Below are 57,671 nucleotides of genomic sequence, written 5' to 3' on the forward strand. Positions count from 1 at the left end.
CGCCTTTTCAATCCACTTCCCAATCCAGATTCCTTCCTGCTTCCCATATAAATAAATCCACCTCGCTGTAAAAACATATATAAAATCACATGGCTATAGCGGCCCAAAATTATCTGCGCACAAACTGACGAGCCTTACCAATCAAATCCCCACTCTCCCCTTAATGCGGTTGGTTTATGCTTATTTATATGTTTTGCGTATCCGGATGAATAAATTATATGTTTTCCGATACCCTCCCACCGCTGATCTAATCCTAACCAAACCACCCAATCGCCCTCGCCAAGAGGAAAATTCATTCCTATTAACAAGTATAAATATACAAATATATGTATTAATAGCGATTATGAAGGTATAATATTCCGCCTACGCACCCTGAAGACACCCGGTATAGCAGCACCTCGAAGCTGGCCTTGCAATCTCCGCAGCCGGCAACAGGCGGGCGAAAGGAGCTAAGCGCCGCCTGCCGGGCTCTATCAGGACTTCATGTTCAGCAACTCAGGAAAATCGTAGTACCGCAGCCGCTTGTCACGGCAGCGGTAGTCATTCTTTGAGGCGTCCACGCTCACGTTGTGTTTTAAGGCTACGCCGACATAGGACCAATTCGGGTCGGCACGTTCCGCCGTGCGCGTGCAAAAAGCGTAAATCCGCCTTTCAGGATCGAGTAGCACGACGCTCGAAATCTCGGCTTTCGTGAAATCTCCGGGTTTGATGGTTCCGCGCAATGCGTCCACATAGTCACGTTTAATCGATTTGGACGGAGGGCGCTGCGAATCTAAAACCGATTGTGGTGCCGGAGTTTGGCAGCCAGTCAATGTCATCGCAGCGGCACAGAGAAATAAAGCTGTCCTCATTCAATTCAATCCCCAAAAATCAAAGCAGCCGTCTACAGTTGCCGCCTCGACGGCCTGAAAGCAATGGTGCCGAAGCGCACCAGTGTCCACTTTCTGAATTTGAAACAAAGCGGTCTAGCCTCGCTCCATTGACATCTGACAGCAGAGTTATAATGTTTTCGCAAATTAATTATAACTGGATCGAGCGATGAAACAGATTGACCTCGTTTATAGAACGGCGTTCGCTGAACTCGCGCAGCGGACATTCGATGCTCAGTTTCAGGCAGACTTTCCACTCGAAGGCCGGTTTGTTTCCGTTCCGGTCAAGGGGCGAAATTACTGGTATTTTGATCTCCCAACTTCTGAAGGCAAGGACAAGAGACGCTATGTCGGCCCGGAGGATGACGTCGACATCAATGCCCGGGTGAATGCCCACAGGCAAGTCAAAGACGACATTCGGGAGCGGCGCAAGCTCGTCGGCATGCTGCTGCGAAGTGGCGGCATGTCTGCGCCGGATCGCTTCGCGGGCGAAGTGACCAAAGTACTCGCTGACGCGGGCCTCTTTCGTCTGAGGGCACTCCTCGTCGGTTCTGTGGCTTTCAGCTGTTACTCAGGCCTCCTTGGCGTTCGTCTCCCTGGTACCTCTATGCAAACAGGCGATGCGGACTTCGCGCAGGACTTTGCGATTTCGGCGGAAGTCGAGGACAGCCTGCCTCCAATCCTCGATCTCCTGAGATCAATAGACAGCACGTTCAGGGCGCTCCCGCATCAGGCCGACAAGGCAAAGGTGGTGGCCTTTTCAAATTCGGTGAACTACCGTGTCGAATTCCTGACGACTAATCGTGGATCGGATGACTACACGGGCAAGCCATCCCCAATGCCTGCCCTTGGAGGCGCGTCTGCTGAAAACCTGCGGTTCCTGGACTTCCTGATCTACGAACCCATAAGGACCGTACTACTGCACCGGGAAGGCGTAAGCGTGAATATCCCCGCACCCGAGCGGTATGCCGTCCACAAGCTGATCGTTGCATCGAGGAGGCGCAGCGACGCCCTAGGGCGAGCCAAGAAGGATAAGGACCTCCTACAGGCCTCGTTGCTGTGTGAGGCACTCACGGAGACGCGGCAGAGCTATCTGCTTGCCGATGCCTACCACGAAGCGTGGGAACGCGGGGAGGCATGGCAGGAAGCGATCCTGTCGGGCCTCGTATTAATGCCAGACAACGGCAAGCTCGCGTTGGCAAATGCCCTTGGTGTCACGGTAGACCGCCTCGGTAAGGCGTAGGACATGGGAGAACAAGACAGGGCATGCGACCCGGGCCCTGCCAACGATACAGCGGGCGTTTTCATGGTCGTTGTCGCTGAAGACACGCGGCACGACTGTTTTTTCTGCCTTTGCAGCAAGACGCACGCCTGCTCCGTGACGCTCTTTGCGACGATGAACAGTTTTCCGGATGCAAATCGCCCGCTCGGGCGCGTGCGACAGACGGCGGAACGCGTACAGGCCAAGGTGCCGCTCCCGTATATAGAAGATGACCGACTGGTTGAGGTTACGACTGGGTCCTGGGACGGGATGACGCGATTTGAGATCGACAACGAGTTTCCCGGCCATCTTGACGGATCCAACGCGTTCGACTGGTATTCAGGGCGCCAAATGGTGAAAGTTTTGATGACGCCTGCAAGCGCGCGACGTCATGGATCTTGGATATCCGGCATCCGACGATCGCCATTTCCCATGGTCTGTTCGGGCGGATCCTTCGGGGGTGTGTTTCTCGGACTTTCGAAGTCGGAGATGCTCGAACTACCCGTTCCGCAGGATGGGTTCTACCGACTAGATGATGGCAGGTGCGATCTCATCACAGCTTGACCTGCACCCCGTGATCCAGAAAGTCCAGCGGCTACGGACGTCATCCGCCATGCCAAAAGGGGAGAAACATATGCATACACTTAACGTCATTTACCTGGCTTATCTCGACTGCCTTAATCGCCAGGCCTTCGATGAGCGCGGCACATTCGTCGACGATACTGTCGAACACAACGGCCGGGCGTTCGGGCTGCCGGGCTATCGCGACATGCTGGTCAGGGACTTTGCTGATATTCCAGACCTTCGGTTTCAGGCAGAGATCCTTGTCAGCGACGTGACCCGGATCGGCGCCCGGCTTTCGTTCGATTGCACTCCCAAATCCACCTTCATGGACCTTCCGGTCAATGGCCGGCGCGTTCAATTCTGCGAGCATGCGTTCTACGAATTCGAGCACAGAAAAATCCGCAAGGTCTGGTCGGTCATCGACAAGGCTGAGATCGAACGCCAGATTGCCTGAGATCGCGCCGTTCATTTGGACAAAATGAAAATTGAACATCTCCCAGGTTTAAAGCGAGAGCACTCCGATGCTCACCAAAGCAAAACACGCAGTCAACGTCACCGAGAAAGCCCGGGCTGTGGCCAATGGGGGCGAGCTGTCGCAGCCTGCGTCAAAAAGACCATGCTTGGCGCCCTTGTAATGGAGCCGTTGGAAGAGCATTTCGAGTGAGTGCTATCCCTAAGGATAGCCAATTCCAAACAGCAGAATGGAAACGCTCGAAATGTCCGATGGTTCTTGGGTAGATTGGTTTCCTTACGTCTTCTTCCCGTTCAAAATCATAGTGCTCGGCATAGGTATGTATTATGCCATCAAGTGGCATCACGACCAGGCGAAGAAAGATAGCGAGACAAAAGGGCACTGAATGTGCCCTTACCGCCCGTTCGCTCAAGCTCGATTTGCGTTGCTGGCCGACGGCGAGAGCGGCAAACAGTGGCGGCGCCTCCATGGCGAATTGTCGGCCTCATAAAGATCGCCGAACAACAGGCGAACTATGTGAGAACATCCGCGCCAATTGTTCTAAATTAGATTTCAATCATTGAGAACATCGGCTTGCCTCTATCAAAAGCCGCTCCAGATAGCTGGAAGCGGCATGCTTGATGAAATAAATAGAGTACGAGTAACCAATATTCGGGAAAGTATTTGAGCTAGAAAAACGTTGCTCGTTCCCATGAAACGTGGAAATCAATCGAGACTTCCAATGAGTTTGTCAATTAGCTCTCGAGGATATGCTTAATCTGTAAGCCCCCGCCCACGGCGTCAGCCGTTCGATGCGCCTTTCCGATTGGGTCGCAGGTCGCTATCGCCTCGTAGGGCGGAGATCGATCCAGATCTTAAGCGTCAAAATACCTGTTACAACACACGCCGCAGGTATTCCCAGAAAGATCATCGGCCCAAAAAGTATCATGCCTGGGGCGTCACAAGCGTCAGGAGGCCCACAGCTCATATCCGAGCTTACGGCGTGTCCAGAGTGTCAATCAGCACGGAACATTCACCCCGCCAGGGGGGCAACATTCCATGCTTAAACACATAAAGATTGGCGTAGCGCACTTCGCGGCAGGTAGCCTCTACCTACCAGTATCCTCGTACAGGTATCCGCGTTTTTTCACCCTGACATTCTCATTGAAATGGACGCCGTCGCGGTTGTTTAAAATGTTTCTGCTCAAAACAGTCCTCGCTGACGAGCTCAAACGGGGACGAACTGGTTGCGAAAGCGCTCGACGTTGCCCCGCGGATGGTGGGATTAGTCGCGTAATGTCCGCAAGTGGCCAACGCGTCGCGGAGAATCGGTCGGGCAGCCAAGCTCCTAACGTGCTTCAAATTTATCCTTGCAATTACGGAATGAAGCTCCATAAATGCAAGGATGATTGAACGAAGAATTGAAACCGAACTCCGACATCTGGTGGATGAAAGTCCTGCGGTTGCACTGTTGGGCCCTCGCCAAGTCGGCAAAACAACACTTGCACTCAATATTGGAGAAACCCGGCCCTCGATCTATCTTGATCTGGAATCAGAAGCGGACCGCGCCAAACTATCGGAACCGGAGCTCTATCTTGCAAGTCATGGTGACAAACTCGTCATCCTTGACGAAGTTCATCGTCTGCCTAACGTGTTCCAGATCCTGCGGGGCTTGATCGATCGAAATCGCCGCTCCGGACGGCGCACCGGCCAGTTCCTGCTACTTGGCTCGGCTTCCATCGATCTCCTCAAACAATCTGGAGAAACACTGGCTGGCCGCATAGCTTATCTTGAAATGCAGCCTGTCGATGGATTGGAAGTGCCGGCAAATGCACTGGAAAAACTTTGGCTACGGGGTGGATTTCCTGATAGTTTCCTTGCTTCCAGCGACAATCGTAGCATGCGCTGGCGCCAGGATTTCATTCGTACCTATCTCGAACGCGATATTCCGCTGCTGGGACCGCGCATTCCCGCTGAGACCTTGAGACGATTCTGGACCATGCTGGCTCATCATCACTCCGGGCTTCTTAATGCAGCCGAACTCGCCCGCTCCCTCGGGGTCGATGGCAAGACCGTGGCTTCCTATCTCGATCTTCTCGTCGACCTGCTTTTGGTGCGTCGTCTCGAACCCTGGCATGCCAACATCGGTAAGCGGTTAGTCAAATCACCCAAAATCTATGTTAGAGACAGCGGCATTGCCCACGCACTTCTTGGGCTTGGAAGCACCGAGCAACTGCTCGGACATCCCATTGTCGGTGCCAGTTGGGAGGGCTTTGTGATCGAAACACTCGTTGCCTCCTCGCCTCACGGCACTGCGGCCAACTTCTACCGTACGGCGGCCGGCGCCGAGATCGATCTTCTGCTCACCCCTCCAGGCCAAAAGCCCTGGGCAATAGAGATCAAGCGAAGTCTGTCGCCGAAACTCGAAAAAGGGTTTCACCTTGCTTGCGAAGATCTAAAGCCGCTAAAACGCATCGTTATCTATCCTGGAGAGGAGTCGTTTCCTCTGCCAAACAATGTGACCGCAATGTCGCTTCCAACTGCGGGCCGCCTTTTGCAAGACCAATAGCCCCATGTCCTCCCAGCGCGGAGAACGTGATCCCTCGACTGGCTCCCTTTGTTTGCTGTAAGCGCGACTGCTGACCCAGATTCGTCCAGCACAGCGCAAACCACTTCCCGCTACGTTCGAGACGGACAAACGTGGCCAGCTACGCTTTTTTTAGGGTCATCAACTCTCTTCCAACCTTGCTATGGTGTAGTTTATAGACTACGATTCATCTCATGACCGAGCTAAAGCAGACGGTGGTTTTCGCCAAATGGGAAACCCGTCTAAAGGACAAACGAGCGAGGACTATAATCGCGGCGCGCTTGATGCGGCTGGCTGAAGGCTTGCCGGGAGACGTCGAGCCGGTTGGGGAAGGCGTCAGTGAACTACTGAATACACTATGGCCCCGGTTATCGCGTCTACTTTCAGAGACGGGGCAATATTCTCATCGTACTTTTATGCGGTGGCGACAAAGGATCGCAAGCCCGTGATATTGCCACCGCGCATAAACTCGCCAAGGAATGGAGCGAAAAAGATGGCTGAAAAACTCACCACCTATGATCCTGCTGCCGCTTTAATCGATGATGAAGAAATCGCCGCGTTCATGGCCGACGCCTTCGAAACCGGCGATGCAGCCTATGTTGCAAAGGCGCTCGGCGTCGTTGCACGTGCTAAAGGGATGACCGAAATCTCGCGCAAAACAGGCCTGTCTCGCGAACAGCTTTACCGATCATTCAGCGAGCGCGGTAACCCAACGCTCAAAACGACGTTGGCCGTTATGAGAGCACTCGGTGTTGACGTGACCGCCAAGGCCCATGCCGCGCAGTAACACGGTGCTCCGCATACGCCCCGGATCAAGCTGCGGGAGCGGCGTCCCGCGATCATGACGTATGCCGCGACCTGAACCGCACAACTTTAGCCATCGTATCCCATGCCCCTCACGCCCAGGATAGCACCGGGGAGTTAATGCCGCCGACAAAGGTATAGCTGTAATTTTAGCGAATCCAGCGATCAGAATCTGGTCGCCCCGGGACTGTTATGCACCCTAACAAAGGAAGCCCGTCGAGAGACCGAACGATGTCAGCAGCTGTGCACCCCGAAAATCAATTGGTGGAGCCTAGTCAGCTTGCGTTTCATTGATCACGCACCTGCTCCTGAATTCGCCGGCACCGCTTTTGAACGCTGTGAGTAATTCGCTCAAGAATCCGCGTCGGATCGCTGGAGAGGGCAGCGATCTGCGATGCTACCTCATCGCATGCGACGCTGACCAGTCGTGCAAGTTCCTCTACCCGTCTCAACGTCGATGCGCCGCTCAGTCCGATGTCATCAGCCAGTGCCTGCCAGTCGGCACGCCGCAGGTCAGGCGCACGGAACCGACCAGAAATCCCCTGCGGCAGGCTCTGGTCGACCTGGCGATAGACGGCAGCGCACATCAGGTCATAGAGTGGAGCCATCTTCGCGGACCCACCGGCGCCAATCAGGATAGAGTAATTTTTGGCATGCGAATCCGAATTGCAGATCAGAACATTGAAGATCACCGCATCGAGAAGTTTCAACCGCTCGCCAGGCGAAACAAGATCGCTGACGGCGTCAAACATCATCTTCATGGTCACGCCGCGGCCGGTCGAGGATTGCTCGTATTTCTGCGAGGGGAAGTAACCCGTTAACTGGCAAAGATCTTCCTGATGCAGCCTGCGGATCTCGCCTTGAGCGTCGGTAAAGCGATCATAGCGTTTCACGAGAAGATAACGTCGCCTGCCAGCTACTCCGATCGTCGCCTCGGCCGCATCCAGGCCGCAGGCACGCGCAAGCGACAGGCAAAAGGCTTCGTTCTCGACGCTCCCCGCAAGGTGTTTTGTATCCGGCTTGAGAACATGCGTGGATGGCGTCCCGTCGACCGGAACTGAAATACGGCCACTCCCGTCAACAGACACCGGCAGCTTCTCCTGAACGCCCGCCAGGGACATGGAAACACCAAGCTCTCCGACCAGAAAGGGTTTGGCAGGAAGTTCATTGAGAATACGCTCCAGCGCCTGCTCATCCGGCACGGGCTGGAGGTTGACGCCAGCTTTCCGCGGCTCCCCGATCGATAGCGCCCCCGCCGTGTCACGGCCGATATGACCAAGCAGACCGACAATATCTTGCGGGGAAACCTTGAGGCGCTGACCGATCTCGGCAAGATGGGTTTCCGGAAGCAGATTGGCAAGCCAGGGCAGCAGTTTCGCAGCCCCCACGGATCCGGCGCGCAGCGGCATGGTGAGCGACACCGGAAAGGCCCGGCGGCGTGCTTCCCAGCCTGGATCATAGTCCAGCCTCCATTCGCCTTCAAAAGTCAGATGGGCGACAGGCAAGGTCTCGTAGTAGATGGTTGTCATCGATCAGCACCAAACATCGGCACAAAGCCGAGGTCATCGTCCGGCGCGGCTTGCACAGTCTGGACTGTCTTCAGATCGCCAAGATCGATTCCAACTGCGCGCGCGACAACCAGGGCTTTTTCGAGCTGGCAGCTCGGTTTGCCGGATTCAAGCTCGACGATGAAACGTTCACCCGTTCCGGAACGGGCAGCAAGCCCGGTTTGGGTCCAGCCAAGCGCTTTGCGTCTCTCCTTGATAGCAGCGCCGAAATCACGCGCGGACCTGAACATCGTCAACCTCCATCGTTTGACTTACCGTACAGGAAGTTTTCCAAAGAATCAAGGTATAGCTTCCCGATCGGTAAGTCTTCTACTTGATCGCGCCAAATCATCCTGATCGGGAATTTGTGTGAGATCGCACTCGATAAGAGCCAGGATCTTTCCCTCGCCTCAGGAGCCGATGGTTTCATCATCACTGTCCGATAAATTGCTACACCAGCGATGACCATAATATTCACAATTCACATCCGGATTATTACATAAATATATGATATTTATGTATATATTATTTGTATATACTGCAAAAAAAAGATATCGGTGAAAAACTATCCTCACTATCGACCACCCCTGATGCATCGGCACCACAGCAACATCTGAAAACGCGCCCTTCAACATCTCTTCGTCGGTCTTCCGTTGACGCCACTCAATCGACCCGGCAACCTCGTGTGCCATGACCCTGACGAACAGCTTCATTGCCGAGCTCATCCGCGACGCCAACAGGCTCGATCATCTCGATGAATATCAGAAGCGGCGCATGCTCGAACGGGCAGTCACAACAATCCGCGACATGCGCGAAACAATCGGAATTCCATCCGGACCCGGCCGTGACAGTCTCGTTGACCTCCACACCGTTGCCCTCTCCATCGAACGCGGATGGCGCAGCGATGAAGAGGTCCGAAACGCACTGCTGCAGGCGGCCGCCATGATCAGGGACCTGCATATCGTCCTCGACAGCAAAACTGAAATCAGCCTCGTCAAACCTGCCGGCTGAACGTCACCTTATTGCCCGCCTCATTCCGCATCGTCAGCGACGCGTCATAGCTATGATCTCACCGGTATCAAGCCCTATTGCAGCATGGCCGCGTAGCCTGCCAAAGAGTGTCTGTTCTTCGCTGTCTTCTTCGACAAGCACGATCCGCCCCTCCGGTCCGGGACAAAACCGGCGAACCGTCCTGATACAATTTTGCGAAGCTCTCGTAGTGCTGCCGGAACGGTCGCCTGAACTTTTGCGGTGACCGTCATTGTAATTCTGTAGACCTCCAACCCATGCACAGCGGATCCTCTGGCGTTTCCCGGCTTTAAGGCGTTTCCCTGGCTTTAACTTGCCAGCGCCACGAAACCGTTGTGTCAGTCAACATACCAGATCATACCGGAAACATTCAGCCTGCGATCATTAGGATTTCATTAACCATAGGAGACCACCCTTCTTTCACAGCAACGATGGAGGTTGGCTATGGCTTACGACTGGAATCGCAATGAACGCGAAGGAATGTTCGATGAACTGGCAGCAGCTCTCATATTCTTTACAATCATCAGCCTGCTTCTGGCGTCCGCATATCTGGTGACGGGCCTTGCCACATAGGCGGGGCGAGTTTCTGTCTCCCCGTCGCAGGGCGCCGAAGACCCGGCGACGATCCTGTTCACCAAAGACCGCTGCCGCGCCTCCAAAGCCCGCTCCGCCATCGTTCAAACGGCAATCCTGTCCCTCTCCTCCTGAAACCGCCTCGCACGCGTCTTCGGCCGCAGCAGGCGGATACGCGATTGTGGTTCAATCACAGACCACTGCGGCTGGATCAACTCGCGCAGCATGCGGCGCAGTTGCGGCCATGGGGTCTCTTCGTTGCGAAGCTCCGGATCATACATCACAAGCATGCAGTGAAGCTTGGCGGCGATGTCGTGGATGTAATAGGGTTGCAGCGAAATCAGCACACGCCCTGCGATCCCTTCAAACCGGGCCAGATCCTGCGCCTTCTCAAGGCTCGCACTATAGCCGATCCGACGGTCGGCGGCATTCCATGCCCGTCTCAGTCTCAGCAACTCCAGACGCGCGCTCTCTGCAGCTTCAGAGCCGATCCGCGGCGCCAGTTCCCTGATCTCCTCGAAAGAAGACACCCTCCCCGGCGATGGACCACCGTCATCGACGGCAATCACGACAGAAGGCCGACCGCCCGTCTCTTCGAGCAGTCGCGCTTCAAGCTCCCTGCATTCACGCTCGGCAGCAAGGCGCTGCTGATACATGTCGTACCAGTCAGGCCACAGTTCCCTGGCATGCACCGGTCCGGCAATCGTGCGCGGCGGAAGATCGTTGAGCAGCATCGGAAGAATTCGCGCAGCCAGCGGCAGAAGATTGCGCCGGTTGATCACGCTTGGCAGGTTGTCGACAAACGTCTCGTTCGGAAATACATTTGCGCACGAAATTTTAGGTAAAGTTCTGCTATTCTCAGAATCAGCCATGATCCAAGCTCCAGATAGCTAGATTGTGGTTAGGTCGAGTTCGGCGGTAGGACGCCTGACTCGGCCGCCTGCGAGACGCAGGCACCCGAATAGTAACCGGAATTAATAGCGAAGCAATATTTTTCGCTAAATTATGGCGATTTTTATGTTTTCTGTGCAAGTCAGAATGGCGCGTGCCGCTTTAGGATGGGGAGTTGTCGAACTTGCGGAACATGCCGGAATATCGACAAACACCTTAGTCCGCCTTGAAAAAGGCGAGGATCTCAAGCAATCAACTATCGACAACATACGCTTTGTTTTAGAACAAGCTGGCGTGAAGTTCGTAGACAACGATGTCACGTTTGGAGTTCTCGTTAACAAAGACGATTACATTCCGTTGTCCTAGATTTCCTAGACGTCTAACGACGAGTTGCGGTACCGAGCGAGCATCGTCGCTAAGGATCAAAATAACGCCAGAACCTTTCCCAAAGTTGCGCCATATCAAACTTTCGAGCGCGACTCGTTATCACGCGAACAACGATATCGGAAGCAAGCGGGTGACGATCGATTCGGTAGCATGAAGTACGACGTCATGATCATTCCTGAAGATTTTTCCGGCCATATTCTGCTTCTCTCCGGACATCCCGGTTCCGGCAAATCCACCATCGCCGAAGCGCTGGCCCACTTGCCCGGCGTGCCAAAAGTTCATTTCCATAGCGATGATCTGTGGGGATACATCAAGCATGGGCGCGTCGATCCCTGGCTTCCCGAATCCGGTCAGCAGAACTGCATGATCATGCAGATCGCCGCCGACGTTGCAGGGCGCTACGCCAGCCATGGATATTTCGTCATCCTTGACGGCGTCGTGCGACCGGACTGGCTTCCGGCCTTCACGGCGCTTTCTTGCCCGTTACATTACGTCGTGCTGCGCACAACAGCGGCAGAGGCGATTGACCGCTGTCAGGCACGCGGTGGCGACAGCCTGAGCGATCCGCTGGTCGTGGCCGATCTTCATGCGCAGTTTGCCGATCTCGGCGCCTTTGAGCACCACGTCCTGTCTGTGTCAGGCAAGGACAAGGATCAGGCTTTGCAGTCCGTCATCAATGCGCTGCAATCGGGACGTTTCCGTATGTATGCTTCCGGGTGGAGCAATCGATAACAGACGTGCAGGATGAAACAAGCGTGGCTCTACCGACCATTTACCTCCTTCGCCATGGCGAAACAGTCTGGAACTGTCTTGGCCGGTTTCAGGGGCAACAGGATTCACCGCTCACGCCGATTGGGATCGAGCAGGCGGATCATGTCGCCCGCCTGCTCCGCGACGCGCTCTGTAACGATGACCAGTTGTTCCAGATGCGGATCAGTCCGCTTGGGCGCGTGCGCCAGACCGCGGAACGGATCCAGGCCAGGGTGCCGCTCCCGTCTGTCGAAGATGACCGACTGGTTGAGGTTACGACGGGCTCCTGGGACGGGATGACGCGATTTGAGATCGACAACGAGTTTCCCGGACATCTTGATGGATCCGACGCGTTCGACTGGTATTTCAGGGCGCCGGATGGCGAAAGTTTCGATGATGCCTGCAAGCGCGCGACGTCCTGGATATCGGATGTCCGGCACCCTACCATCGCTATTTCCCATGGCCTGTTCGGGCGGATCCTTCGCGGTGTTTTTCTCGGACTTTCGAAGCCGAAGATGCTCGAACTTCCCGTGCCCCAGGACGGTTTCTATCGACTACATAACGGCGGGTGCGATCTCATTACAGCTTGACCCGCACCATCATGATCCGGCTAATCAAAGAGGATGCAGGCATCACATGCACCGTTGCAAGAGGGCATCATGAAATCACTCAACGACATCTATCTTGCCTATCTCGACTGCCTCAACCGTCAGGCCTTCGTTGACCTCGGCACCTTCGTCGGTGACCATGTCGAACACAATGGCCGACCGTTCGGCCTGTCAGGCTATCGCGACATGCTGGTCAAAGACTTTACCGACATTCCCGACCTGCGGTTCGAGGCAGAGATCCTGGTCAGTGACGCGACGCGGATTGCCGCCCGGCTTTCGCTCGATTGCACGCCCAGGACCACCTTCATGGACCTTCCGGTCAATGGCCGACGCGTTCAATTCTGCGAGCATGTGTTTTACGAATTTGAGCACAACAAAATCCGCAGGGTCTGGTCGGTGATAGACAAGGTTGAGATCGAACGTCAGCTTGGCTGACAGCCAGCAAAGGCTAAACCGTTCTAACCTTTGTTGAGCAGCTTCTCGAGCAGTGGATGATCGCTCTTGCGCAGCAGCATCCTCCGCAACCGACGCCGCAGCACGCCGGCTATTCCAGCCCCTCATGTTTGCTTGTTTCCAGTCGTGATGGATTTTCCGGTTAGACGCGTCACCAAGCATCTCGACCACACCAAACATCCCGTCCACAATTTTTGACGACAGATTGTCACCCTCGATCAGCACTGCCAGCCTTGGGCTTTCCTGGCCCTTTCCGGTGCCAGTATTTTGCCGGTCCCCCTCGTCCCTGACCGTCGTTCCGCTTCCACGAAACTGCCCGCATCCATCCACGCTATACAACGCTCTCTTTCCCTCGAGGCAGGTGGCGAGGATCAATTCGCAGCACATGCTGCTGCAGATCTGCAGATAGCCATCCGTTCCCGTCCCGCTAGTCTGGATTCATAAGGGCGCACTTACGAGTTGCACCCTCGTTGCAGGCAAAACCGCCGTCCTGTGCGAGGGATCCGCGCCGAAGTGAGCGACCGAGCCTTGGCTCCAGCCATCGGTCCTTCCGCCGCGCGTTTTATCGGGAGACGGCATGGCGATCTATCATTTCAGTGTGAAACCGATTGGCCGCAATGCCGGCAAAAGTGCGGTCGCCGCCATCGCCTATCGAACCGCCAGCAGGATCCTCAATGAACGTGAGTGCATTACGCACGACTTCACCGCAAAGAAGGGCGTCGTTCATGCGCAAATCATTCTGCCCGATGGTGTCGATGCCCCCTGGGCGCTTGATCGGTCTGTTTTGTGGAATGCCGCCGAAGCTGCTGAACGCCGCTGCGATGCCCGTGTCGCCCGCGAGTTCGAGATCGCCCTTCCGCATGAACTGTCTGACGCCGGAAGGCTGGCGCTGACACGGGCCTTTGCCGCCGATCTTTCCAATCGTTTCGGCGCTGCCGTCGACTTCGCCATCCATGTGCCGCAGGGCAAGAGCGACAAGCGCAACATCCATGCCCATGTCGTTATGACCACCCGGGTGATCACGGCTGACGGCCTTGGAGAAAAGACCTTGATCGAGCGCGAGAACAGATGGCTCATCGACCGGGGCCTGCCAACCACGCAAATGCAGGTCAAACAGATCCGCGAGGCTTTCGCCGGTCTCGTCAACCGCCATCTCCTGCGTGCCGGTCTCGACCGCCGTGTCGATCATCGCTCGCATCTGTCGCGCGGTCTTGCCATTGAACCGACGGCCCATATGGGCGTGCACGCCTCGCAGATGAAGGGACGCGGTGTCGGTGTCTCCCGCTGCCGTATCGATGACGACGCGGCACAGCGAAACGCAGAACTGATCCGCCGCCGTCCCGAACAGGTGCTTGCCCTCATCACATCAGGTCAGAGCGTCTTTACCCGTCACGATATCGCCAGAACGCTTGGCCGCTATATCACCGATGCGGCTGCCTTCCACACTACCCTTGCCGCCGTCATGGCATCACCGCAGCTCGTTCTTCTGCAGCGGGAGCAGCAACACGAACCGGCCCGCTATTCCACCCGGGAGATGATCGAACTCGAACAGCTGATGGCGACGAGTGCGATCAGGATGGCCGAACGATCGGCCCATGCCGTGAGAGCGGTGACGGTCACAAACTCCATGGCGAGGCAGGACAGGGAGTTGTCAGGACAAGGCCTCAGTGACGAGCAAAAGAGCGCCGTGTTGCATGTCACCGGACCTGAACAGATATCAGCCGTCATTGGCTTTGCCGGTGCGGGCAAGTCGACCATGCTGACGGCCGCACGGCGGGCATGGGAGGCGGACGGTTATCGTGTTCATGGTGCTGCCCTTGCCGGCAAGGCGGCAGAGGGATTGTCGGCATCCTCAGGCATTGCCGCGCGCACGCTGGCGTCGTGGGAGCTTGGCTGGCAAAATGGCAGATCGATGCTTGGTCGGCAGGACATTCTTGTCATCGACGAGGCCGGCATGATCGGCAGCCGGCAACTTTGCCGTTTCGTCAAAGAGGTCGAGGCACGCGGCGCCAAGCTGGTGCTGGTCGGTGATCACGAGCAGCTGCAGGCGATCGGTGCGGGATCTCCCTTCAGGGCCATTGCCGAGCGGACGGGCGCCATCGAACTGACAGAAATTCGTCGCCAGAAACACGACTGGCAACGACAGGCATCGATCGCCCTTGCCACCCGCCGCACCTCTCAAGCACTGGCACAATATGATCAGCAGAATGCCATCCGTTTTGCCGATGATCGACAACGGGCATGTGCTGATCTCGTGCGCGATTATCTCACTGACCTGCGCGACAATCCGGACCAGTCCCGCATCGCCCTTGCCCATCGCCGTATCGACGTCCGCGCCATCAATGACGCCATCCGGGAAGGTCTGCAGGCCGAGGGTATTCTTGCAAAAAGCAGCAGCCAGTCCGTCACACGGGACGAAGCATCTGGCGCCAGGAAAACTGGCGAGCAAACAGATGGCGAGATCGTCTATCAGACCGTCAATGGCGCCCGAGCCTTTGCCACCGGTGACCGCATCGTCCTGCTGCAGAACGATCGCGATCTCGGGGTCAAAAACGGCATGCTGGGGACGGTGGATGCCGTCGAGCCGGACGCAATACATTTGCGGCTCGACAGCAGTTCAGGCGGACAAAAATCCGGCCGCGCGCTCACTATCCGTCCAAAAGATTACCAATCCTTTGATCACGGTTACGCCACCACCATTCACAAGGCGCAAGGGGCAACCGTCGACCGGACGTTCGTCATGGCCTCCGCCACCATGGACCGGCACCTCACCTATGTTGCCATGACCCGTCATCGTCTTCAGGCAAGGCTTTATGCCGGGCGTGACGAGCTCAGGGACATGAAAGCGCTCACCGCCACCCTTGGCCGCTCCGGGCTCAAGGAAACCACGCTCGACTATACCGACACCTTTGCCGAACGACGCGGATTGAAGGAGCTCGAAGGCGAAGATATCCGGCAGCGGCGGGCGATGGCACAGCCCGCCCCGCGACAGGCGGTGGAGGGCCAGCGACAACGCATGGAGGCTGACGGGATGGTATCGGGCTCACTGCGCCATCAACACGAGGCGCCCTTCGTCCCCCCACCGCTCATCCCCGCCATCGTCAGCTACGACAAATCCGTCGACGAGATTGCCCGCGACAAAGCCCGGCCGGAACTGGAGCGCAGCATTGAAGAGCTGCGCAGCGTTGCGATCCGTGTCTATCGCGATGCACTCCCTGCCTGTAACGCCATAACGCACCATGTTGTCGATCCCGGTACGGATCCCGCCATTCTGGCAAGAGCCATAAGAGAGTGCCCCGACCAGTTCGGGGCGCTGCGCGGCAAGTCGGGCATCCTCGGTGACAGCAGGGAGAGAAAAGAGGCGCTGCACTACGCCCGCTCAGTCGCATCGCTGGTCGAGACCACCGCCAGAACATGGGAACGGCAACTCGAGGCCACACGCCGGTCCGAGACATGGCAGCGGGAGAAATGCGATACCGTCGAGGTACCCGCTCTCACGGCGCGAAGCGAGGAAATTCTCACTCGTCTCGACGCCCTGCCATATAGCGAAAAACCGGGTTACGTAAAGCAGATGATGAACTCTGCTGAAGGCCGCAAGGCGCTGGAGGAAGCGCAAGATATCGACAACGCCCTGCAAACACGGTTCGGTACGGCAAACCTGCGCAACGAGGATCTTATAAAACTCCGGATCACAGCAGACGATGCCCAGTCCGTTGCCTGGATCAAACAAGTGGCCGGGTTGGTGGAGCGGGCGCATCGCGCTGCACTGGTCGAAAACCAGACCCTCACCCTTGGCCAGACGCAAAGGGTCGGACTGCGGATATGACAACCGTCACTCGCAAGCGCAAAAAACAGGGACCACAGACGATGGCACAGCCTGTCCTCGCCGTCCGCCAACGGGGGGGATCACAAACAGCGTGAGAATGCAGGTGCTGGCGATTATTCCGGAGAGTCGTGGAACCGTTCGCCCCTGCCGGCATTTAATGACCGGACGGACCTTTCCCCTCCGCCCATCCCTCCTCGCAGCCTTGTGAGGTCGGCACCACTCGAACCCTCCCCGCCGGAGGGTTTCTTTTTGCCGGAACATCAAGGCCGGCAAAGCCGGAGCCGTCGATGTCACGCCGGCAATCGCCTCGCGGTTTGTTTCAAGGCATCATGAACCGGCAGTACCCACTGCATTATTCTTCATTTGCCAAACCCAAGGAGGACCAAATGGAAGGTGCACCCGTACGTTTCAGAGCCATCGAGGACTGTTACGCCTCAGGCATTTCCATCCCCGCCGGAGCCTATATCGGCAAGGAAAAAATCCACGCAGCACACGACCATCCCACTGGTCGGGCATTTCTTTACAGCCTCGAAATGGCAGAAAAAGGAAAAAGCCTCGACGTCACGCCGCTGGTCGAACTCGGTAAAATTACTGTCGTCCGGCAAAGCGCGCTCTAGCAACGCGACCTGGACATTGAGTATCGTGAGAAACCCTCCCAGGCGGAGGGTTTCTTCTCCAGATGAAACCGAGTTGACGGACTACCGGTTTCGTCACGCTCCGCCAAAACATCCCTACAAAAATCCGGGGGGAATGATTGGCTAAAAGTTCCGACGAATTTTCCACATCCTCTAGAAACTCTTCGCTCTCTGATTTTACGTCTGCTAACTCGGACCTGCAGCAATTTTCAGAGCGGAAATAACTGCACCATACCCGAGAAAGCTAAGAGATAAGAAGCACATGAACCTTACAAAATCAGGAGCTTTATGTCCGCAATATCGAAATACTGCGAGCAAGACGAAGCCCAGCAGGATAACAGTTCCGGTGTAAGACATCAGAACGATTGCCACACGGTTATCCTCCAACAGCCAGGCAATCACACCAACCGCGATGAGCTTTCCATACGGCGCCACCGCAGGCAGGATGTCACCAGCGTAACCCGACGCACGCCGTTCATCGAATCGAGAATCGAGAACACCGATCGATGACTGAAAGCTATTGTATGCGAGGGTCAGCAAAACGAAACTGATCCCCACATGTGAGAGAAACAGACCGTACCAATGTCCCTGTTGCGAAAATGCATAATCAGCGGCCGAGGCAGCGAAAAGCAAAAGCACAAACGTTCCGCAACCCGATGCGAACCTCTGCCAAATATCGAGCATTACACGCCGCTTGCGATACAACCATGAAAAGAAACTCATTTTCGCCCCCCAGCCAAATACGCTGGCCGGTATGCCATTGAAATCTTGCATTATCCTTGGAAATAAATCGATTTTTTTATGTAAAAGCGAGCGATTGACGCCAGATTTTCGAGATAGCAAATTACCGGCAAGCAGTGTTAAATTGAGTGATGTAATTTTTGGCTCTTGATGGGATCCGATCGATGACCAGGTTATTTCTCTTTAGTCTCGTTAAGAAATGCGTAACAAAGGCAGCAACTTAGCCTCGATGATTTGTCCCAGAGGGCATCTTGGTAGGTCGACCTTCCCGAATGCGAGCAATCGCGACGCGTCTGTGCACTATCCAAGACTTGGCTATGTCCGCTCCAAGGAGTTTGAGCTGGACGCTTCTGCTTCATTCCTTTCTAGGCTCGAGCCCAAATATCATCCCGACGTCCGCAATCAGTTTCTTTTTTATTGCTTCATACGCCTGCTCATTCTTTGCCAATTCCAAGGGCAATGCATCAATGCGTGCGAAGATGTTTTCAGCAAGTTGGTTCTTAAATGCAGCGTTGTTGGCAGTAATCGAGGCGTCCAGCTTCTTGCTGAGTTCTTCAGTGGCCTTAGTATTCGCCACGATCGTCGAAATAAGCCGGTTGAAGTCACTGGCTTGTTGCGCCGCGTGAGCGTCGGCGCGCGTGCCAATTTCAAAAAGAAGTTCTTGTTGAGTTGCGGCACGACAATCTCTCGCGAAAGAGCCAGGCCTCGCTGCGCATACTTGGAGAGACAGTTCTGCAGACATTGCTATCCTAGGCACAAAGGCTGCGAAGGAGAAAACACAGGTTAAAAACACAAGTCTTTTTCGCATGTTGTTACCGCATCAAAGTTAGAGCGAATTCGTCCCGTTCGTTTACGGGGATTTTGTCGAGCAAGTGATAGTTTAAGTATCGATCGACTAACTGATCACGCATCTTTAGCAAACCGTAGAACTTCGAAGGAAAAACAAACCGGCCATTGGAAAATTGGTCCGGAGCAGGAAAGGGAATTTCAATTGTCTCTGCCCTGCAATTGACAACGAGCACCGGGGGCTTGTTTTCAGGCAGGGTAAACTTCAGGCCGGGAAAAAGGCCATCCATTAAGAAAAAGCGATCTTCAGGGCTTTGTTCAGCAAACCGCCATGCCGCACGATACGACGACTCATTGGCTGCACGCATGTCCCCGTCTTTGCGCCATTTTTGCCGATAAGTGCGGTCCAGAATAAGTGTTGCAACATTCTCGGCAAGATAGGGATTGCGTTTCATTAATTTGATCGCCGACTCGCCGACAATAAACAACGCCGAGTTCTTCTCATCCGTTGTAGCACGTTCACAGGCATCCAATGCATCTCTGGCCCCAAGTGCCGGCAACGGACCATGTGTTTGATTGTAAGAAGCGACGACGAGATCAATTGTCATGATCGCCTTGTCTATCAACCATTTCCCGCCACGCTCTGTCGGGGTTGAGCCTATAAGCGCCTCAAGTGATGCATAAAACTGCTTGGTATCACCGTTGTAGATGTCGGCCAGTTGCGAGACGATCAATATCCATTCTGAAACGTCGAGCGCGACGTCAGCCAGCAAGGGCCGTTGCAAAAGGCGTTTTGCGATGACTTCCCTATTTTCTGTCTTGCCACACACGACATCTCGAAGTCGGCGAAAGCGCTCTTCAGAATTACTGCAATTAAAGCCTGCAATTCTTGCCATCTCCCATTGGGCCTCAAAATCGCGAATTGTCGGTGCGGGCGTTGACAACGCCGCAAACATGTTGGTTGAGGGAACGCCAGCTCTTTCCGCAGCCTGTTCAGCAAAAAGCCGCGCTGGAGTAAATATATCATCCTCGTATCGTTGCAGGCGCCCCCTGACGTCGTCGCGTTCCGAAGACGTCACAACACCAGAATCGGGGATTCGTGTCTGATCCTGAGCCAAGCGTGCGTCTAAGAAGCTTCCGAACCATTGCAGGGCGTTGAAGCTCGACATATTGTTGACCATCGTCAATTGGCAGCTCTCGAAAGTGTCTGACCAGGATCTACCGAAATTGCGTGCCATATCGAAAGACTTGAATTTCCGATTGTCCTGGTTGAGATAACTGTATTGTCCAGATGGTGTCGTTCGAGTTGCCGCGACAAAAATTGCATTGCAGCTTTGCCAGGGCGCCCAAATTATTGAGCGCACATTGCTTGAAAGAGTATCGACATCAAACTGTAAGGCGATCAAGCGGCGGTCCATCGCCGCAAAACCCTCGCGCATTTCCTGGTTCAGCGAGACAACCGCCTCGAGAATCTTCTTCTGGTTCTCGAGAATCTGATCCAGTTTTCTGTTGATTTGCTCGAATTGTTTAGCGAGATAGGCCATCATAACGCGATGACGTTCCGCGTCGGGGTCTTTTCGTCCACCGAAAACACCAGAGATGGATGCGACGGCGCCAAGCGGGTTGCCGGATGTCCAGGAGGCAAACGCCTCGGTCGCTGCACTCCCGAAACTGATCGCCTGACTGAACTCCTCGGGCAGCGGTACTCCGAGGTTCGTAGCTATCTTGGATATGTCCGCCATACCGCGAAGAGCAGTGTTGGCCGTTTTTAGAGTGTCTTGGATATCGGCCTCTGTTTGAAAGCGTTCTATCAACGCATCTTTCAACTTGGCACCTTCGCATTCAGCAACATCAGTTTTGCATTCGAAACGCTCGCTCAGGAAGCCACCTTTGAGCGCGTTCACCTTTTCAGCAGGAGACATCTGGTCAAGCACAAAGTCTGCGATAAATGCCTGATCTCGTCCAAGCCTGCTTACCTTTTCGTCTACGAGCGCGACACTTTCTTCAAGACGGGAGAACTTGTCCGACAAGTTACCGAGTGCTGTGCTGTGTGCGTCGAGCTGTGTTTGTGTTGAAACGCGGAAATCATTGAGTTGGATCGTAAAGTCAGTGAGGCGTTTCTCCACGCTGTCTAGACGTTCTCCCTTTGCTGCAAGGTCGTCCAATATCAAATCATCCGTTGCCGCAAGGTTATCGAAGATTAGGTCTACAGCAAAGTTTCGAAGGTTTTGGTCCCCCACCGATCGGTCGCGGAGATCCTCAAGAACTCCCGTTGATTGCCTATATCTTTCTTTGGCTACGGAGATGTTCCCTCGCACTTCGGCATAAGACTGCATCCCGACCGCCGCGAGAATTTCGTCCTTCCGTCCTGCAAGATATAAGCGCCCTTGATTCTCCGCAGCTTTTTCGGTTGTGTCAGCGAGGATGTCGAAAGAAAGTGCTACACCGGCACTAACAACAATTGCCGCAGCCGGGAGGACAACCGGCGCTGCGGCTGCAGTGGCCACTGCGGCACCGTAAATCGCCAAGCCACCGAATGCCGCCTCCACTCCGACTTTTCCTAGTTTGGCGGCACTACTTGCTGCATAGAAGCTGTTTTGTTGTCTGGAGTATTCCGTTAGCGTCTCTTCGAGTAACGCGCTTTGTTTATCTGGCGGAAGCTTGGATCTCGGTATTTTCGATCCATCGGAACTTATGTAGACTTTCGCGACATCGCCGCCTGCCTTTGCAAACAATTCTGCAACCGCTTTTGCGTCGATGTTTGCTGCCTGCGACGCTCCAGCAATCAAAGCTAGTGATGTGGAGCAGATGAGCATTCTCTTCATGTCGTCCCTCTACCAACACGAGCCACTCGATACGAAGGTTAGCAAGAAAAAGCTTGAGTACCAGTTGTTGCGATCAAGCTAATGTCTCTTCCCCCATTAAATTCATGGCGCAAGCGTATGACGGACTGTCACAAAGCAGTCTTGATAGGGCATAGTGGTAACGAAGAGCTCCCCATCAGTCCAGTTCAAGTTTCTCGCTAGCTTTGGATCAATGGAATACTGGATCTGGCCACCACCGTCAGGAGCGGTTGCATAAGCATAGCCCTCCAGAAGGCCCGAGGGTTTGCCACCGCGGTAAACGCATTGAAACTCCACCCAAGCAAAAAATTCACCTCCATATCGCGGCGGTGACTGAGGCTTGCCGACACTGAAAGAGCTAGGATTGCCTCCCACATAGTAGTAACTCGCCAATCTTGATACTTGCGATTGGCCATGCGTCCCAGTCCGGATATCTCTACCAGCGGTTACAGACCCTGAAACGTAAAGCTCATTTACCTTGAGCTCATTCAAAGAAAGTGATTGCGTGAATTGAGAGCGGAGTGCGGCAAGTTCAGTAACCAAAGCCCCAGTCCGCTCAAGAAACAGTTCTCTCGTTGCTGCGAGCTCACCCTCAAGACATTCCGCGTAAGTTTGGGCGTCTGCTAGTGATCCAATATCCCGACGGCACTCTGTGGAACGGGCGGGACCCGCAAGGAGGGAAAAGGTCGTTGCTATGGTCAGGACTATAGCGGCCCGAGTAGAAGGTGATTGCGAATTCATTCGAGCTATCCTTGGAACTGGAACTGACAGGAGAATGCTGTTGAATGAGACTGCAGGGGAATAACAGAGGCAAAACAGATGCCGCTGGAACATAATCGGCTGGATGCTAACACAGTCCAACAATGTCCGCATTATGTTGCGCGGTGGAGGCTATACCCAAATAGTACTAACCATTGGCAGAATAATTTGTGTCACGGATTACTTTGCTTGAAGGAGGTCGACGTAGCTAAGCTGCAGTGAAATTGTTCACGCCTGCGTCCCGATCGCACCAATGGAAAAGAGTCCTCCATTCGCTTGTCAAATGCGAAATTAAATGCGTCTGGCTCGTACTGCTTGTTGTTCCCAGGTGCCTTTCGTCGTCGCTAATAATGGCTGTAGGGTCCAACCGAGCCGTCCAACCATCGTTGCGTTGTATAATGCGTAATGTAGTTTACGCCACCAACATTCTCATAAGACAGGCAATCGCCTTGAAAGGGATACGGATCTAAGACCCGTATCGCCGGAATCATTAAAATGATGTATTCATATGATTTTGTTGGATAAAAATTGAACCGCACCGGGTTTGCCGGAGGCCATTTGGTTTGAGTTATGCGGCCATGGCCGGTTCGTCCAGCATGGCGTAGTAGCGTTCTTCAGCCTCGGCTGGCGGTATGTTTCCGATGGGCTCCAGAAGTCGTCGGTGGTTGAACCAGTCGACCCATTCCAGAGTGGCGAACTCTACGGCTTCGAAGTTTCGCTACGGCCCACGTCGATGGATGACCTCGGCCTTGTAGAGACCGTTGATCGTTTCGGCGAGGGCATTGTCATAACTGTCGCCGACACTTCCGACAGACGGCTCGATGCCAGCTTCTGCCAACCGCTCGGAGTAGCGGATGGACCCGTATTGAACGCCCCTGTCCGAATGGTGCACGAGCCCGCCGCCATGAGCGGGACGCCGATCATGAAGTGCCTGTTCAAGGGCATCGAGGACAAAGCTAGCATGGGCAGTCCGGCTCGCCCGCCAGCCAACGATGCGCCGGGCAAAGACGTCGATCACAAAGGCCACGTAGACGAAGCCCTGCCAGGTCGCGACATAGGTGAAGTCCGAGACCCACAGCCTGTTTGGTGCTGGGGCTTTGAACTGGCGGTTTACCCGGTCAAGTGGGCTCGGGGCTGCCTTGTCCGAGAATGTCGTGCGGACCGGCTTTCCTCGAATGATCCCCTGCAGGCTCATCGACCTCATAAGCCGAGCGACCGTGCAGCGGGCGATGGCGTAGCCTTCTCGCTGCAACTGCCGCCAGACTTTACGCACGCCGTAGACCTGGAAGTTCTCGTTGAACACCCGGCGTATCTCGATCTTCAGCCCGATATCGCTGCGGGCGCGAACCGACAGGCGTTCCCTATCCAAGCGCTTGGCAACGTTCTCGTAGTAGGTTGATGGGGCAATCGGCAAAAGCCTGCAGATCGGCTCGACCCCGAACACGCCACGGTGTTCGTCAATGAACGAGATCATCGTTTGAAGGGGCGGTCGAGCTCGGCCATCGCGAAATAAGCAGACGCCTTGCGCAAAATCTCGTTGGCCTGACGAAGCTCGCGGTTCTCCCGCTCAAGAGCCTTCATCTTCTCGGCCGCGTCGCTCGGCAAGCCTGCTCGTTTGCCGCTGTCGACCTCGGTCTTCTTCACCCATTCATGCAGCGTGGCCGGCGAGCAACCGATCTTGCCCGCAATAGATGAAACGGCCGCCCACCGCGACGGGTGCTCTGCCTCGTGATCCAGCACCATACGGATGGCGCGTTGGCGGACTTCGGGTGAAAACTTGTTCGTTGTCTTGCTCATATCGGCTCCACTCTCTCAGACGTTGATGGAGTGGATGCCCCTCCCGCCTCTGTCGCGATGTGGCAGATTGGCAATGCTGGCAATGTCACAGTTAGGAGAATTGATATGAACAACGTCACCATCATCGGTATCGATTTGGCGAAGCGCGTCTTCCATGCCCATGGCGCCCGCGCCGACGGCAGTGTCGCATTCCGGAAGAGATTGACGCGGGCTCAGTTTCTTCCGTTTCTCTCCGCCCAACCGAGCTGCATCGTTGCAATGGAAGCTTGTGCGAGTGCCCATGATTGGGGTCGTGCCATCGGCGGTCTCGGCCATGACGTGCGGCTGATCCCTCCGACCTACGTCAAGCCGTATGTAAAGCGTCAAAAGAACGACACGGCCGATGCGGAGGCTATTGCTGAGGCCGCATCTCGGCCGACCATGCGCTTCGTCACCGTCAAAACCGAGGAGCAACAAGCGAGATCGGCGGTCTTCCGCACGCGCGATCTTCTTGTCCGGCAGCGCACACAACTGATCAATGCCTTGCGTGGGCATCTTGCTGAGCACGGTGTTGTTGCGCCACAGGGCCCAGCACACTTGAAGACGTTGGCCGCAGCAATAGCTGACGCCAGTCAGTCGCTACCTATGTTGGTGCGTGACATCGGCAATCTCTATCTTGAGCAAATCGAGCAATTGAGCCGAAAGATCACAGATCTCGAGAAGGTGCTTCGTAGCGAAGCCCAACGCGGGGTGGAAACACGTCGCCTTCAGACCATGCCAGGTGTCGGACCGATAACCGCTATGGCAGTAGAGGCCTTCGCTCCACCAATGAAGACCTTCAAACGTGGCCGTGACTTTGCGGCTTGGTTGGGATTGGTCCCTGTCCAGCACTCGACCGGAGGGAAGCAACGACTTGGTCGAACGTCAAAGATGGGGCAACGAGACATCCGCAGGCTGCTGATCATTGGCGCTATGGCTGTTATCCAATGGGCCTCGCGCCGAGGAGCACAAACTGGATCTTGGTTGCACAGAATGATAGAACGGAAGCCCATTATGCTCGTCGCGATGGCGCTGGCGAACAAGATGGCACGCTCGATCTGGGCCATGTTGACGAAGAATGAAGATTACCGGAATCCAGTCGTGGCTGTCTGATTAATCGATCACGCAGCTACAGGACTGGATAAGCGGGCATGTGAGGAGGTCGTGAACATCAAGGGCAAATGATCGGTTCGATCGGGATCAGGAAATGCACCGAGGCTCCAAGAGTGGAAAGCTCGTTAAGTTGATTTGCGCCTGATCCGCGTATCTCCATGACGGCCAGCGGCTGCATCTTATGTCGCGCGAAAGGCCTGACACATGACCGCACCCGATCACGTGCCGGAAATGTTCGAAAACCGCTTGCATGAACCGGGGCATCCACACATGGAGCCTCCGGCAAACCCGGTGCGGTTCATCTGCTTCATCTCGGCGGGTTGAAACTCCGGCCACCCACGGCGTTTGCCCGCAGCTAGCTCTTGAAGGGATTAGAACCAACGACCCTGTTATTACAAACTTCCCCAGCACGAGATCTGCAGGCTAACCGAAAATTAGCTTAACTCTACGACTGATTTGGGGCCGGGAGGGGACTGTCTGATATTGGGGTGTCAAAACACTAAAGCCGACATCAGTAGATCTGGTGCCGTTGGCCAAGTTTGGCCCAAAGCAGACATTAGAGATCTCATGACCAGTATTCATGCTCTCGCGGACACGCGGCTGTAAGTAGACGACCGCCTCAATGTGAAATATAGTGCCAGCACTTTCCATCCGGCGGGCAAGAGGTGGCGAGAAACCTCTTGTTGGAAAGCACAGTGTCGTCGCTCAGTAGAAACAACGTCAAGGTATCCGGCTCAGGCAGTCGCACCATTCTTTTCGCACACGGCTTTGGCTGCGACCAAGCGATGTGGCGGTTCGTGGCCCCCCATTTCGAAGAGGCGTTCAAGGTCGTCTCGATGGATCATGTCGGTGCGGCCGGCTCCGATCTTGACGCATATGACAGCAAAAAATACGCATCCCTCGATGGCTATGCGTCAGATATCGTGGAAATCGCTCTCGAGCTTGACATCCAAAACGGGATATTCGTGGGACATTCAGTGAGCGCCATGATCGGCGTCCTGGCGTTTCTAAAAGCGCCGGAAATCTTCAACACGCTGATCATGGTCGGTCCGTCGCCGCGTTACATAGACGACGGTGACTATGTCGGCGGATTCGGTGCTTCCGACATTGAGGAGTTGCTCGCATCCTTCGCCGACAATCCGCTTGCGTGGTCGGCCGCCATGGCACCAGCCATCATGGGAAACCAGGAGCGGCCTGAACTCGGCCAGGAGCTTACTCAGAGTTTTTGCCGCACCGATCCGCGGATTGCACATGAGTTCGCCCGTGCGACCTTCACCTCCGACAACCGGGCCGACCTGCCGAAAGTCACGGCGCGGACGCTGATCCTCCAATGCCGCGACGACATCATCGCGGGGGAGAATGTCGGCGAATATGTCAGGGATCACATCGAGGGCAGCACGCTCATTCTTCTTGCTGCCACAGGCCATTGCCCCAACCTCAGCGCTCCAGCCGAAGTTACCAAGGCGATCAAAGATTTTGTCTGAAGACCGAATAACGGGACAGGAATTGGACGCAGATTACAAGCAACTATTCGACGACGCGCCTTGCGGCTATTTGCTGGTGAGCGCCGCAGAAGGCATCATCCTGCGGGCGAACACTTGGCTCACCGACCTGCTGGGCTATCCTGCAGGAGGCATTGACGGCAAACGCCTGCGAGACATCTTCGGCATGGCCGGACGGATACTTTACGAGACCAACCTGGCGCCGCTCCTTCGGCTTCAGCGGACGATCAGCGAAGTCACCCTCGACCTCAAGCGAAGCGATGGAACAGCAATTCCGGTCATCATGGGTGCCTCCATGGTTGCCGATCCGTCTGGGCGTCCACACATGATGCGCATCGCCTTCCTTCAGGCGGGAGAACGCCGCCTCTATGAACGTGAACTTCTAAGCGCCCGAGACGATGCCGAGCAGGGCTTGAGGCAACAACAGGCCCACGGTGAACTCAGGGAGCAATTCATCGCTGTCCTCGGCCATGACCTTCGAAATCCGCTGGGGTCTATGTCAGCGGCCACGCGCATGTTGGCGAAAGAAACTCTCAGCGACCGTGGACGGCAGGTCATTGGGTTGATGCAGGGCAGTGTGCTCAGGATGTCCGGGCTCATCGATAACGTCCTGGATTTTGCTCGCGCTCGCCTTGGCAGTGGCATCGGCCTCGATCTGCAGACCCATGAATCGCTTGAGCCGCTGATCGAGCAGGTCGTGCAAGAACTGAGAGCGTCGAGCCCGGACCATCAGGTGCAGACGTCCTATGCGATCACGCATCCAGTGCGATGCGATGTTTCCAAAATCGGACAGATCGCCTCCAATTTGCTTGGAAATGCACTTTCGCATGGCGACCGTGTCCAGCCCATACGCGTGCATGCCGAGACAACGACAAGCGGAGAGTTCCGACTTTGGGTGGCGAACGGCGGATCACCCATCGCGCAAGACGCCCTGACCAAATTATTCGACCCGTTCGTTCGCGGGCAGTCTGGAGGGTACAGAGAGGGTCTAGGTCTTGGCCTTTACATTGCGCATGAGATCGCCAAAGCGCATGGCGGCACCTTGACCGTGACTTCCACAGAGAACGAAACGCGTTTCGTCTTTGAAATGCCGCGCTGAAGCAGCTTTATCCTTTCGATCCAAAGCGAATGCCGAGGTCCGCTATTGCCGCAAAGCGGAAGACCGCAATTGGCCGAGGCTGTGTGAAAACTCCAGCGCGACCGTCTGAATGTGCTTTTGAACCTGATATGGCTTGATCGGCTGAATTTTGCGCTCGTTGCGACTGGGGAGGCGTCTGAAACGGTCCTGAAGGGTATTGCGTGCGGCTTCTGGACCTAAAGCCTGTGTAGCTACTTCCTCAAGTAGCCGCTATTGCCTTTACCAGCGCTCCTGCACCAATCATGTTGCTCATCCTTTTGATATTGTAGGCCAGCACGTGTAGCGCCATCTCCGTCCGGACGTTTTTGAGCCTGCGCATCTGGAAATGGGTCGAGCCCATCCATGCCTTAATGGTGCCGAACGGATGCTCGACCGTGCATCGTCGGGTGCGCATGAGGTTCGGATTGTCTTCCATTCGGGAATACATAGCCTCGATCAGATGCTCGTGTTCCCAACGCGTGATGCGACGCTCTTTACCGGTCGTGCATTTGGCACTGAGAGGGCATGACGGACAATCGTTGCGCCAGTAGCGGCGCAACATCAGGCCCTTTTCCTCGGCTGTGTACCGGTATGCCAACGTCTTCCTGGCAGGGCAGATATATGTATCGGCGCTGGCGTCGTAGACGAAGTCAGCCTTCACGAACATTCCCTTCTTCCGGTTGTTGGAGGTCTCCGGTCTTGGCACGGTCGCAGTAATTCCTGCCTCGTGACAACTCAGCAGTTCAGCTCCGTTGAAGTAGCCGCGATCAGCTATTGCATCTAGCCTGTCAGCTTCCAGAGCCGCCTTGGCGGCGCTGGCCATTGGAGCCAATTGAGATCGATCATTCCCAACGTTGGTGACCTCGTGCGTGACAATCAGGTGAGTATCGACGTCAACCGCCGTCTGCACGTTGTAGCCCACCAGGCCTGTGCCCTTGCCATATGTCGCCATTGATCGCGCGTCTGGATCGGTCAGGGAAATCTGACCGTCGGGTACATCCTTCAGCGCTTCTGCAATTCCTTCCAGTCGTTGGACTTCCTGCCGAATATGAGCAAGCTTCTCCTTCAGCCGTGTGACCTTGCGCAACTTTGCCTCTGATCCCTCCAGAGCATCGGCTCGGCCCATCTCTTCGAGATATCGCGATGCGCTTGCTTCGAGATGATTGATCCGCAGTTCGACCTTACCGGGCGTGAAGTTGCGATCTCTGTTGTTGACGGCTTTGAACTTGCTCCCATCGATGGCGACACTGCCGCCACTCAACACGCCGATCTGGCGGCACAGCTGGACAAATCTGGCGCAGGCATTGCGGATTCCCAACCCATTTTCTTTGCGAAAATCGGCTATGGTTTTGTGGTCGGGAACCAGCCGCCCGGTCAACCACATCGCCTCGACATTCCGTCCGGCCTCACGTTCCAGCCGTCGGCTTGAGGGAATGCGGTTTAAGTAGCCGTAAATGAAAAGCTTCAGCAAGACCGAGGGGTGGTACGAGGGGCGTCCGGTTTGTGCGGGCGACATCCGGCCGAAGCCAGCTTCCGCAAGGTCCATGGCATCGACGAATGCATCGATCACTCGAACTGGATGATCCTCATCGATCCAATCCTCAAGACGATCTGGAAATAGCGTAACCTGATCACGACTGATGCCTTCGATATAGCCGGACATTGCAACCTCCGATCGACGACGGTGATTCTACATCAGGATCGAGTTTTTACACAGCCTCGGCCCATTGTGGACCTCCACAGCCCATGCGAATTTGCCTCATGACAGTTGAACAGAACTCAGCGCCAGATAGCGCGCAAATCCAACTCACGCCTGAAGAGTCAATCGTGCTATTCGAGCTGTTATCGCGGTGGTGCGAAGACAACAATGCGTCAACACCGGATGCCTCTTGTTTCAAAAGCACTGCCGAGGGCGCTGTACTGCATAGACTGTTGGCTGACCTTGAGAAACAATTGGTCTCCCCTATCAAAGCTGAATATCGCGACTTGTTGGATCGCGCTCGCGATCGATTGAAAAGGAACTGGGATTATCCGACATTGAGAGGCTGATCACTGCACCACCCTTGCCAGCGGACTGTAGGTAGCGACCACATATGCCAGAACTCACCATTCTATAGTTGAGCCATCATAGGCAAAAAATTGACCCGTCTGGCTCTGGTCGAGGCCGTTGATCGTTTCCAAAAGGCGCACAGCCGATTGATCCGTGGTGAACCGGTCTCTGCCCTTCGAAAACGGCTGGGAAAGGTCCGTATCGACTGTTCCGGGATGCAGCGCGACGATGATGGCCTGGCGGTTGGTGCGGGCAATTTCGATGGCAGCGGTTCGAATGATCTGATTTTGAGCGGCCTTCGCCGCGCGATAGGAAATCCACCCGCCCAGCCGGTTATCGCCAATCGAGCCAACACGCGCAGACAGGGAGGCAAAGACGCTTCGCCTGTCCCGCTGCAAAAGCGGCGTGAAATATTTCAGGAGCAGTGCAGGCCCTATGGCATTGACCGCAAATTGTTTCGCCATGTGACCGGCGTCGATCGCCCGTATCGACTTTTCCGGACCGGCACCATCGACCACCAATGCACCCGTTGCGTTGAAGATAAGATCGAATGAACCGCGTTGATCCTCCAGACGGGCAGCGGCTTCACGGACCGTCGTCTCGTCGGTGATGTCGAGACCGTCGCGGCTGCGAGACAGAGGCAGGGCGAGCGCACATCGGGGATCGGCCTTGAGGCGCGCAAGCAGTGCTGCGCCAATACCACCGGACGCACCGATGACGATGGCTCTATAGCCGCTTTCAAACGAGGCTATCATGAATACGCTCCGTCAGCGGTTATCTCTGGGCGGGAAACTCAAGCTTTTTGACATCGTAGCCCAGCTCACGCACTTTCATCATCATCCTGTTGAGCTTCGCCTTGGAGGGAACGCTGCGGGCGTAAACCCAGACATCTTCGGTGGATGGATTGGCGCTGATGAACCAGGACTTGTCAGGAGATTTATAGAGCACCCAGTAATTGAACGTGATCAGAAGCGGGTAACGGACACTCATCTTCGCCTTGGTAGATGCGAAGTCCTCGATCTTTCCAACACCGTTGATGGTCTTCAACTTGCCCTGCGGCGTGCCTTCGCGGCAGCCATCTTCTACCAGCACTTCATCGGCCGACTTACCCTGCCGGTAGGTGGAATAGCCGGCAACGCATCCGTCCGTCAGAAGCATCGGCATGCGACCGATTTCCAGCCATGTGCCACGATAGTGACCGGCATCAACGGCAACGGGCTTGGGGGCAGCCGCGGCGAGCGAGCCCGCGAATAAAAACAGCGAGAATGTGAGCGCCCCCATGATGCGCTTGCGATTTTTCTGCATAAACTCCTCCTGTCGATCAATCGGGTTCAGGTTTCAGTTCGCCGTGACAAGCCGGCATATCGAAGCGCGATAAAGGCCATGAGGCCGGCAGCAGAGAACGCATTCAGATTGAGAAGCGTTGCAAGATCATCTGCCGACCAGGATTGCAGCCCCGCGCCCAGAAATGTGCGCGAGCAGAAGAACGCGATAAAGACAAGAATTGCCGTCGCATATTGCCAGAGTTTCTCGTCCGCACGGAACGAGATGGCCGCCAGCATGATGCAGGCCGCAAAGAAAAATTCCGTGCCGGATGCGTGGCCGAATATCGCTGTTTCAAACAGGGTATCGAGCGTTCCCACAAGAGGAAGCGCCAGGCGCGCAGCCAGATGGGATTTCTTCGCCAGAAACGGAATCGCAAGGAAAAACGGCACCGACAGTAGGGTAACGAGCGATGCCACAGCAGCATCGGCATCGACCAGATACCAGACATAAAGCGGATAAAACGGCTTGTTGAGGATGATGACCCAGGCAACGGTCAGGGTTGCCTTCGTCAGGTCATCGGTTACGGCCAAGCCCGTCCGCGTATCGTCCCTTCCAAGCTCCATTAGGCCGTCTTCTCCGTTAGCGCCTAGTTGGCCCCGACCTAGATACGAAGAAGAGACTGATTTGGTTTCAGTCGCGAGACACAAGTGCGATGGTGGCTCCGTAAATCAAAACCGGTTACACGATGAGGTCGGGATTCTTCCACAGGCGGAACCCGCCTTCGAAAGCCAGAGCGTTGTCTCCGCGTCTGCACTTCGGCGGCAGAGTATCGAGCCTCTCCACATTGCCGCCGCCGATGACCACCTCATCCGGTTCAAGAGCGGCGCTCAGGCGCTCCACGACGTCGTGGACGCGCTTTTGCCACTTCGCGTTGCCCTTCTTTTCCCGATAGGCCTCGCTGACATAGTCCTCGTAGGTTTTGCCCTTGCGATAAGGAAGATGGGCGATCTCCATCGGCTGGGCAACGTTTTCGACAATCATAGCGGCGCCCAAACCCGTGCCGAGCCCCAGAAACAACATGCGTCCGCCGTTGTAAGAGCCAATCGCCTGCATGAGCGCATCGTTGACGATACGAACGGGACGACCGAAAGCGCCCTGATAGTCATAGCCAACCCAGCCTTCGCCCAAATTGACCGGTTCCCGAAGCGGTTTGTTGTGAACGACCGGGCCGGGATATCCCATGGCAATGACGTCATAGGTCATGTCCTTTGCCATGGCGGTGACGGCGGCGACCATTTCGGGTCCCGTCATTGTCTTGCCGCTTTCAACCTTGCGTTCTTCACCACCTGTGCTCAGGCGGATCTTTACATGACTGCCGCCGATATCGATTGCAAGAACGGTTTGATCCTCTGCCATATACTGGCCTCCATCGACTATGTCTGTGGGCGTTATTCCGGATCAACCCATCCGCCTGGCGGGCCAAACCCTGCCATTTCCGCCGGGCCCCAGCTTCCCACCTCATAAGCAGGCGGCACGGCGGGATCATCGAGGATAGGCTCCACGATCTTCCAGGCCAGTTCCGCCGCATCCTGACGGGTGAAGAGCTGACGCTCGCCGGCCATCGCATCGCCGATCAGCCGCTCATAAGGCGCCATGTCACCGATACCGTCATCGACTGCGCCGAGTTCTACGGCCTCGCCGCGCATGCCATCGCCAGCGGCCTTGCGACGCGCGCCGATTCCGATGGCAATATCAGGACCGAGCCGGAAGCGCACATAGTTGGCGCTCGCCGTATCGACATCCGCGAAAAGGGCTATCGGCGGCCGTTTGAAGCGCACGACGACTTCGGTTGCGTGAGCTGGCAGGTTCTTTCCGGCCCTTATGAAAAACGGCACGCCATTCCAGCGCCACGTCGCCACGCGGAACCGCACGGCGGCGAAGGTCTCGCGGCTGGAACCTGGCGCAACGCCGGGTTCATCCAGATAGCCGTCGAACTGTCCGCGCACGACGTCGTCGCGGGTGAGTGGCGGCATGGCCTTCAGGATCTGCACTTTCTCATCGACCAGATCATCGGAAGCGCTTGTGGCTGGCGGCTCCATCGCCAGCAGCAGCAAGACATTGATCAGATGGTTCTGGATCACATCGCGGATGCATCCAACCTCGTCATAAAATTTGCCGCGACCCTTGATGCCGAAATCTTCGGCCATGGTGATCTGCACGCTTTCGACATGGTCGCGGTTCCATACGGGCTCGAGAAAGGCATTGGCAAAGCGAAAATAAAGGAGGTTTTGAATGGCCTCCTTGCCGAGAAAATGATCGATGCGAAAAATCGCATCCTCATCGAAAACCGCGTGCAGCGCCTTGTTCAGCGCTTCGGCCGTGGCAAGGTCGCGTCCGAATGGTTTTTCCACCATCAACCGTGCAGAGGCGGCGATGCCGGCCTTGTCGAGCCCGGTCACGACGGTCTCGAACAACGATGGGGGAATGGCGAGGTAATAAAGCGGAAAACGGTGATCGCCGAGCGCCGTGCGAAGTTTTTCGAACGTCGCTTCGTTGCGGTAGTCGCCGGAGACATACTCCAGTTGCGAAACGAATTTTTCGAAGACGGCTTCGTCGATCTTGTCCACATGATTGGCGACGGCATCTCGCGCCCGGGCAATGAGCTGATCACGCGACCAGTCATCGAAGGCCACGCCGATAACAGGTGTTTGCAACGTGCCGCGTTTCACCATGGCGTAGAGGGAGGGAAAAATCATCTTGTAGGCAAGATCACCCGTGGCGCCGAACACCACCAGCACGTCCGATCGTTGCTTGTCCATGGCAGGCGTCCTTATTTCGCTTTTTCCAGATGGCCACCAAAGGCGTTGCGCATGGCGGAAAGCACCTTGCCGGCAAATTCGGCCTCACCGCGCGAGGAGAAGCGCTCGAACAGAGCCGACGCCAAGACGGGGGCCGGCACGCCCGTTTCGACTGCCGCCTGCAGGGTCCAGCGTCCTTCACCGGAATCGGATACCCGCCCGCCATACTGGTCGAGCTGCGGATCCTGCTTCAACGCCTGCGCCGTCAGGTCAAGCAGCCACGACCCGATGACGGAACCGCGCCGCCAGACCTCCGTCACGGCGGGAAGATCGATATCGAACTGGTAATATTGCGGGTGGGCCAGAGGGGCCGTTTCGGCGTCCGCCTCGCGGTGCTGGGTGCCCGCATTGGCAGCTTTCAGGATATTGAGGCCTTCGGCATAAGCAGCCATGACACCATATTCGATGCCGTTGTGAACCATCTTGACGAAATGCCCGGCCCCTGATGGCCCGCAATGCAGATATCCCATCGGTGCCGTTCCGGTAACCGGGTCGGCTGTGATGCCAAGCCCCGCGCCGGGCGCAAGCGAGGCGAATATCGAATCCAGCCGTTGTACCGCAGCCACGGGCCCACCGATCATCAGTGAATATCCGCGCTCCAGCCCCCAGACGCCGCCGGATGTGCCGGCATCGATGAAATCGATACCCCGTGGCGCAAACTCGGCTGCGAGATCAATCGCATCGCGATAGTTGGAATTTCCGCCATCGATGATGGCATCGCCGGCCTGAAGTCTGGCGGCAAAATCTCGGGCAATTTTCGGCGTGATGGCGGCGGGCAGCATCAGCCAGACGGCGCGCGGCGGAGACAGCTTTGCAACAAGATCGTCCGGCGAGGTGGCACCGGTTGCGCCTTCCTTCACCAATGCCGCAACGTTGTCGGGATTGACGTCGAAAACCACGCAATCATGACCCTGTTTCAAAAGCCGGCGCACCATGTTTGCGCCCATTCTTCCAAGCCCAACCATTCCGATCTGCATGCTGACATTCCTTCTTTGCAAATGCACTATTGCTCGTTCATTCGCCCAGGCGAACGGTAAAGTCCTCGTTTTCCCAAACCCCTGCATTCGGCCAGAAGAAAGTGAAGACGATGTCGTCGCCCGCCGCCATGTCCTGCACGGGTAAGTCGACGAAATATGTGCCGAGGCCCGAGGCCGTCGTCTTCGTATCCGTGGTGGTTGCCCAGCCGTCTACGCTCCAGTGGACAACGGCATCATCCGCCAATTCGATCCGCAGCGTCTTGCCGCAGGGCATGCCGGCAATCCTGTTGTTGAAACACCAGATTCGAAGATGCGAGGTTGTGTTATTGCGGATGTAGCGTTCCACGCCCTGCGGCGGCAGGTCGAAAACGGCGCCATCGGCGAGCGAACGCAGAAGTTTGATATGTTCGGCATGCGCCCAGACCAGCGGCATCGCGCTTCCCGAAGGCTGGCCGTAGAAAAGTTCGTGCTCGGGCAGGTCAGGCTGGTCCCAGACCTGCTCGGGGAAAAGTCCGCTCAGCCCGGCTGATTTCTCCATTGTGGTCAGCAATGCTTCTGCCGCCTCGCGTCGGCCGGCGGCAAGTTCGTAATGGGCACGCTCACCCGTCAGAAGGGGCCATGGCCTGCCCTGCCCCGCGCCGTCAAACGCCGTTCCATCCGCGTGCTCACCATATCCATCGCCCGTGTACCTGTACCAGACCGGCCCCTGCGGCAGATCGGCGCGCAGGCAATGATCGATCGCCTTGACGGTTGCAAGGATATGAGGATCATCGGGCGCGCGCAGGCCGAAGCGAACAAGCGCAAGAGCGTCGGGACTGATGACGTCGCTGGTCGGCAACGTCGAGCGGTCCGGCGTCTGGTTGCGGATTGGCGTATCCCCGGAAGGTCGTGCGGCATCGGTGGTTTCGGGAGGGGCTATACGCACATAGTGCCCGGAAATGCCGAGCGCTTCGCATAAGGATTGCTCCCCCGCAAAAGTCCACTGCTCGATCTGCGCATTCCAGCAATCGGCGGTCTCTCGCAAATGCGTGGCCCCGGCAACGTCGCCCTCCATATCCAGGAAATCGGCAGCCGCGAGCAGCGCAGCGATCTCGACGGCAAGCGTAAACGGGCTATAGCCGGCATCCTCTTCCCACCTGTCCTCCCCGGTCGTCGGGCCGTTTGCCAGAATATAGGCAGCCGCATTGCGGATCATCGGCATGAAATCCGCGGCGTGATCGAGGTGACCATGCCGATAAAGCATATCCGCCAGCAGGATCGGAAAGGCACATTCGTCCATCTGAACGCCGGGCCAATAGGGTTTGCCATCCAGCCAGAGGTTCTGTGGCCAGCGACCCGATGGCTGCTGTACCTGACGCAGATAGTTCAGGATTGCCAGCGCCTCGTCCGCGTCGCCCGCGGCTAGAAAACCGCCGGCCGTTTCCACAAGATCACGCGGCCAGACCAAGTGATATCCGCCGAGATCATCGTCGCTTTTTGAGGCGCCCCATGGGATCGACAGGCTCGCGACGACGGCGCCCGGCCGGTCGGCGGCGCGATGCGCGGCGAGAACGCCCGTCGATACGCGGTAAGAGTTGATGCCGTGATGGGTGTCCCGGTCAAGCGTCTCCAGACCGTCCTGCCAGCTGCGCCAATTGGCAATATAGGCATCGTGCGCGCGCCTGAAACCATGTTTCAGGCTGGCGACGGCAACTGCGGCCGCCTCATATTCGGTCTGGCCGAAACCCAATGCCAACGTCGCCGTCTCATGGCCGTCGCGAAAATCTATTTCCCCGGCCAGCGACACGTTTCCGTCATCCGCCCGCTGATATTCGTCCATGATGCGCCCGTGCCGGTGCAACTGCTGCCAGCCGTCCGAAAACCCGACAAAACCGGCGCTTGCGGCGCGAAAGGGCAGATCGCAGACGAGCGCCAGATAACGGGAGCGGCCAGAGGCGAAGAGAACCTTATGGCCCTCATAATCACCGATCCATGCCGAATTGAGATTGCCGGCGTTGACGAGATGCGGTGCCAGCAGCGCGGTGACGCGATAATCGGCGGTCTGTCCCTTCAGCGGAATGAATGAAAGCTGCTGGAGAATGGAGGCCCGTGCCGGATCACTGATCACCTGTTTCTCAACACGGTAGGTGCCGTCGGCCGCCGTATTGGTGATATGATAAGCGGGAATTCCGCTTTCAAACGGGCGGGTGACGGAAACGCAATCGCGTTTCTCCTCCGAAAAATAACCGTCAGGCCCGGTGACGACAAAACCGAAATCGCGCGTACAGGCACTGTCTATCCGAGGATAGTATATCTCGTTCAAAATACCGTGGCTGAGTGTGAACCAGATTGGTGAGTCCTCGGATAGCGCGGTCCCAACTCCGCTCTTGGCGCTGGAGGTCCACCGCGCATCTATGCCAGGCGCGCCCGGTGCAAAATCTAGTGCGGTACGCATCATGAAATGTCCCGGTTGGCCTGCAGAACCAGGAAAAAGTAACGTTTATTACAGTCCCGATAAGTCATTGGCTATCTCATTCTCGAACGTCAGCTCTTCCCGGGATAAACAGAAAACGGGTTTCGCGGTTCCTGGATTTATCCGTTTTCGGGACGCAGCCTCATCAGCAAGCTAGGGACTGGCACGGGGGCACACAACTAAAGATTTGGTAATCTCGTCAGCGCCATACGCCAGCGATTTATAGCAGTCGTCTCCAAGCAGCGGCGTCCGCCTCCATTGTCCAAACCAAACTGCGCCGGCCATGCGTTTCGCGACACAGCGAGCGTGGCGTTTTATCAAAATATCATCGTGATGCTTCACAGTGCCGCGCTGGTCAGCAGAACCTCGCCTGTCCCTGACGTCTGGCGTCGCGGCGGCCTTGCGAAAAACGTATCGCCTCCCTTCACTGCCATTCACAGGCCGGAGCAATGTGTGAATGTGCTAATCCATAAGGGCGTCATCAGCGTTTCAGCTACCGAAAGGATAATTCGGCGCCGACTTCGGAGTATTGCCCACGCCATATCGTGAGCCACCTAGTCCTTACGACCAGCTTGCCGCCTGTTTTCACGTCGCCAAGAATGCTTTGTCAGACGGGGCACTTGGCGGGAGAAAAAAGCGTGAGGATGATCTTCCTGAACAGATATGGTTTCCCCGACCAGTCGGCAACAAGCCGGATGATATCGTCGCTCGCCATGTCGATGGCGCAGCGCGGAATGAATGTGACTGTCGTTGCGAGTCGCGAAATACACAATCATCCCGGCAGCGTGTTGCCCGCAACCGAGACCGTTCGGGGTGTCAATATCCAGCGGCTCGCGAGCGGTCGTTTCGGCCGGCACAGCCTCATGCGCCGGAGCATTGATTATCTTCTCTTTCAGGTGCTGGCATTCGCCTGGCTTCTGCGCAACGTTCGGGCGACGGATACGGTCGTTGTCTGCACCGATCCTCCGCTCCTCTCCGTCATGAGCAGCATCGCGATCCGCCTTAAGGGCGCCCTCACGGTGAACTGGATCATGGATCTTTTTCCGGAGACTGCGATCGAGCTTGGATTTTTCCGGAAACGCGCACGGTGGCTTGCGCCATGGCTGACGCGGGTGCGCAACTGGTCTCTGCGATCCCCCGGCATGGTCGTCTGCCCTACCGAAAAGATGGCGGAATTCCTCTTAACGCAGGGCATTGCAGAAGACCGCGTCAGCGTTCTGCATCACTGGTCGGATGGCGAGGAAATCTTTCCTGTCTTGCCGCAGGATAACAGCCTGCGGAAGGCGTGGGGATTGCAGGATGTCTTTGTCGTCGGCTATTCAGGAAACTTCGGGCGGGCGCACGAATTCGGCACCATGCTCGCAGCAGCGAAACGTCTCGCGCACCGGCCGGATATCCGGTTCCTTTTGATTGGCGGCGGACATCAGCACGCGGCTGTGAAGACTGTCGTTCAGGATCTCGGTCTTCAGAACGTCGTCTTCAAGCCGCTGCAGCCCGTTGAAAACCTTGCTGAAAGCCTGAGCGTTGCGGACGTGCATCTTGTCTCACTGCTGCCGGAGCTGGAACACTGCATCATTCCAAGCAAATTCTACGGCATCATGGCAGCCGGGAGGCCGACGATCTTCGTCGGCGATCCGGATGGGGAGGTGCCCCGTATTCTCAGAGCCAGGAGATGTGGCAAAAACGTCGAAATTGGCGAGACCGACAAGCTCTCCGGCATTATCGAGGAGCTTTGCGATGACCCGGATACCACGACAGCCATGGGTGATGCGGCAAGACGGCTGCTTTGTGCCGATTATTCCCGAGAAAAGGCGGCAGATGCCTGGGTGGCGCTGATCGCCAGGCTGCAGACTGTCGAGCCTTCCGGGCCCCATCTCGCTCAAGGTATTTCGCCATGAAAGACAAAGTCGTCGTCAGCCAGCTCGGCGCCCGCATGCATTATGCCGTGCCGAGGATATTCGCATCCGCTGGCCGTCTTGCGCATTTTTACACGGATATCTGCGCCACGAAGGGCTGGCCCCGGATCGTTAATTCGTTTCCGGCATCCCTTTATCCCGCACCCGTCAAACGGCTGGCTGGCCGGCTGCCCAAAGGTGTGCCGACAGCGTTGACGACGGTGTTTTCCAGCTTTGGCCTCCGTTCCGTGCTGCGGCACATGCGCACGAAAGACGTTGTCGAGGAAACCTCGCACGCGATCTGGGCCGGGTCGATTTTTTCCGAAATGGTTGCCAGACGCGGCTTCCACGGCGCCGCCGGGCTTTACGCCTTCAGCGGCGACGCACTCGAGCAGATGCAGGCGGCAAAACAGCAGGGGCTGTGGACCGCAGTCGAGCAGATGATCGCCCCACGCGATGTCGTCGAAGCGCTTCTGGACCAGGAAATGAAGCGGTTTCCCGCATGGGCCGGTCCTGTGCAGGAGAACCCACATGCGCGTCTGTTCGCCGAACGGGAAAAAGCGGAGTGGCGTCTGGCGGATGTCATCGTCTGCCCGTCGGAATTCGTCCGCAAGAACGTCGTCGCCTGTGGCGGGCCGGAAGACCGGTGTGTCGTCGTACCCTATGGGGTCAGTGCCGCGGCTGCCATTGACCGGCCAGCGCGCATGCCGGGGCCAATCAGGGTTCTGACCGTGGGCGAAGTCGGGCTGCGCAAGGGTTCGCCCTATGTCGTGGAAGCAGCCCGACTGATGGAAGGTGCCGCCCGTTTCCGCATGGCGGGCCGCGTTCGCGTGCCCGATGACGTCAAGCAGCAGATTTCACAATGGGTGGAGCTGAGAGGGATCGTTCCGCGCTCGCAGATCGCCGAAGAGTTTCGGTGGGCGGACGTCTTCCTGCTGCCGTCGCTCTGCGAGGGTTCCGCGACCGCCGTCTATGAAGCGCTGGCAGCGGGCCTGCCGGTTATAACGACCGAAAACACCGGCAGTGTGGTTCGCGATGGCATCGAGGGTTTCATCGTTCCCGTCTGCGATCCGGAGGCTATCGCGACTGCGGTGCGTGCACTTGCCGACAATCCCGAACTGAGGCGGAGCATGTCCGCCAACGCGCTCCTGCGCGCGGCCGAACATACCGTGGAATCCTATGGCGCGCGGCTCCTTGCCGCGTTGTCCGGGCCGCATCTGGCGGGGGCTGCGGGTGTTTGCCAGACGGATGAAGCGCGATACCTGGGGAACAACACGATATGAAGATCATCCATGTCATCGCTTCGATTGATCCCAAATATGGCGGGTTGCAGGCCGTTGCCATGCGCCTTGCCGCTGCGCAGGCCGGTCTCGGCCTTGATGTGAATATCGTCAGCTATGGCGACGCCGCCATCGAGGCGCAGGTCAAGGAAATCGGGCGCAGCATTCCGCATTTCGAGAATATTCACTGGCATCTCCTGCCGCCGGCCGGGAAGCTGGAGACGCTGTTCTGCTTCAGGGGGCGGCGCATGCTGAAAGCCCTGCTGAAGGATGCCTCCTTCATGCATATTCACGGCGTGTGGGAGCCATTTCTGCTCTATGCGTCCAAGCTCGCCCGCGCTGCCGGTGTACCCTACTGCATTTGCCCGGCCGGCATGCTGGATCACTGGAGCCTTGGGCAGCGATCGTGGAAAAAGAAGATTGCCCTGATGCTCTGCTATCGCAGGATGCTGAACGAGGCTGCGTTCCTGCATCTGCTCAACGTCGATGAGATGGCGGCCGTAGAAACGCTGAATTTTCAAGCGCGGAATCTGATCATACCGAACGGTGTTTTTGCCGAGGAATTCGAACCCCTGCCGGCCCGGGGACATTTCAGGCAGAAAATCGCCCTGGCGCACGGCAGGCGTTACATCCTGTTCCTGTCACGCCTGCACATCAAAAAAGGTGTCGACATTCTCGCTTCGGCCTTTGCGGCTATCTGTGACACCTATGTCGACGTTGATCTCGTCGTTGCAGGTCCCCCCGGTGGCGCAGAGGGCCACTTCATGCATCTGGTCAAGAAACTGAATATCCGGAACCGCGTCTTCATGGTCGGGCCCATCTACGGCGAGGCAAAGCTCGAAGCCATGGTCGATGCCGACTGCTTCTGCCTGCCAAGCCGACAGGAAGGTTTCAGCATGGCGATAACAGAAGCGCTCGCCTGTGGCACGCCTGTGGTGATCACCGACCAGTGTCACTTTCCCGAAGTCGGCTCTGCCGATGCCGGGCTTATCGTCTCGGTTGACGCGGCCGAGGTTGCCAAGGCGCTGGCAAGCGTGCTCAGCAATCCGGCCAGGGCAAGAACGATGGGCGAAAACGGCCGCCGGCTTGTACTGGAGAAATTCACCTGGCCGGCCATTGCCCATGCCACGCTCGAGGGTTATCGGCTGAGTGCGTTGGAGGCCGCCGCTTCCTGACGGCGGGAGCCAACCGCCCTTGCCGGATTGCCGACATAAATCGTCCACGGCTCCAGTGACTTCGCGGTGACGGCGCGCGCGCCGAGCACGGCCCCCCTGCCGATGACGACACCGGGCCCGACGAAGGCTTCCGCAGCCACCCAGGCATCCTCCTCGATCACCACCGGCCGCGTCACAAGGGGAAACGCGCTGTCCTGAACGTCATGCGACCCGGTGCACAGATGGGCACGTTGCGAGACCGACGCAAATTGGCCGATGGTGATCATGTCGACGTTGTAGCAGATCACGCCAGGTCCGAGAGATGAATGACGCTCCATGACGAGGTGCCCCGGCCACCACACGATCGCGCTGGAATACACCATTGCCGTGGCATGCAGTCGCGCGCCAAAACTGCGCAGGAGAAAATTGCGCCAGCGGCGCATCGGCGGCGGCGTCCAGCTGGCGAGAAGCCGCCAGACGATCATCCAGACCAGCCGTTTCAACCGCAAATTCAGTGCAAAGGTCGGACCTCCGAAACGCGGCAGCGGCGTCGTTGTATGCTGGAAACCGGGATCGTCGTATCGTGAGCGCATCGTCTACCCTCCGGCCTGAGACGTCAAAGACGGTATCTCGTATCGCCGCTGCTGCACGCGCGCGGGTATCACGGCAAATGCCAGCGCCGGCGCTGCAAACATCAGCATATGCACCCAGACCATGAGAACCCAGTCGGTCTGATGCGAGATCGCATGCATGGACGGTACGATCGACAACAGATAGGTGAATTGCGCAGCGAACTCGCCCGTGTTCGCGGTCACCCAGATCCGGCGCACCAGATAGGCGAGAAGGAAAAATTTGAACGCTCCCAGATACCAGAAGGACCCGAACGCATCCGCCATTCCGGTCTCGGTCGTGCCAAGGACGGGATTGTAGTCGCGCGATTGAACCGGCACCGGCAGCATGAAGGATTGCTTGACCTCCACGCCCACGAGTTGCGCGGGCACGAAGTTGAACACCAGCCTGTTCCAATGGAACTTGCCATAGTCGAATTGCAGGGTGTTTGCGGTGTTGTCGATGCGCATGATCGCATTGCGCATCTCGTCACCGCCATCCCGGAAGACTTTTTCGAGATTGCCGACGAAATCGATCCTCTTGATATCGTCCCAGACGGGCGCATCGTTGGCCTTGGTGATGGCACGGTAATCACCCATGCTGTTCATCGACAATGTGCCAAGGAAGAGCGCTATGATCACGAAGATGCGCGGGATCGCCCATCCCTTGTAAAACCACCATGCCAGCGCGAACATCATGATGAGTTCCACCGCTTCGGCGCGCTTTCCGGTTATCACGATGCGATCCAGGTAAAAGACGAGATCGAACGCGAGGACAGCGAGCGCCAGCCAGGAAAATCGCCGTGCAAGACAGAGCACCGCAACAGCCAGACCGTAGCTCAACAGCCGCGAAAAGAAGATGTACATGACCGGAACACCGGTCATCTGCACCGCAATGGTCAACTCTCCCGGCAGACGGCTAAGCTTGAAATAGAAGTAGGCGCCGGCGAGCGAGAGAACGGCTGCGACGATCAGCAGACGGGTTTCATCGAAATCGATACGGAAGAATGCAAAGGGTTTCGCCGTTTTCCTCCATCCCCACCAGCACATGAAAAGGCAAAGCATCATGAACAGCGCGGTTCTGGTGAACGCGCCTTCCGGCAGGAATCGTTCCGACGCCAGTCCGGGAACCTGCGGCAAGATGAAACTGAACGTGATGACGCCCGTCAGAAACGGGAACTCGTAAATTCGCTCCCGGCGGATCATTCCCCAACAGAGGAGCAGGATAACACCAACGAAAAGGCAAAAAACCAGCAGCGTGTTCATGACGAGAGCCCCACCTGAACCGGCGGCAAATCCCGCACGAAACTGCTTCTGACGTCGTATAAAAGCGCCTTGGCGTATTCCTTGAACACCTGCACCCCGTCGCCGTTGACGGCGAGACGCCACAACGACACGGTTCTTTGCGCAGGAAGGGAAATCCACTGGATCTGAGGCATGACGAACCGGAAGCGCTTTACCGCACGCCGTGAATGAAACCAGCTCGTGACCAGAATGGCGCGTCTCGCTCCCATTCCACTCAGTATGGGCTGGGAGAATGTCGCGTTTTCCCAGGTGCTGAGCGAAAGACATTCCGTCGAGACCGCAGCGAAATCCACGCCTGAGCGCACCAGCATATCGCGGATGAAATCGCAATCGCCGTAACCCGTCACCAGAACGAGCGGCGCCTTTCCCTCGTGCCACAGTTTCGCAGCCTGGGCGGCTCGAGGAGGACCGTCACCACCCAGAACCACGATGACGTCGGCTTGCGCAGGCGGATCCTCCACGACAAGAAGCGATCCGGCTGAAACGAGCGCCAGTCCGTAGAGACCGATTGCACCCAAGACGATGACACCGAGGACAATCGAATTCCGTTTCCACAGCCAGCTGGTTTTCACGCCTCGAGAAACGAGCGAACGCCAGGACCGTCCATTCGTAAAGGGCTTTGGGGGAATGCGCGGTCCGGGCCACGGCGGCTTCATGATGCAATCACTCTTCATTCGGCGATTGTATTGCTTTTGGCTCCGACACTGATTTGGCAACCACAGGCAGACGCACGACCTCGCGATAGAGATCGAAATTGCCCCTGTGAAGCAGCGTTTTCGAGAGATAACCCATCGCGGCAAGGACAAAGGCGGTGTGAAGGGCAATCGGCACGAGAAGACCGGCGGCCATCACTTCCGCCGGCAAACCGGCTTTTATCCCGGCAAAACCAATGCCTCCACACAGGAAGGAAATGACGATCAGCGTGTTGGTTGCCGCCGCCGGCGTGAAACCGTAATCCAGCAGCAGATGATGAAAGTGCCAGCGATCGGCCGACATTGGACTGCGACCGTGCATGATGCGCCTAATAATCAGGCTGAGCGTATCGGTGATCGGCAGGATGACGATCCACAGCAGTGCCGGAAAGGATACCGAAACGCTTGTGGTCGCCAGCAGGACGATCACGTAGGCAATTGTCGCGCCGAGCGCGGTACTACCGGCATCGCCAAGGAATATGCTCGCCCGTGCGCGCCATGGACCGCGCATATTGAACACCAGAAAGGCGCAGAGGCATACCGAGAGTGCCTCAAGCGGTGGGATGATGTCGCCGACGTTCGCGAAGACCGCCACGATCATCAACCAGATCAACGCAACGCCAGCCGTGCCGCCGGCAAGCCCGTCCACGCCATCGAGCATGTTCCAGGAATTCACCAGCCCCGTCACGAAGAGAACGCCGATGAAGAAAAACAGCGGCAGGAACAACTCCGAATGCGACGTGAACAGCACGCCGACCGAGAGAGAGCCGATATCCGCGCCGCCTACGAGCGCAATCGCCATTGCCAGTTGCATGACGAGGCGCCCTGCTGCGGGCAGCGGCCGGCGGTCGTCAACGACGCCCATCAGCAGGATAACCGCCAGCCCAAGCCAGAAGTTGATGCCAAGCGCCCCGCTCCACCCGCCAACGAAGGCGGAAACAGCGAAAGCGGCAAAGATTGCAATACCGCCGCAAAGCGGAACGGCTCCGGTGTGGCGTTTGCGGAATGAATCGGGACGATCCACAAGCTGAAACGCAATGGTCAGGCGCCTCAGAACGACAATGAAGGATACGCACAGGACGAAAGTAGCGATGGTGTTGAAGAGTATCCCCGACATGTTTGATCCCCACGCTGAACCTTGGCGGCGCATTTGCAACGATACTCGCCTGCTGACGATCCTAAAAAACACCGGCGCTGAGGGGTATGCGGGCAAAAGGCGTGTGGAATCCACCAAAGGGAGAGGGTGTCGATATTAACGTCTACCCTGCCTACACCTGAACCGGATCGACCATCGAAAGAGCTAGGCTCAGGCTCTTGACCGCGGGTGACCACGAATGAACGACTCGGCAACGAGCCGCATCTCGGGAACGATCATTCCTGCGCGGAGAGAACGGCGATCCAGTCCTGAAAGCCGAAAGCATTCGCCGATGCCGGCACCGTCACGTTGCGAAGGCCGCTACGGCCCAGACGCTCGGTGGGCTCGATGTAAAGTCCGTTCGAGGGATCATACCAGCGAAGGGTCTTCTCGCCGGCCCCCAGACTGTCGAGATCGATGACAACGGAAGGGGTGTCGAGATAGATCAAGGCGAATGCCCCATCCCTGTCGCGCGCCGCGAATGCGCCAGGATCGCTTTTCAGCAGGCTCCCCTGATCGGGAACCAGCTTCCACCACGCCAGTTGCCTGAAAAGCGCGGCCAGATGGGTAATGCTTTGAGCGCCGCGGCTGCTCAGCGAATTTTGCCAGCTGTCCTTCGCGTCATAAAGCCCGGCGGCGGAAAAATGCCAGACCGGATTGTTGCCGAAGAGCTGGCCGCTCGCTCCCGAAAGCAGCGCACCATAGGCATTGAGACGAACCTGCCGCTCCTTGACATCGTTCTCGCCTTCATAGGCGCTTTCGATGAGGAAAAAAGGCCGTCTCGGCCCAGATCGGTAACGAGCCATCACCGCCGCCGCGACATTGCTGTAAGTATAAACTGAATCGATATCGAGCCAGGAAGCATCCCGCCAAAAATCGCTTGTCACGGTATCGGGATTGCCATGCACGGTCTGCAATGCCGAAGGATCGGTTTCTGCTATCCCCATTGCAACGGCCATGACCAGCTGACGATCGGGCGGATCATAATCCCCGCCCTGCACCCAGATGATGTTGGGGTACTTCGCGAAGCGCTGTCCGACATAGCGTCCATAAGCCCGCAGCTTTTCCGGCCCGGCCGCAACCATTTCCCGATACCAACCTTCCGGACCACCGCGCGCGCCGCTATAGGCCGGACAGAGAAGTACCAGCAGGTTGCGACTGGCGGCAGCCTTTATGAACGCTTCTGCCCTGTCGAAATAGGCCTCGTTCGGTTGCTCGAAGGCAGCACCGACAAAAGGTTTCTCATCGTAGAAATTTGCCGGTGCCTTGCGGGAGAACCGGTGCTCGATCAACGATACAAGTACGGTGTTGAAGCCCTGCTGCTTTCGGGTTTGCAGATAAAATTCGGCATCGGGGATGGAGGCATCGCCAATGAGCGACCACGCACTGTCTCCGACAATCAGGAATGGCAGGCCCTTGCCGTCTTCGAGATAATGACCATCCTGCGCAACCCGCAGCGGAAAAGCGACATCCTGTGCGGCACAGGTCGAAAACATGCCCAGCCATAGAAGGAAGATGCCGGACAGATAGCCAAGTCGCCGCTGATCGCCGATCATCGCGTCAAAGCCGTTCACGAACGACGCGAAGCCAGTTTTTCAGGGGCAATGGCAAATAGGTTCTGAGACCCGGCCTCAAACCGGCGGGAATAGACCAGTCCTCCATCCTGAGCACTGTTGACAGGCCGGGGCGGTCGTTCAGTGTCATGGCGATGACTTCGTTATAGCGTGCGGCCATACGTTCGATGCTGAAGCGGTTCAGGACCATTTCCTTTCCCGCGATCGACATCCGCTCGAGAAGATCGCGATCGGCGTGCAAGCGTGCGATCGCATTGGCCGCCGCCGTATAATTGCCGATCGGGAACAGGAAGCCGTTTCGGCCCGGCTCGACAATCGTGTCCGTCACGCCCCGGATATGCGACACGACCGGGACGCAGCCACCGGCCATCGCCTCGATCATCGTCATGCCGAGCCCCTCGAAGCGGGACGGCATGATGAGAACATCGTGACTGGCCATGGTGACCGGTATGTCGGCAAGCTGAACGGATCCTGCGTAACTGACGCGATTGTCATGGCCGGCCAGCCTTCGCTTGAGTTTGCCCATGTCCGGCCCATCTCCGACGATCGTCAGGCGCACCGCCTCAGGCGAAGCATCCAGTATTTCCCGCAGCCACATCACGCCTTTCGATGCATCTTCAATGCGGCCGACAAAGAGAACCTTGAGTTCCGGCCCCCGGTTGACGCGCCGAACCGCCTGGCTGCGGAACGCATCGCTATCCACCGCATTCGGGATTGCGTAGGTGCGATCCTTCGGAAAGCCGTTGCGCGCCACCAGATCGGCGCGGCACCGTTCCGATACGCCAATCGTGACATGGGCATAGTCCCGGACCGAGCGGGCGGCAGCATATGTTCCTGGCGAAATATTATGAACGACGAGAATACGCAGGATGCCTTCGGGCAGATAGCGCGCGATATTTGTCTGCAACTGATCGCCAAGAACATTGACGATCACACCGTCGAACCCTCCGTCCTCGATGGCAGCCGCCATTTGCGCGGCGCAATCGCGTTCGCTGAGATTGACGGGCATGCGCAGGAGTTGCCCGAATTCCTTTTCAACCTGCAGATCGAGAGGCAGCCCGTATGTTTCCTTGCACACCCCAAGCCATCGCACGTCTATGTCATAGGCAGCGAGGCCTTTACGAAGATGTTTGAAGACGGAATAGGTGCCGCCAATATGGGGAAGGACAAAATAGGCAAGCTTCATGGGACACTCTCGCTCTTGCATCCACACCCATGCCGCAATGGATCGACGGCGGCTGGTTCGAGTGGCGGCTAACGCGACATACTAAAAAGCCACGGGATGACAGTCAGTTGCATCTTAGGCTTAGCCGTATCTTCCTTTGAGAGGTTTGTGTCGGCCAGACTATTCGTTTGGCGTAAGACGCACCCCGAAGGTCGGTGTGGGGTCATGCCGATCCAGCGGATATCAATGCCATATCGAGCGTGTCGGCGCCGTGCTGCGATTGGAAAATAAATGAGGATCACTCTCCTTGGACAATTTGGCTCGGGCAATTCCGGCAATGACGGATCGCTGGAAGCCATGCTCCTTTATCTGCGCAGAATGAGGCCCGATGCCGATCTCTTGTGTATCTGCGCAAGCCCGACAGTCGTCAGTGCGAAGTTCAACATTCGTTCGATGGGCGTTGGCGGCCCTCCCCTTTCCAATCCGTGGATGAGGCAACTGGACAGGGTGCTCGGCAAGGTGCCTTCACGGCTGATGTTATTGGTCAGTTGCCTCTTTGGTTTCGACAAGGCTGACCTGATGATCATACCGGGGACCGGCATCCTCGATGATTTTCAGGAAAAGTGGTTCGGCTGGCCTTTCGTCGTATTTTGCTGGTGTCTCGTTGCACGCCTTCGTAACACGCGGATCGCTTTCGTCAGCATCGGCGCCGGTCCGATGAAAAGCCGCCTTAGCCGCTGGTTCCTGCGCTCGGCCGCACAGATGGCCTCTTATCGGTCCTACCGGGACGATTTCTCGCTCAACTACATGAAAATGATTGGCGTCGACGTGTCGCGAGACCACCGTTACCCCGATATCGCCTTTGATCTTCCTGCTCCTGTGCCCCACCGCGAGAGGTCCGCCGACGGCGCAATGAGAATAGGTGTCGGCGTCATGGATTATCGCGGCTGGCGTCACAACGATCCCGAGGCCAACAGGATTTACCAGACCTACATCCACAAGCTCTCGCAGCTTGTGAGCTGGTTGATCGGTGAAGGCCATCGCATCACGCTTTTGATGGGGGACGTTACGGATCGGGTCGCCTGCGCGGATCTGATGTTTCTGCTTAACGATATGCTCTCCGAGGATGAGATGTCGCAGATCGAGATCAGCTCGGCCGCAACGCTGCGCGATATCATGCAGCAGATGGCAGCAATCGATCTGGCCGTGGTGTCGAGATACCATGGCGTTGTCTGCTCGCTGAAACTTGGAAATCCGACAATATCAATTGGTTACGCCCGCAAGTTCGACGATCTCATGAATGATTTCGACCAGGAGAAATTTGTCCGCCACATCGACACGTTCGAAGTCGAGGACGTTATCGAACTGGTGACGGAAATACTGGCTGGAGCCGATGCGGTGAGGCAGCGGATTGCCCACGCCAATGAACGCTTCAAGCGCCAACTCTCCGAGCAGGAGGCGCTACTCGGCCGGGAATTTCTCTTAACGGATATCGTCGCAACGCCGCAGGGCGTTACGCCTTAGGCACGCACTATCCCGCAAGCTAATGCCTTCGGCGTAATACCGAGGCGCTTTAACATTCGATTGGCGTAGACTGCCCACTGTCGCATGCCCTTCGAGAAACATTCTCCAAACCGCCTGCACCTACGGATCCGGCTGCCATCCCAATGGTCAGATTTTCAAGGTTCAAGTCCGCACTCTAGATTTGACGCTACCGTCGACTATCAGCGACGCTGTCGGAGCCCTTCAATGCACAAAGTCCGCCGTGCCTTTTTCATGGCCATGCTGGAACAGCACCTCGGAATTGCGATCAATCTGGCTCTGATCGCAATCATGTCGCGGCTGCTTTCGCCTGCGGATGTGGGCTTTGCCGTTATCGGCTACGGGGTAACAGCGGTGATCTTCGCCTTTCGCGAATTCGTGTCGTCCGACTTCCTCATTCAGCTCGATGTCGTTGAACGTGATGACATCAACACATCGCTTACGCTGCTTCTCCTGGTCAGCGGCATTCTCGGGATCATTCTCTATCTGTGCGGACCGTATCTGGCGCTTTTCTACCACCAGCCCGGTCTCCAGCACTATCTTGTCCTCGCAATTTTCGCGGTCATGGCCGAAAGCCTGGGCATGCCGGCGTTTTCCATGCTGCGTCGCCGGCTGGCCTTCGGCACCATCGCACGCGTCCGAACCATCGGCCTCGTCGTTATGGCTGTGGTGACGATCCTCGCTGCCAGAAATGGATGGGGTTTCGTCAGTTTTGCGCTCGGCCTGCTCGTCGGCAACAGCGTTGCCTCCGCTCTTGCCGCCTATGCCGATCCGGCCCAGCGGTCAGCACGCCTCTCGCTCAAGTCGTGGCGCCGCATGGCCGAATTCGGCCGTTACAGGGGCGCTGCCACCATCGTCGATAAATTATACGAGTCCCTGCCGCAACTGGTGCTCGGCTTTGCCCTGACACCGACCGCGGTTGCGATCTACAATCGCGCCAATACCGTCTGCTCCATTCCCGATCGCATTTTCCTTTCGGCAATCTTTTCCTTCGCCTTTCCGGCGCTCGCCGCAGAAGTTCGCGAAGGCGGGGACGTGCGCAGATCCTACCTGCGCGCCCTCAGTTACATCACCGTGCTCTATTGGCCGTCGCTGATCATGGTCGCCATTCTCGCCGATCCCATCGTGCGCCTTGCACTGGGAGACCAGTGGCTTGCCGCCGTACCAATCACCCGGATCCTTGCGCTCGCCTCGATCTTCTGGTTTCCGATGGTGCTGACAACGCCGCTGCTGATCGCCCTCAACGCCAACCGCGAAGCGTTCCTCGGCAATTTCGTCTGCCGCAGCGTCTCGGCGGCTGTGCTCTGCTCCGCGAGCTTCTTCGGCCTGACCGCAGTCGCGCTGAGCCAGTTCGTCACGCTTCCTTTCCAGATGCTCGTCGCCTTTTATCTGGTCAGGCGCCATGCGCACTTCAAATTACCGGAACTGTTCGCAGCCATCGGGCCAAGTGCCAGCGTGACCCTTGCCGCGATTGCGGGGCCGCTCGCCATTTCCGCCTGGATGGGCTTCCGCTTCGATTACTCCCTCGCCCAGGCTGGCGGCGCCGTCCTTCTTTCGATGACCGGCTGGGCCGCCTGCCTGTTTCTCCTGCGCCACCCGCTCCTCAGCGAAATACGTTCGACCCTCGATGCTTTCGCCGGGCGTCCGCGCAAGGTCGGCAGACCTGCTGCACCGGCTTCCATTCCCGACACCGTCGTTTCAGCAGCGGTCGAGCCATGAGCAGTATCGATATCGTCATTCCCAACTACAATTACGGTCGCTTTCTCAAGGGGTGCGTAGAAAGCGTCCTTGGCCAGAACATCGCCGACATGCGCATCCTCATCATCGACAATGCCTCCACAGACGACAGTGTTGCGATCTCCCGGTCTCTCGCGGCAGCAAATCCGCGTATCGAAACGAGCCTGCGCCAAAAAAACCTCGGCGGTCACGCTTCTTTCAACGAGGGCATCGATTGGGCGCGGGCGGATTATTTCGCGATCATCTGCGCCGACGATGTCCTGTCGCCCGGGGCTCTGGCACGCGCAATGGAAGCGCTCGACAACAATCCCGGCGCGCACATGGCCTTCGGCCGCACCGCCTTCTTTCGCAACGACGCCGAAATTGCATCAGGCCTCCGCAGCGATGCCGATGGCATGCGGATTCATCGCGGGATGGACTTCATCGCCAACATCTGTGCGACGGGACGCAGCCCGGTGCCAGGCCCTCTCGCGGTTACCAGAACGCACATTCAGCAACATGCCGGCCATTACCGGCCAGCACTGCGCCACACTGACGATGTCGAGATGTGGATGCGGCTCGCGGTGCTGGGCGACATTGTCGAGCTTGACGCCGTGCAGAATTTCACCCGCATCCACGGCGCCAACCAGTCGGCCATCCTTGATAACGTGCTTGCCTGGAATACCGAAATCGAAGCCGCGCTTGAAAGCTTCTTCGGCAACGAAGGGGCTTTGCTTGCCGACGCCAAGACCCTGCTCCGGCGCGGGCGCGCGAGCCTGAGCGACCGCGCCTACTGGTGCGCGCTTTCCAATCTGGTCCGGCGCAGGCCCGGCGCGGGTGCCCTTCTCGCCCAGGCTTTCCGGCTGAGACCCGCTTCAGCGTTTCTACCACCGATAAGTTATCTTGTGCGCCGACCTGATGCGCTGCACCGCATTCGTGCAGCTATCGCCCGCCGATAGCGGTCGATCAATCAAATTTTCGATGACAAAGGCCTACTCTTCGGCATTCAGGACAAGCCGCAACAACGCCGGCAACGAAGCGGATTTTGTTCGGCGCATGATAGAGGCGCGGTGATTCTCGACGGTGCGCTGACTAAGCTTCAGATCGGCTGCAATGATCTTGTTGGCCTGCCCCTGGACGATCCGGTCAAGGATCTGCCGTTGCTTGCGCGTCAGCGTCGCCAGGGTGGCGCGCGCCGCTTCACGCCGTTCCTCGCGCTCGTTCGCATCACGCGAACGATCAAGGGCCGACCGAACGCTCCGATAAAGTTCCTGGTAAGAAATCGGCTTCTCGATGAAATCGGCCGCTCCATATCGCATCGCATCGATTGCCATACGTACATCGCTGTGACCCGTGACGACAATGACCGGAAACCGGTGCTGCCTTTCTTTCAGCAGGCGCAGCAACTCCATGCCGACCATGCCCGGCAGATACGCATCGACAAGCAGACAACCTGATCTGTCCGGCTTGTAATCTGCAATATACTCTTCGGCCGAAACATAGGTTGCGACCGTCCAGCCCTCGCCTTCGAAAAGAGCCCGCAAGTTGTCCCTGATGTCTTTCTCGTCGTCGATGACTTCGATGAGCCGGCCCGTCATCGGCTCCATATCTTCAAGTTCGCTTGCGTGCTCCGCCCTCTCGCCGGTCTGGCGAACGACCAGGGTCTCGACCACCTGCACGACGTCCTTGAGTTTCACCGGCTTGTGCAGATAGGGTATTTCGTGCTGCGCAAAAGTCGTCAGGGCCTTGCTGGAAATATCGCCTGTGAGAATGAGCGCCGGAACATTTCGGCGGAGTGCTTGCCGGATATCTTCAATAGCGGCAATGCCATTCCCGCCGGTAGGGAAATTGTAGTCCGCGAGAATGACGTCGGGCTTGAACTGCAGTCCGCGAACGATCGCGAGCGCTTCGGCAGCCGTTGAGGTCGCAGCGACCACATACCCGGACTGCTCAAGGCCCATCTTGAGAAGATCGCGCATGCCGTTTTCGTCCTCGATGATCAAAACCGAGGCAGACGACAGGGCGGTCGTATGATGCGGACGGCCATCCACCGGCGCACGAAGTGGCACAAGCGGCTCACCTGCCGGTGCCTGATCGATCTCGATCATGAATACGGAACCTTTATGCAATCGCGATCGCACCGCTACCTTCAATTCGAGGAGCTCGCTGAGCCGCTTGACGATCGACAATCCCAGCCCCAAACCACGGTCTTCCGTTCCAGCAGACGCATCGAGCTGGAGGTATTCCTGGAAAACATCCTCGATTTGGCTCTCGGGAATACCGATGCCAGTGTCCCACACTTCGAACCGAACCTTCGTACCACGCCGGCGACAGCCGACCAGAATTTTGCCGCTGGTCGTATATTTCAGCGCATTGGACAGAAGGTTGCGAACGATCTGCTCGAACAGACGCGGATCAGTGCGAACGGCGAGGCTGGACGGCACGACATGGAGTTGCAGCCCGGCGGCGCGAGCGGGGTAATAAAACTCCTTGAAGAGCAGTCCCAGAAGGTTGCCTATTGCAAAGTTCACGACCTGCGGTTCCACCATGCCAGCTTCTATCTGGTTGATGTCGAGAAGGGAGTCGAGCATGCCCGACATCGAGGACAGCGTTTCCTCCATCCTCTGAACGAAAGTGCGCGCCCGCCCTTCGCCCACGCTCCTCTCCAAAAGCCCCTGCAACAGTTTCAGGGTTTGCAGCGGCTGACGCAGATCGTGGCTTGCCGCAGACAGGAATCGCGACTTGGCCTCGGTCGCCCGCTCGGCGGATTTCTTTGCAGCTTCCCTGCTCTCGGCAGCCTGTTTCTGGGCACTCACATCGATGAAGGTGATGACGACCCCGTCGACGGCCTTGCTCTCGCCGCGATAGGGTTTGACGCGGCGGACATACCATCGACCGTCAGACCCTACTATTTCCCTGTCGATTGTATTGCCGTCGTGGAGGGTCGCCATGGCATCGGTTTGAAGCGTACCGTCGCCGTCGAAGCCGCTGAGGTCTGAAAGGGGACGGCCGACATCGGACGATATGATGTGGAATACTGACCGAGTGGCCGGTGTGAAGAACCGTATACGAAGACTGGAATCCAAAAAAAGCGTCGGGACATCGGTACTATACAGGACGTTTTGCAGATCGTTGGAAACCGCGCGCTGGCGCTCCAGTGCTTCGTGCAATTGATTGTTGAGGGCTGTCAGTTCTTCGTTGAGGGATTGCAGTTCCTCTTTCGAAGTGACGAGTTCCCCATTCATCGACTGATCCTTAGCATTCAGTCCACCCGATGAAGATCCGACACCGACACTCGGGAACGCCTTAGCATGCGCTGCTTCCCGTGATCCGGGCAGCGGACCGGTGTCCGCCTCGAAAGCGGAGGGAACCTTGTGACTGTCATCGCCGCCTTCCGCCATGTCATTCTCGTAAAAATTGGCACACGTTCCAAACAGAAATCGACCCTTGCAAAGCGCCGGGTATGGAGGGTCAACGAAGTCTTGAAAATAGCCTTCACGGCCTTGAGATCATTCGTCAGGGATATATATTCCACCGCGCTCCGTCATAAGAGGAATATACGGGTACAGTGTGTCCAATCGTCTTGAGACGCAGCTTCAGAATGCGTTGAACACGCATAGGTTGCCGACATCGCAAACAAATGGACCGGAGGCAAATAATAAATCAATCCGGCCGCGATTATAATTCATCCATTATAATTAGTTGTAGCCTACAAAAAACGACGACGGCCTGACAGACATTATATTTCAACCAGTTCGCGCGTGTCTGCTTGTCTTTTCACATCATGCCCGATTGAACATTGGCTCGAAATCACAATCGAAAGTGAGTAATTTCCGAACCTTTTCCAGTTGTGATACTCCATTGTACGATGCCCTGATAGAAATTCGGGTAGTGCCACGTCTGTTGCTTTCTGGCCGACATTGAATCTCGAAAAATCCAGACCGCAATTCAGATTGTGTCTTTCCGAAGTTCCCGATTGACAACGACGTGACGGGTTGCCCCTCCAACGTCCGTTGTGGCGACTCGTAAAAAGAAACTCTTCGGTTGCGTCTCTGCCAAGCCAGGCAGATCCGCAAGCACGCTTTAGCGCGGATAGGACATACCATGCTGACGTCAGTTCCCAATAACGGATACAGCCCATTATCACCGAACTTTCATGTGATTGCGCATTCGAAACCTATGGAAACTTCGGTCAAAAAGCTGGCGATCATCGACGACCGGGCGCTTGACCGTGAGTGTCTGGCTCAGAGCCTGATCGCATATGGCCTTGATATGGAAGTCGAACTGTTTTCATCACTCGACGACTGGAGACATGCCCCGAACGGCCATCATAGCGGCATTCTGGTTAACGTCGGACGCAGCGATTTTTGCGATGATGTATCCCTTCATGAGCTACGGGAATTCATTGCCGATTACCCTTATCTGCCGGTCGTCATTCTTGCGGAAAACCGCGATCTGCGCCAGGTCATGAGGGCGTTTGACGCAGGCGTGCGGGGATACATCTCCTCGTCGATAGGACTGGCGGTGTGCGTGGGCGCCATCTCGCTTGCATTGGCGGGCGGCGCTTTCGTGTCAGCTGAAAATCTGAGCGATCTCAGGCAGTTGCTCGTGGTTGCAGAAGACAAGGAACGTCAGCGCACGGCAATGTTCACCCAACGTGAGGTCGATGTCATCAACGCGCTCACGCAAGGCAAGCCAAACAAGATCATCGCCTATGAACTCAACCTTCGTGAAAGCACCGTAAAGGTGCATATCCGCAATATCATGAAGAAAGTCGACGCCAAAAACCGAACGGAAGTGATCTTTAAAATATCCGATCTCTTCAAAAACTAACATCAGGTGTCGTGAAGCGAACCTGTTTAAAATCCATGATCGCCTGCGGGTGTCGGGCCCGCACGATGCAAACGCATTGGAGCGATTATGATAAGAAGGTTGTGCATCTCCTCTAAGCCTTTCGGCTAGCATTCCAAGCATAAAGACGGGGTAACGGGCGCGGAGCCGGATACGGTAATCTCTGGTCATTGGACATATGGACCCGGGATTTCGCCATGCAAACTTTCGTCGAAAATTTTGAAAACTCGGATCGACTGCGCCAGCGCGCCCGCAACATCATACCGGGCGGCGCGCATACTTATGCAAAGGGTGACGACCAGTACCCTGTCCTGTCTCCCGGATTCATTGAAAGGGGATATGGCTGCCATGTCTGGGATGTCGATGGAAATGAATATATCGAATACGGCATGGGGAATCGGGCTGTCGGCCTTGGCCATGCCTATGCCGACGTCGTAGAGGCGGCGCGTGCGGAACTATACCGTGGCTGCAATTTCACGCGCCCCGCAAAGATCGAGGTAGACTGCGCGTCGACCTTTCTCGACACGATCCAGACAGCCGAAATGGTCAAATTCTGCAAGAACGGTTCTGATGCGACGTCCGCCGCAATACGACTTGCACGGGCCGTCACCGGCCGCGACCTGATCGCGCGCTGCAGTGACCACCCGTTTTTCTCCACCGACGACTGGTTCATCGGGACAACGGAAATGAATGCGGGCATTCCCGAGGCGATCCAGAACCTGGTTCTTGGCTTCAGCTACAATGATCTGGCCGGTGCGCGCAGTCTGTTTGACCGCTTTAAGGGTCGCATAGCCGCCTTCATTTTGGAGCCGTCGCGCGGTGATCCGCCTCGGGACCAGTTTCTTCACAAACTCCAGAAGCTTTGCCACGAAAACGGTGCGCTTTTCATTCTCGACGAAATGATCACCGGCTTCCGCTGGGATGCGGGGGGCGCGCAGAAGACATACGACATCGCCCCCGATTTATCCTGTTTCGGCAAGGCGCTGGGGAATGGCTTTTCTATTTCCGCACTTGCCGGCAAGCGCGAGTTCATGGAACGGGGCGGGATCGATCAAACCGATGCCCCCCGCGTCTTCCTGCTTTCGACGACGCATGGCGCAGAAACGCATGCGATGGCGGCGGCCATCGCAACCATGAAAGTTTACACGCATGAACCGGTGGTCCCACATCTGGTCCGACAGGGAAATTCGCTGCGCGCCGCCATCAGCCAGATCGCAATTGCGCACGGGCTCGATTCCTA

General features: G+C 56.8%; 46 protein-coding genes, 2 pseudogenes and 1 other annotated feature (1 of these 49 running past the window's edge). Of the genes and pseudogenes, 25 read left to right on the forward strand and 23 right to left on the reverse strand.

Translation table 11 applies throughout. The annotated features are described in order from the left end of the window. Positions 1–473: 473 nt before the first annotated feature. Positions 474–851, reverse strand: coding sequence for a hypothetical protein (locus NYR50_RS14390; protein ID WP_418137332.1), 378 nt, complete (start codon positions 849–851; stop codon positions 474–476). Between the two features lie 187 nt (positions 852–1,038). Between NYR50_RS14390 and NYR50_RS14395 the strand changes: the two genes are divergently transcribed. From NYR50_RS14395 to NYR50_RS14420, 6 genes and pseudogenes are all read left to right on the forward strand, one after another. Then, positions 1,039–2,112, forward strand: a complete 1,074-nt coding sequence (locus tag NYR50_RS14395) for a GSU2403 family nucleotidyltransferase fold protein (protein WP_418137333.1) — start codon at positions 1,039–1,041, stop codon at positions 2,110–2,112. Between the two features lie 153 nt (positions 2,113–2,265). Then, entirely contained in the window at positions 2,266–2,694 is a 429-nt protein-coding gene (locus NYR50_RS14400; RefSeq protein ID WP_418138249.1) for a histidine phosphatase family protein, read from the forward strand. Between the two features lie 70 nt (positions 2,695–2,764). Further along, positions 2,765–3,148, forward strand: coding sequence for an ester cyclase (locus tag NYR50_RS14405; RefSeq protein WP_418137334.1), 384 nt, complete (start codon positions 2,765–2,767; stop codon positions 3,146–3,148). 1,402 nt (positions 3,149–4,550) lie between these two features. After that, the gene (locus NYR50_RS14410) at positions 4,551–5,714 is read left to right on the forward strand and encodes an ATP-binding protein (RefSeq protein WP_418137336.1); all 1,164 of its coding nucleotides are present in this window, start codon (positions 4,551–4,553) and stop codon (positions 5,712–5,714) included. 212 nt (positions 5,715–5,926) lie between these two features. Beyond that, positions 5,927–6,233: pseudogene (locus NYR50_RS14415) on the forward strand (type II toxin-antitoxin system RelE/ParE family toxin). Beyond that, positions 6,226–6,519 carry an addiction module antidote protein gene (locus NYR50_RS14420; RefSeq protein ID WP_418137337.1) on the forward strand — a complete coding sequence of 98 codons (294 nt, stop codon included), beginning with the start codon at positions 6,226–6,228 and terminating at the stop codon, positions 6,517–6,519. The pseudogene NYR50_RS14415 and the gene NYR50_RS14420 overlap by 8 nt, the downstream one beginning before the upstream one ends. A gap of 304 nt (positions 6,520–6,823) precedes the next feature. On the opposite strand, the gene NYR50_RS14425 is transcribed toward NYR50_RS14420, so the two are convergent. Beyond that, positions 6,824–8,065 (reverse strand): type II toxin-antitoxin system HipA family toxin, encoded by a 1,242-nt coding sequence (locus NYR50_RS14425; RefSeq protein ID WP_418137338.1) that lies wholly within the window; start codon positions 8,063–8,065, stop codon positions 6,824–6,826. Next, entirely contained in the window at positions 8,062–8,334 is a 273-nt protein-coding gene (locus NYR50_RS14430) for a helix-turn-helix transcriptional regulator (protein ID WP_418137339.1), read from the reverse strand. The genes NYR50_RS14425 and NYR50_RS14430 overlap by 4 nt, the downstream gene beginning before the upstream one ends. A gap of 439 nt (positions 8,335–8,773) precedes the next feature. Between NYR50_RS14430 and NYR50_RS14435 the strand changes: the two genes are divergently transcribed. Both NYR50_RS14435 and NYR50_RS14440 read left to right on the forward strand, forming a co-directional pair. Beyond that, on the forward strand, positions 8,774–9,094 hold the full coding sequence (locus NYR50_RS14435) for a hypothetical protein (RefSeq protein ID WP_418137340.1): 321 nt from the start codon (positions 8,774–8,776) through the stop codon (positions 9,092–9,094). Positions 9,095–9,556: 462 nt separating this feature from the next. Continuing rightward, entirely contained in the window at positions 9,557–9,685 is a 129-nt protein-coding gene (locus NYR50_RS14440; RefSeq protein ID WP_418137341.1) for a hypothetical protein, read from the forward strand. A 104-nt stretch (positions 9,686–9,789) separates the two neighbouring features. On the opposite strand, the gene NYR50_RS14445 is transcribed toward NYR50_RS14440, so the two are convergent. After that, positions 9,790–10,557 (reverse strand): hypothetical protein, encoded by a 768-nt coding sequence (locus NYR50_RS14445; protein ID WP_418137343.1) that lies wholly within the window; start codon positions 10,555–10,557, stop codon positions 9,790–9,792. A gap of 166 nt (positions 10,558–10,723) precedes the next feature. Here NYR50_RS14445 and NYR50_RS14450 point away from each other — a divergent pair, with 166 nt between their 5' ends. The 6 genes from NYR50_RS14450 (at position 10,724) to NYR50_RS14475 (ending at position 17,217) form a co-directional block, all read left to right on the forward strand. Then, entirely contained in the window at positions 10,724–10,942 is a 219-nt protein-coding gene (locus tag NYR50_RS14450; protein ID WP_418137344.1) for a helix-turn-helix domain-containing protein, read from the forward strand. A 186-nt stretch (positions 10,943–11,128) separates the two neighbouring features. Next, entirely contained in the window at positions 11,129–11,695 is a 567-nt protein-coding gene (locus NYR50_RS14455; protein WP_418137345.1) for an AAA family ATPase, read from the forward strand. 5 nt (positions 11,696–11,700) lie between these two features. After that, positions 11,701–12,303, forward strand: coding sequence for a histidine phosphatase family protein (locus NYR50_RS14460; protein ID WP_418137346.1), 603 nt, complete (start codon positions 11,701–11,703; stop codon positions 12,301–12,303). Between the two features lie 69 nt (positions 12,304–12,372). Next, entirely contained in the window at positions 12,373–12,756 is a 384-nt protein-coding gene (locus NYR50_RS14465) for an ester cyclase (RefSeq protein ID WP_418137347.1), read from the forward strand. A gap of 595 nt (positions 12,757–13,351) precedes the next feature. Continuing rightward, on the forward strand, positions 13,352–16,600 hold the full coding sequence (gene traA, locus NYR50_RS14470; RefSeq protein WP_418137348.1) for a Ti-type conjugative transfer relaxase TraA: 3,249 nt from the start codon (positions 13,352–13,354) through the stop codon (positions 16,598–16,600). Between the two features lie 287 nt (positions 16,601–16,887). Further along, entirely contained in the window at positions 16,888–17,217 is a 330-nt protein-coding gene (locus tag NYR50_RS14475; protein WP_418137349.1) for a hypothetical protein, read from the forward strand. Between the two features lie 204 nt (positions 17,218–17,421). Here NYR50_RS14475 and NYR50_RS14480 read toward each other — a convergent pair whose 3' ends face one another. The 4 genes and pseudogenes from NYR50_RS14480 to NYR50_RS14495 all read right to left on the reverse strand — a co-directional run bounded on the left by NYR50_RS14480 (position 17,422) and on the right by NYR50_RS14495 (position 24,161). Beyond that, on the reverse strand, positions 17,422–17,958 hold the full coding sequence (locus tag NYR50_RS14480) for a hypothetical protein (protein ID WP_418137350.1): 537 nt from the start codon (positions 17,956–17,958) through the stop codon (positions 17,422–17,424). A gap of 373 nt (positions 17,959–18,331) precedes the next feature. Next, positions 18,332–18,718, reverse strand: a complete 387-nt coding sequence (locus NYR50_RS14485) for a hypothetical protein (RefSeq protein WP_418137351.1) — start codon at positions 18,716–18,718, stop codon at positions 18,332–18,334. A 70-nt stretch (positions 18,719–18,788) separates the two neighbouring features. Then, positions 18,789–21,587 (reverse strand): hypothetical protein, encoded by a 2,799-nt coding sequence (locus tag NYR50_RS14490; RefSeq protein WP_418137352.1) that lies wholly within the window; start codon positions 21,585–21,587, stop codon positions 18,789–18,791. A 1,345-nt stretch (positions 21,588–22,932) separates the two neighbouring features. Next, a pseudogene (locus NYR50_RS14495) lies at positions 22,933–24,161 on the reverse strand (IS3 family transposase). Next, positions 23,764–23,880: a sequence feature (AL1L pseudoknot), on the reverse strand. It overlaps the preceding pseudogene by 117 nt. Positions 24,162–24,266: 105 nt before the next feature. On the opposite strand from NYR50_RS14495, the gene NYR50_RS14500 reads away from it, so the two are divergent. The 3 genes from NYR50_RS14500 to NYR50_RS14510 all read left to right on the forward strand — a co-directional run bounded on the left by NYR50_RS14500 (position 24,267) and on the right by NYR50_RS14510 (position 27,893). Next, entirely contained in the window at positions 24,267–25,292 is a 1,026-nt protein-coding gene (locus NYR50_RS14500; protein WP_174012367.1) for an IS110 family transposase, read from the forward strand. Positions 25,293–25,987: 695 nt separating this feature from the next. Then, a complete protein-coding gene (locus NYR50_RS14505; RefSeq protein WP_418137353.1) occupies positions 25,988–26,776 on the forward strand; it encodes an alpha/beta fold hydrolase in 789 nt (262 codons plus the stop codon). Between the two features lie 22 nt (positions 26,777–26,798). Continuing rightward, positions 26,799–27,893 (forward strand): ATP-binding protein, encoded by a 1,095-nt coding sequence (locus NYR50_RS14510; RefSeq protein WP_418137354.1) that lies wholly within the window; start codon positions 26,799–26,801, stop codon positions 27,891–27,893. 238 nt (positions 27,894–28,131) lie between these two features. Here NYR50_RS14510 and NYR50_RS14515 read toward each other — a convergent pair whose 3' ends face one another. The 8 genes from NYR50_RS14515 to NYR50_RS14550 all read right to left on the reverse strand — a co-directional run bounded on the left by NYR50_RS14515 (position 28,132) and on the right by NYR50_RS14550 (position 37,499). Next, positions 28,132–29,574 carry an IS1182 family transposase gene (locus tag NYR50_RS14515; RefSeq protein WP_418137355.1) on the reverse strand — a complete coding sequence of 481 codons (1,443 nt, stop codon included), beginning with the start codon at positions 29,572–29,574 and terminating at the stop codon, positions 28,132–28,134. A 440-nt stretch (positions 29,575–30,014) separates the two neighbouring features. Next, complete coding sequence (locus NYR50_RS14520; protein ID WP_418137356.1) at positions 30,015–30,716, reverse strand: SDR family NAD(P)-dependent oxidoreductase; 702 nt, start codon at positions 30,714–30,716, stop codon at positions 30,015–30,017. Between the two features lie 19 nt (positions 30,717–30,735). Further along, positions 30,736–31,266 (reverse strand): lipocalin family protein, encoded by a 531-nt coding sequence (locus tag NYR50_RS14525; RefSeq protein ID WP_418137357.1) that lies wholly within the window; start codon positions 31,264–31,266, stop codon positions 30,736–30,738. Between the two features lie 26 nt (positions 31,267–31,292). Beyond that, a complete protein-coding gene (locus NYR50_RS14530) occupies positions 31,293–31,850 on the reverse strand; it encodes a hypothetical protein (protein WP_418137358.1) in 558 nt (185 codons plus the stop codon). A gap of 115 nt (positions 31,851–31,965) precedes the next feature. Further along, a complete protein-coding gene (locus tag NYR50_RS14535) occupies positions 31,966–32,643 on the reverse strand; it encodes an ROK family protein (protein WP_418137359.1) in 678 nt (225 codons plus the stop codon). 32 nt (positions 32,644–32,675) lie between these two features. After that, positions 32,676–34,046: a glucose-6-phosphate dehydrogenase gene (gene zwf / locus NYR50_RS14540; RefSeq protein WP_418137360.1), complete on the reverse strand. Its 1,371-nt coding sequence runs from the start codon at positions 34,044–34,046 to the stop codon at positions 32,676–32,678. 11 nt (positions 34,047–34,057) lie between these two features. After that, a complete protein-coding gene (gene gnd, locus NYR50_RS14545) occupies positions 34,058–35,062 on the reverse strand; it encodes a phosphogluconate dehydrogenase (NAD(+)-dependent, decarboxylating) (RefSeq protein ID WP_418137361.1) in 1,005 nt (334 codons plus the stop codon). A gap of 37 nt (positions 35,063–35,099) precedes the next feature. Beyond that, positions 35,100–37,499 carry a glucan 1,4-alpha-glucosidase gene (locus NYR50_RS14550; protein WP_418137362.1) on the reverse strand — a complete coding sequence of 800 codons (2,400 nt, stop codon included), beginning with the start codon at positions 37,497–37,499 and terminating at the stop codon, positions 35,100–35,102. Positions 37,500–38,158: 659 nt separating this feature from the next. Here NYR50_RS14550 and NYR50_RS14555 point away from each other — a divergent pair. From NYR50_RS14555 to NYR50_RS14565, 3 genes are read left to right on the forward strand one after another with little or no spacing between them, the layout of a single operon-like run. After that, the gene (locus NYR50_RS14555) at positions 38,159–39,412 is read left to right on the forward strand and encodes a glycosyltransferase family 4 protein (RefSeq protein ID WP_418138251.1); all 1,254 of its coding nucleotides are present in this window, start codon (positions 38,159–38,161) and stop codon (positions 39,410–39,412) included. Beyond that, the gene (locus NYR50_RS14560) at positions 39,409–40,692 is read left to right on the forward strand and encodes a glycosyltransferase family 4 protein (RefSeq protein WP_418137363.1); all 1,284 of its coding nucleotides are present in this window, start codon (positions 39,409–39,411) and stop codon (positions 40,690–40,692) included. Before NYR50_RS14555 ends, NYR50_RS14560 begins: the two co-directional genes overlap by 4 nt. After that, entirely contained in the window at positions 40,689–41,864 is a 1,176-nt protein-coding gene (locus tag NYR50_RS14565; RefSeq protein ID WP_418137364.1) for a glycosyltransferase, read from the forward strand. Before NYR50_RS14560 ends, NYR50_RS14565 begins: the two co-directional genes overlap by 4 nt. Here NYR50_RS14565 and NYR50_RS14570 read toward each other — a convergent pair. From NYR50_RS14570 to NYR50_RS14595, 6 genes are all read right to left on the reverse strand, one after another. Then, positions 41,828–42,436 carry an acetyltransferase gene (locus NYR50_RS14570; RefSeq protein ID WP_010974186.1) on the reverse strand — a complete coding sequence of 203 codons (609 nt, stop codon included), beginning with the start codon at positions 42,434–42,436 and terminating at the stop codon, positions 41,828–41,830. The genes NYR50_RS14565 and NYR50_RS14570 overlap by 37 nt on opposite strands. Positions 42,437–42,439: 3 nt before the next feature. Then, entirely contained in the window at positions 42,440–43,717 is a 1,278-nt protein-coding gene (locus NYR50_RS14575) for a hypothetical protein (protein WP_418137365.1), read from the reverse strand. Then, positions 43,714–44,328 (reverse strand): YdcF family protein, encoded by a 615-nt coding sequence (locus NYR50_RS14580; protein WP_418137366.1) that lies wholly within the window; start codon positions 44,326–44,328, stop codon positions 43,714–43,716. The genes NYR50_RS14575 and NYR50_RS14580 overlap by 4 nt, the downstream gene beginning before the upstream one ends. 91 nt (positions 44,329–44,419) lie before the next feature. Continuing rightward, on the reverse strand, positions 44,420–45,565 hold the full coding sequence (locus NYR50_RS14585) for an MraY family glycosyltransferase (protein ID WP_418137367.1): 1,146 nt from the start codon (positions 45,563–45,565) through the stop codon (positions 44,420–44,422). Positions 45,566–45,819: 254 nt separating this feature from the next. Then, complete coding sequence (locus tag NYR50_RS14590; RefSeq protein WP_418137368.1) at positions 45,820–47,157, reverse strand: DUF4038 domain-containing protein; 1,338 nt, start codon at positions 47,155–47,157, stop codon at positions 45,820–45,822. Further along, positions 47,144–48,343, reverse strand: a complete 1,200-nt coding sequence (locus tag NYR50_RS14595) for a glycosyltransferase family 4 protein (protein WP_418137369.1) — start codon at positions 48,341–48,343, stop codon at positions 47,144–47,146. The genes NYR50_RS14590 and NYR50_RS14595 overlap by 14 nt, the downstream gene beginning before the upstream one ends. 270 nt (positions 48,344–48,613) lie before the next feature. Here NYR50_RS14595 and NYR50_RS14600 point away from each other — a divergent pair, with 270 nt between their 5' ends. The 3 genes from NYR50_RS14600 (at position 48,614) to NYR50_RS14610 (ending at position 52,539) form a co-directional block, all read left to right on the forward strand. Then, positions 48,614–49,846, forward strand: a complete 1,233-nt coding sequence (locus NYR50_RS14600) for a polysaccharide pyruvyl transferase family protein (RefSeq protein WP_418137370.1) — start codon at positions 48,614–48,616, stop codon at positions 49,844–49,846. Positions 49,847–50,071: 225 nt separating this feature from the next. Further along, complete coding sequence (locus NYR50_RS14605) at positions 50,072–51,583, forward strand: oligosaccharide flippase family protein (protein WP_418137371.1); 1,512 nt, start codon at positions 50,072–50,074, stop codon at positions 51,581–51,583. Further along, positions 51,580–52,539, forward strand: a complete 960-nt coding sequence (locus NYR50_RS14610) for a glycosyltransferase family A protein (RefSeq protein WP_418137372.1) — start codon at positions 51,580–51,582, stop codon at positions 52,537–52,539. Before NYR50_RS14605 ends, NYR50_RS14610 begins: the two co-directional genes overlap by 4 nt. 33 nt (positions 52,540–52,572) lie before the next feature. On the opposite strand, the gene NYR50_RS14615 is transcribed toward NYR50_RS14610, so the two are convergent. Continuing rightward, positions 52,573–54,981: a response regulator gene (locus NYR50_RS14615; RefSeq protein WP_418137373.1), complete on the reverse strand. Its 2,409-nt coding sequence runs from the start codon at positions 54,979–54,981 to the stop codon at positions 52,573–52,575. 703 nt (positions 54,982–55,684) lie between these two features. Between NYR50_RS14615 and NYR50_RS14620 the strand changes: the two genes are divergently transcribed. Together NYR50_RS14620 and NYR50_RS14625 are read left to right on the forward strand one after the other, a co-directional pair. Beyond that, positions 55,685–56,413 (forward strand): LuxR C-terminal-related transcriptional regulator, encoded by a 729-nt coding sequence (locus NYR50_RS14620; protein WP_035214798.1) that lies wholly within the window; start codon positions 55,685–55,687, stop codon positions 56,411–56,413. 215 nt (positions 56,414–56,628) lie between these two features. Further along, positions 56,629–57,671 carry the 5' portion of a glutamate-1-semialdehyde 2,1-aminomutase gene (locus tag NYR50_RS14625; protein ID WP_418137374.1) on the forward strand. Its footprint extends 361 nt past the window's final position, so the window shows 1,043 of its 1,404 coding nt (coding positions 1–1,043); the start codon lies at positions 56,629–56,631; its stop codon lies off the right edge, out of view.

It is taken from the genome of Agrobacterium sp. El2ro-1b (assembly GCF_048298475.1).
Taxonomy (GTDB): Bacteria; Pseudomonadota; Alphaproteobacteria; order Rhizobiales; family Rhizobiaceae; genus Agrobacterium; species Agrobacterium fabrum.

What these genes read in the sequence shown, in the direction of transcription:
- NYR50_RS14390 (WP_418137332.1), bottom strand. Translation starts at nt 851, where the DNA reads ATGAGGACAGCTTTATTTCTCTGTGCCGCTGCGATGACATTGACTGGC.
- NYR50_RS14395 (WP_418137333.1), top strand. Translation starts at nt 1,039, where the DNA reads ATGAAACAGATTGACCTCGTTTATAGAACGGCGTTCGCTGAACTCGCG.
- NYR50_RS14400 (WP_418138249.1), top strand. Translation starts at nt 2,266, where the DNA reads ATGAACAGTTTTCCGGATGCAAATCGCCCGCTCGGGCGCGTGCGACAG.
- NYR50_RS14405 (WP_418137334.1), top strand. Translation starts at nt 2,765, where the DNA reads ATGCATACACTTAACGTCATTTACCTGGCTTATCTCGACTGCCTTAAT.
- NYR50_RS14410 (WP_418137336.1), top strand. Translation starts at nt 4,551, where the DNA reads ATGATTGAACGAAGAATTGAAACCGAACTCCGACATCTGGTGGATGAA.
- NYR50_RS14420 (WP_418137337.1), top strand. Translation starts at nt 6,226, where the DNA reads ATGGCTGAAAAACTCACCACCTATGATCCTGCTGCCGCTTTAATCGAT.
- NYR50_RS14425 (WP_418137338.1), bottom strand. Translation starts at nt 8,065, where the DNA reads ATGACAACCATCTACTACGAGACCTTGCCTGTCGCCCATCTGACTTTT.
- NYR50_RS14430 (WP_418137339.1), bottom strand. Translation starts at nt 8,334, where the DNA reads ATGTTCAGGTCCGCGCGTGATTTCGGCGCTGCTATCAAGGAGAGACGC.
- NYR50_RS14435 (WP_418137340.1), top strand. Translation starts at nt 8,774, where the DNA reads ATGACCCTGACGAACAGCTTCATTGCCGAGCTCATCCGCGACGCCAAC.
- NYR50_RS14440 (WP_418137341.1), top strand. Translation starts at nt 9,557, where the DNA reads ATGGCTTACGACTGGAATCGCAATGAACGCGAAGGAATGTTCGATGAA.
- NYR50_RS14445 (WP_418137343.1), bottom strand. Translation starts at nt 10,557, where the DNA reads ATGGCTGATTCTGAGAATAGCAGAACTTTACCTAAAATTTCGTGCGCA.
- NYR50_RS14450 (WP_418137344.1), top strand. Translation starts at nt 10,724, where the DNA reads ATGGCGCGTGCCGCTTTAGGATGGGGAGTTGTCGAACTTGCGGAACAT.
- NYR50_RS14455 (WP_418137345.1), top strand. Translation starts at nt 11,129, where the DNA reads ATGATCATTCCTGAAGATTTTTCCGGCCATATTCTGCTTCTCTCCGGA.
- NYR50_RS14465 (WP_418137347.1), top strand. Translation starts at nt 12,373, where the DNA reads ATGAAATCACTCAACGACATCTATCTTGCCTATCTCGACTGCCTCAAC.
- traA (WP_418137348.1), top strand. Translation starts at nt 13,352, where the DNA reads ATGGCGATCTATCATTTCAGTGTGAAACCGATTGGCCGCAATGCCGGC.
- NYR50_RS14475 (WP_418137349.1), top strand. Translation starts at nt 16,888, where the DNA reads ATGTCACGCCGGCAATCGCCTCGCGGTTTGTTTCAAGGCATCATGAAC.
- NYR50_RS14480 (WP_418137350.1), bottom strand. Translation starts at nt 17,958, where the DNA reads ATGAGTTTCTTTTCATGGTTGTATCGCAAGCGGCGTGTAATGCTCGAT.
- NYR50_RS14485 (WP_418137351.1), bottom strand. Translation starts at nt 18,718, where the DNA reads ATGTCTGCAGAACTGTCTCTCCAAGTATGCGCAGCGAGGCCTGGCTCT.
- NYR50_RS14490 (WP_418137352.1), bottom strand. Translation starts at nt 21,587, where the DNA reads ATGAAGAGAATGCTCATCTGCTCCACATCACTAGCTTTGATTGCTGGA.
- NYR50_RS14500 (WP_174012367.1), top strand. Translation starts at nt 24,267, where the DNA reads ATGAACAACGTCACCATCATCGGTATCGATTTGGCGAAGCGCGTCTTC.
- NYR50_RS14515 (WP_418137355.1), bottom strand. Translation starts at nt 29,574, where the DNA reads ATGTCCGGCTATATCGAAGGCATCAGTCGTGATCAGGTTACGCTATTT.
- NYR50_RS14520 (WP_418137356.1), bottom strand. Translation starts at nt 30,716, where the DNA reads ATGATAGCCTCGTTTGAAAGCGGCTATAGAGCCATCGTCATCGGTGCG.
- NYR50_RS14525 (WP_418137357.1), bottom strand. Translation starts at nt 31,266, where the DNA reads ATGCAGAAAAATCGCAAGCGCATCATGGGGGCGCTCACATTCTCGCTG.
- NYR50_RS14530 (WP_418137358.1), bottom strand. Translation starts at nt 31,850, where the DNA reads ATGGAGCTTGGAAGGGACGATACGCGGACGGGCTTGGCCGTAACCGAT.
- NYR50_RS14535 (WP_418137359.1), bottom strand. Translation starts at nt 32,643, where the DNA reads ATGGCAGAGGATCAAACCGTTCTTGCAATCGATATCGGCGGCAGTCAT.
- zwf (WP_418137360.1), bottom strand. Translation starts at nt 34,046, where the DNA reads ATGGACAAGCAACGATCGGACGTGCTGGTGGTGTTCGGCGCCACGGGT.
- gnd (WP_418137361.1), bottom strand. Translation starts at nt 35,062, where the DNA reads ATGCAGATCGGAATGGTTGGGCTTGGAAGAATGGGCGCAAACATGGTG.
- NYR50_RS14550 (WP_418137362.1), bottom strand. Translation starts at nt 37,499, where the DNA reads ATGATGCGTACCGCACTAGATTTTGCACCGGGCGCGCCTGGCATAGAT.
- NYR50_RS14555 (WP_418138251.1), top strand. Translation starts at nt 38,159, where the DNA reads ATGATCTTCCTGAACAGATATGGTTTCCCCGACCAGTCGGCAACAAGC.
- NYR50_RS14560 (WP_418137363.1), top strand. Translation starts at nt 39,409, where the DNA reads ATGAAAGACAAAGTCGTCGTCAGCCAGCTCGGCGCCCGCATGCATTAT.
- NYR50_RS14565 (WP_418137364.1), top strand. Translation starts at nt 40,689, where the DNA reads ATGAAGATCATCCATGTCATCGCTTCGATTGATCCCAAATATGGCGGG.
- NYR50_RS14570 (WP_010974186.1), bottom strand. Translation starts at nt 42,436, where the DNA reads ATGCGCTCACGATACGACGATCCCGGTTTCCAGCATACAACGACGCCG.
- NYR50_RS14575 (WP_418137365.1), bottom strand. Translation starts at nt 43,717, where the DNA reads ATGAACACGCTGCTGGTTTTTTGCCTTTTCGTTGGTGTTATCCTGCTC.
- NYR50_RS14585 (WP_418137367.1), bottom strand. Translation starts at nt 45,565, where the DNA reads ATGTCGGGGATACTCTTCAACACCATCGCTACTTTCGTCCTGTGCGTA.
- NYR50_RS14595 (WP_418137369.1), bottom strand. Translation starts at nt 48,343, where the DNA reads ATGAAGCTTGCCTATTTTGTCCTTCCCCATATTGGCGGCACCTATTCC.
- NYR50_RS14600 (WP_418137370.1), top strand. Translation starts at nt 48,614, where the DNA reads ATGAGGATCACTCTCCTTGGACAATTTGGCTCGGGCAATTCCGGCAAT.
- NYR50_RS14605 (WP_418137371.1), top strand. Translation starts at nt 50,072, where the DNA reads ATGCACAAAGTCCGCCGTGCCTTTTTCATGGCCATGCTGGAACAGCAC.
- NYR50_RS14610 (WP_418137372.1), top strand. Translation starts at nt 51,580, where the DNA reads ATGAGCAGTATCGATATCGTCATTCCCAACTACAATTACGGTCGCTTT.
- NYR50_RS14615 (WP_418137373.1), bottom strand. Translation starts at nt 54,981, where the DNA reads ATGGCGGAAGGCGGCGATGACAGTCACAAGGTTCCCTCCGCTTTCGAG.
- NYR50_RS14620 (WP_035214798.1), top strand. Translation starts at nt 55,685, where the DNA reads ATGCTGACGTCAGTTCCCAATAACGGATACAGCCCATTATCACCGAAC.